Origin of the sequence: Photobacterium phosphoreum, from assembly GCF_002954725.1 — a bacterium.
GTDB classification, from domain to species: Bacteria; Pseudomonadota; Gammaproteobacteria; order Enterobacterales; family Vibrionaceae; genus Photobacterium; species Photobacterium phosphoreum.
The window spans coordinates 1,297,312-1,354,982 of sequence record NZ_MSCQ01000001.1; the positions used below are offsets into that span (position 1 = coordinate 1,297,312).

A 57,671-nucleotide genomic window follows, 5' to 3' on the forward strand; every position below is an offset into this window, starting at 1 on the left:
CTTTACCTTCATCAACGACACTGTTTTTTATCGCTCCAAGCATAGCGACAGGATCGATACCAAGCAGTTGAAAATCGCGTTGATTGTCAGTAACGATACGATGCTCAATCAATGGCGTACAGGTTTTTAACCCAGCACGACGCATTTGAATGTAAAAACCTTGAGGTACATTCATGCCAATTTGAGCATGACGAATACGGTACGGGAAGGGATTAGAAAAAAGTTGTTCACCTTTACGGTAACTTTCTTTGGCTTGTTGGTTAACACCCATTACACCTACTAATAATGCGATGCCTAATGTTAAGCCAAGCCAGACTAAAACAATTTGTAATGGATGACGGCGATAATGCCCCCAAAGCGCATTAGCTACGGGGCGTAACATGAAGCTGACCTCCCTGCAAACGAATACATCCTTGCATATGTGATGCGACCTTATCACTGTGTGTAACAACTAATAACGTACAATGCAGTTGTTTAGTTAATGAAATCAGCAACCGAATAACAGCATCAGCATTACGTTCATCTAAGCTGCCGGTGGGCTCATCTGCAAGTAACAACGTCGGTTCCATATAAATAGCACGAGCAATAGCAGCTCGTTGCTGTTGTCCTCCTGAAATTTCCTCAGGATAACGTAATAGTAATGGCATCAAATCCAGTGCGGAAATTAACTTTAGCCACAATTGATCATCATCAGGTAAGCCTTTTAACTGACGACAAAAGCGAATATTATCCGCCACGGTTAACGTCGGTAGTAAGTTATATTGTTGAAAAACAAGACCTATATTTTTACGACGATACGCTGTACGTTCACGCTCTGATATCGCATGTATGGCGGTATTCCCCAGCCATATTTCACCCGACTCAGGCTTATCAAGCCCAGCAATTAAATTTAATAACGTACTTTTCCCTGAACCACTTTCCCCCATAAGTGCTAATTGATCGCCAGGATTTAAAGATAAATCAGCGCCCTGAAGCACAGAATGAAATTCAGTGCCATCTAGATAACCTTTACAGAGTTCAGATAGTCGTAACATGCCCAATCACCAACGTTTACTTGCATTACAAATTAACTATTTTTTATATTAATATCCAACAGCTAAAATAAATAGTTATTCAATATTACCTGTTTTATTCTTCACATAACAGTTCAACCATTAACTATCGTCATTTTAAACACTTACTTTATTTAAGATATTCCTATTTAACAACAAATAGTTAACCAATAAGAACAATAAATAGCCACTACAAAACCAACTTTCCGCACCCTATTTTAATTTAATAAATATTAAACAAAATTACATATATAATTTAACTAAAAACAATCTTGCTTGTTTTAACCTTTCATCTAATTTAAACAAATTAAATAGGCATGCTTGCTCATATATTCGGCATCATAAATATATGCATGAAAACCCATAAAAAACGGGGTGATAATAATCATATTAACCTATAAAAACTATCATCTTTTACAGTTTATTATTGCTTTTAATCAATAAAAAGCCATTATCTTTAAAGGCGATATTAAAAAATTTAATAGCCGAATTTTTCGCGTATTTATATCGCAACACGGAATTCAGAGTGATTACTTAATGAGCAAAAATATTCTTGTCGTCGGCGCTTCTGGTTATATCGGCAGCCATCTCGTGCCTAATTTATTACACTTAGGCCATCACGTAAAAGCAACAGGACGAAACCTTAAATTATTAGAAAAACGTGGCTGGGGAAGTATTGATAATTTAGAGTTAGTAGAATTAGATTTAGATCTCGATCAAGATTTAACTGATCTATTTATAGATATCGACACTGTTTATTTCTTAGTTCATGGAATGAATCATGGCCATGACTTCATTGAGTTCGAACTTGATTGCGCCCGCCGCTTTAGCGATTACCTCAGCCGTAGTAATGTTGAACATGTCGTTTATCTTGGTGCTCTACAGTCACAAACAAGCCAATCAAAACATTTAACTGCTCGTAAAGAAACAGGCAATATCCTTCGTAACAGCGGTAAATGCGTTACCGAGCTACGTGCCGGTATTATTATCGGCCCTGGCTCTGCTGCATTTGAAGTGATGCAAGACTTTGTCTATCACCTACCCGTAATGTTAACCCCAAGTTGGGTCACATCCCGTAACTCACCCATTGCATTACGTAATCTACTCTACTACCTAACAGAGCTTATCGAATGTCCACCCGATCATAACCTTATTTTAGATGTCGCTGGCCAAGAACAGATGACTTATAAAGATCAAATGGTCCGATTGAGTAAAATGCACGGTAAAAATATTCGTGTGATCCCATTAAAATGGTTAAGCCCCAAAATGGCGACCTATTGGCTTCGTTTTATTACATCGGTTCCAACCAATATTGCACGCGCACTTATTGGCGGATTAAGTTGCGATCTTCCTGCTGATGGCAGTGAACTTCAACGCCGTATTCCTCAACATTTAATCAGTTATGAAGAAGCGATCCAAGAAGCATTAGCCATGAATACAGAAGTGGTTAACAGTGAGATCTGGGGATTTGACCCTGATGCCCTGTTACGCTGGCAAACAGGCTATGGCTACTACCCTAAACAAGCAGGTTATACACTGAAAACAGATGCAAGTTGTGAAGCCTTATGGCGCCAAGTACAGCTTGTAGGCGGTGAAGAAGGTTATTTTTATGCAAATAGCTTATGGCGCGTAAGAGAATGGATGGATGCCATGATTGGCGGAGATGCTCTCAAGCGTTATCGTCGTGATCCTCAACAACTACAATTAGGGGATAAAATTGATTCATGGAAAGTGATCAGCCTTGAAAAAAATCATTTCCTGTCATTACTGTTTGGTATGAAAGCACCCGGTTTAGGTCGATTAGAATTTACCATAGAAGATTGTGGTGATCATCGTACTATCGATATTCGTGCATGGTGGCACCCTAAAGGTTTCATGGGATTATTATACTGGTTTGCAATGATGCCAGCGCATTTGTTTATTTTCCGAGGGATGACGCATGCCTTGGTTAAACGCTGCAAAGCTAAAATACAACAAGGTAATATCGAAACAAAATAATACTGCTTATCTAATTATCAACCACATTACTTATCGCTATTATCAATGTGATAATTAGATAGTTATCAAAATAGAGACATAAAAAAACCGAAGGCACTGCTATTAACACATGCTTTCGGTTTTATTTTAATCGCTTATCTAGATTCGATAATTACATCGTAAAGATTAGGCTGTTTTTGCTGTTTTTGATGCACATGTCATTTTCCATGCAGCAACAGGACCACTTAACAGTGTTAATCCAATCAGCAATGAAACAGGTACTGCGGTAATAACAATAAAGGACTGCAGTGCATTCAAACCGCCATCACCTGCGAGTAATAATACTGCCGCCACGACACCCATGGTAATTGCCCAGAATAAGCGGTGCTTACTACTTGGTTCATTATCACCTGAAACTACCATCGCAATCGAGTATGCCATTGAGTCACCCGTTGTAACCACGAATGTTGTGGTTAATACTAAAAATGCAGGTAATAAAATATAACTCAGCGGTAAATTAGACAATGTCGCTAATAATACCGAAGGTAAACCACCATCATTTAGTGGGCCTGAAATAATGCCGGGATGATTAAGCTCTAATGAAATCCCTGTGCCACCTAATACTGCAAACCAAAAGTTTGTCGCAATGGGTGCGCCAACAGCAACACACAAAATCAAACTACGAATACTGCGACCTTCAGAAATACGTGCAATAAAAATAGCCATCATAGGTGCAAAACCAATAAACCATCCCCAGAAGAACCATGTCCACCACACGTTCCACTCAGGCTTAGCCGTTGTTAAACTCATTGTGCCCATATTCTGTAAATAGCTACCAAATGCAGCACCAAACTCTTTTAATAAGAACGTTGTTGGCCCTAAAATTAACATTGCCGCTAATAATACAAAAGCACCAACAACATTAAGACGTGATAACCACTGTAAGCCTTTATCCATGCCTGATGCTGCTGAGGCTGAATAAATCGCCACTACCACGGCCAAAATAATAAGCTGAGATTGGGTATTATTTTCTAAACCGGTTAATAATTCTAAACTATAACCGAGTTGTGAAGCCAAAAATCCAATCGGACCAATCGTACCCGCCGCCACAGCAATAATTGCACATGCGTCAATCACACTGCCTAACCAATGATTTTCTAAGCGATGTCCAAAAAGTGGAAATAATAAAGCGCGTGGACGTAACTTAACGCCATGTTCATGATGAGCGTACATTAAAACTATTGTTGATAACGTACCTAATACAGCCCAAGCGAGAAATCCCCAATGTAAAAAGGCTTGATCTAATGCAGGAGTTACCGCGGCAAGTGTACCGCCTTCTACACCTGGGAATGATGGTGATGGCGTCATGAAGTGATAAATAGGTTCAGCTGCTGACCAAAACACACCACCACCAGCAAGCAGCGTACACATAATCATGGCTAACCAACGAAAGGTACCAATCGTTGGTTTACTGACACTGCCCATTACTTTTTTACCTAGCGGACTGATCGCGACAATAAGTGCTAAGAAAAAATTAATAAGCATTAACCACTGCCAGCTTGAACCAAAAGTTTTTGCTGCAGAGCTAAATGTTGTTTGGATTATAGCGGTAAAAGCGGGCATATCAATTAAAGCAGAAAGAACGAATAAGGAGATAAACCCAATCGTTAGAGCTGGAACGAGTTTGTTATCTAAACCCTTCAGTCCCATGACTATATTTGGGACGGTATTATTACTAATTTCGCTTGTATTGCGTTGCATAAATGTCTCACGCTGTGTGTGAGGGAAGATACACTAGCAGCATGTTAATAATAACGCCAGTTAAATTTCTCTATATTTTTCAAGACTAAAGCAAGAAAACAAACAATTTCATTAGTTTGTAATTTAAAAACAAAAACTTATAATTCATCGTACAAATAGGCGTATCGATAAATAAAAATCATCAATACAACAAAATAATACAATCGTAACAATGTGACTTATTCAAAAAAATAGTTACTGTACAAATTATATCGACAAATTTAAAAACGAAACAAGCAAAAAAAAGCAGCCATATCAAGGCTGCTTCTTTCACTTTACAATACGAATTTTAACCAATAAGCATACTAATCAATAATTAAATCATATTGAGTGCAGTGGTTATTCACAATGTGAGTAATGGTTTGGCGAGGGATTTTTTGCCATGAATCAGAATGATCTAAAGGTTCAGAAGCAAGAATCGTTTTATGTGCTGAACACTGAATAAAGACCGGAGGTGGCTGATGATCAGAGCTATAGCGAACCACCCAAAATTGCTCACCATCAGAAATACAAAGTGACGTTTTTAATGGACCCGTTATAGATTTATCTTCCATTGCTTGCTCAATTTCATACAAAGTCTGATTAATAGCAGCAATAGGATCGACTCTTAAACCATTTTTGATCATCATTAAAAAGATCAATTCGCTATCGGTTGTTCCGACTCGCTTTAAGAATAACTCTTCAGTCAATTGACGTACCAAGCTAAATTTTACCTGATCAAAACCGCTAATTTGACCATTATGCAGAAACATCCAATTATCAAGTACAAACGGATGACAATTGACTCGTGAAACTTGTGAACCTGTCGACTGGCGAATATGTGCCATAAAACGATGTGAACTAATATGGTGCGCTAACGATCGTAAATTCTCATCACCCCATGCGGGCAAAATATCATGATAATAGCCAGGTAATGCACGATGAGAATACCAGCCTAAACCAAAACCATCACCATTCGCTCGAATGATCCGTTTTTTATTTGACTCTAGACTTTGCTGAATTAATGAATGTTCAGGTTGATAAATTAATTCATCCAAATAGATACTATCACCATGATAGGCTAACCATCGGGACATAACGTATTCCTTACTCAAAACCAAAAAATACTAACGTAGTAGGCTAACTTATCACGCACGACATCTAATCACTATGCCTATCCATTTATCATCACCTACCCATTGATATTCATCATAAATACACTTTTATTATCGATCTTTCATATATTGTTTAGGTGGTCGTCCTAATGTTTTTTTAAAAAACAAAATAAACGCACTGACCGATTCATACCCTAAATCTTCCGCGACCCGTTGAACAGATTCACCCATCGATAATTTCTGAAGTGCTACAACTATATGTAATTGCCCACGCCAACGACCAAATGTTAGGCCAATCTCTTGCTTCACCAGTCGAGCTAATGTTCGTTCACTCATGGCAAATTGTGTTGCCCACTCACCCACCGTATTTCTATCTCCCGGATTTGCCAGTAGTCGTTTTGCGATTTGGTTTAAGCGATGTTCTGCCGGAATCGGAAAATCAAAGTGCTCGGTTGACATTGATGTTAATTCATCCACTAAAACATCGACTAAACGTGCGATTGAGCCCTCTTTATCATAATCTTGATCTTCCTGTGCAAGACGAATAATTAACTCACGTAATAAAGGCGAAATAGAAAGTGTACATGCTTTGTTTGGCATACCAATAATATCTTGCTCAACAAATAGCATGCATACATCAGCATCGGGTGAAATTCGGTTACTGTGTGGCACTTGGCTTGGTATCCATACAGCACAATGCGCTGGAACCATCCAAACGGCATCATTAATATGACACTTAGCAAAACCCGTTAAAGGCATGACTAATTGACCTTTATGATGTTGGTGGAATGGCACTTCATCTTCCTTTTCAATACCAGCAATACGTAACGCTAGTACCTTCTGTGGATAGAGATCGGTATCAAATTCCATAAAACTGGTTTTAAAATTCATGCTATGTCCGTTTTTAGATATGAATTGTCAATATACCCGAATACAGAAATGGAAGTAAAGTCTATTATTACCTCAACGCTTTATAGGAGACTGATATGTCACACAATGTACGTAAGATTGCGCACCCAGCGCTGGTGATCACAGGGATCTTGCTCATTGCAAGTAACCTTCGTGCGCCAATCACAGGCCTAGGCCCTATTCTAGACTTTATTTCTCATGATCTTGGCTTATCAGCAACACAAGCCGGTATGCTGACAACATTACCTTTGCTAGCCTTTGCCATTTTCTCACCAATTTCTTCTGGCCTAGCAAGAAAGATGGGACTTGAGCCCTCACTGATGATAGCGCTGGTGCTTATTGCGGCCGGTATCGTTGTTCGTTCTTCTGGCTCAACCAGCATGCTCTTTTTAGGTACCTGCATTATTGGTGTGGGTATTGCTATCGGTAACGTATTGTTACCAAGTTTACTTAAAAGAGACTTTCCCACTCAAGTACCAACACTAACAGCTGTTTATGTACTTGTAATGGGGATAGGTTCAACCTTGAGTTCTAGTTCTGCTATTCCTTTGTTTAATTTAGCAGAAAAACTACACATCACGGCAATTCCAAACTGGGCATTCTCACTTGCTGGTGTCATTATCTTCCCTGCTCTGTCTATCTTAGTGTGGTTACCACAGTTGAGTGGTCATACTCGTCCAGCGGCAGATACTGCAGATATTGATAGCCACAGTTACTTATGGCGCTCAGCAGCAGCTTGGCAGGTAACGATTTTCCTTGGTCTTAACTCTTTTATTATGTACATCTTTATCAGTTGGTTACCTAGTATCCTAATTGATAACGGCTACACAGAAAACCAAGCAGGTTATATTCACGGTATTCTTCAACTTTCAACCGCTATCCCAGCATTAGTACTGATTCCACTAATGGCAAAAATGAAAGACAAGCGTGGTATGAGTGTAGCAATGGCAGTACTGTCATTTGTGGGTATTCTTGGACTATTATTCATGCCACAACACGCGATAGTGTGGGTTATTGCGTTTGGTTTCAGCTGTGGTGGTGGTTTTATTCTTGGGCTATCATTTGTTGGCATTCGTACTCATGATGCACACCAAGCAGCGGCACTATCTGGTATGGCACAATGCATGGGTTACTTACTTGCAGCAACAGGTCCTATCATCTTTGGTTCATTACACGAAATGACAGGTAGCTGGCATGTACCATTAATCATGACCGCAGGCGTCTGTGTTATCTGGGCATTGTTAGCATTATTTGCGGGTCGTTCACATGTCATTATTCGTACTAAAAGTGGCAAAGATATTATTATTGATGACACTGAACAGCAAACTCACTCTCATCCACATACAGATGTACATACTGAAATTCAACATCTAAAAGCAGAATTACAACGTATTACTAAAGAACGTGATCAACTGAAAAACACACTTGAAAATAAACAGTAATCTGGCATCAATAAATCGCTATCAGTATACCGCTGGTAGCGATTTTGATCACAATAAGTAGTTATGCAACATACTGTTTTAATAAAGTAATTTCAATACATCATCATCCGTCGTAATGTTTATTTTGTTTTAAATGGTTATTACGCTGATGAAACGCTTATCTCTGATCATTTCCAGCTTCGCTCTGCTTTCAGCTTCCGCTTTTGCTCAAACCATTATCCCTCAACCTCAAAATAATATGCCTGAAATTATTACAACGTGTATCGTATTCCTAATTGCAGTTGCTGCTTATTTACTAACAAAAAATAAAATCCAACAGAAAAGACCTAATCTTCCTGTTATGGTACATCATGTCGCTGACGCTATCATGGCAGCCATTATTTTCTACGTGATATTCTTGTTTATTGTTTATTGTTTATTGTTTATTGTTTATTGTTTATAAAATTCAAATGCTTATCAAAACAAAAAGGCCACTCAAAAGTGACCTTTATTTATTAATAATTCGCTTTAACCCATTTAACCCAATTGCTGTTCAATCTGATCTGCTTTACCAAATTTATCATGCGTTGCTAATTGGGCTTGATAACGTTGAATATTCGGATAATTAACAATCATGCCGTTATTCTGCAGTATTTCAGCAATAAACGACATCATGATATCAGCTCCGGTTAGTCGCTCTTCAACTAAATAGGTTTTACCTTCAAGGCACTGCTCAAAATAACCAATAACCTTTTCAGCTTCAATATCAGCATAACCTTCTAAGAAGTTAGTTTTCGCACCATCTTTAGCAACAAACATCTTTAATAATAGCGGTAAAATAGCTGAACTTTCAGCGAAATGAAGCCATTGTAAATATTCAATATAAGCAGGCGTTCCCCGCTGAGGTGCTAAATTAGGGTTATAAGTCTGAATTAAATATTCAGTAATAGCACCTGATTCAGCAATCACCGCGCCATTATCTTCAATGACTGGCGATTTTCCTAACGGGTGGATATTTTTCAATTCTGGCGGAGCCAAAAAAGTGACAGCGTCACGCAAGTAAGGTTTAACTTCATACGCTAAGTTAAGCTCTTCTAATAGCCAAATAATGCGCTTTGAACGTGATTTATTTAAGTGATGCAGTGTGATCATACTAGTAGCCGCCTTATTATTTATTGAGCTTGATTAGTTTGAATAACTAATTTGCCAAAGTTCTTACCTTCTAATAAGCCCATAAATGCTTGGGGTGCATTTTCTAAACCTTGGACTAAATCTTCGCGATAATGAATTTTACCGTCCGCTAACCACTGACTCATATCTGCTGCAAATTCATCATAGCGATCGGCATAATCATCAAAGATAATGAAACCTTGCATTTTAATACGCTTCACAAGTAACGTGCCCATTAGCATTGACAGGCGATCAGGCCCTTGCGGTAGTTCAGTGGCATTATATTGAGAAATCAAACCACATAATGGAATTCGCGCACAGGTATTTAACAGTGGCAGCACAGCATCAAACACTTTGCCGCCCACATTTTCATAGTAAACATCAATGCCTTGCTCACAAGCTTGCGCTAATTTTTCTGCAAAACCATCTGCTTTATGATCAATACAATCATCAAAACCTAGTACTTCTTTGGCATAGCGACATTTCTCTTCGCCACCAGCAACACCAACAACTCGGCAACCTTTAATTTTACCAATTTGCCCTACCATCGAACCCACAGCACCAGTTGCAGCAGCGACAACAATGGTATCACCTTGCTTAGGTTTACCAATATCAAGCAAGCCCATATAAGCAGTAAAACCAGGCATCCCCATCACACCCAAAGCATAAGATGGATGTGTTGGATGCATGCCTAATTTAATTAAACCGTCACCATTTGAAATAGAATAATCTTGCCAGCCTGAATACGATAATACCCATTCACCTTGCTGGTAATCAGCATGATTGGACTGCTCAACTTGACATACCGTACCGCCAACCATGACTTCACCTAAAGCAACAGGTTCGGCATAAGATTTAGCATCACTCATACGACCACGCATATACGGATCTAATGATAAATACACGCTGCGCAGTAAAATATCCCCTTCCGCTATCGTTGGTACTGCCGTTTGTTCTAAACGAAAATTATCAGCCGTTGGTGCACCAACAGGACGAGAGGCTAATACGATTTTACGGTTTACGTTTGTCATTGAGCTTTCCTTTTCATTTTTAATCAAATAATAGACCAGTCGTCTAGTTGCTACTTGTAAAAAATCCCGTTGCTATCATAACGGGATAATCAATCATTTATAACGTCTATAAAACTGGACGTAGCTGAGCTTTTGTTGTTACTAGCGCTTGCTGTAATACGTTTAAATCTTGGCTAATCTTATAAAACAAACTAGCACCAAGCCATAATTGATACAGCGTTTGTGCGGCTAATTGACTGTCTTTTACAGTAATTGAACCATCTTTAATGCCATCATCAATACAAAGTGCGATTAAATTTACAATGCTATAAGCACCATTTTTCAAAGCCTCTCGCATCGGTTCAGAAAGATCTGAGACTTCAGCACTGAGTTTAACCACTACACATTTATTGGCGTTGCAGGTGCCATTATCAATAATTAACCAACGTGAGAAATAATCGGTTAAACGATCAAAACCTGTTCCAGTACCTTTCACTAAAATAGCGTTAACGTGTTCTAAATACTGTTCAAAATAATGTTGAATTAACGCCTCACCAAATTGCTCTTTTGACTTAAAATAATGATAAAAAGAACCTTTTGGTACCGCTGCTGTTTTTAAAATTTCAGACAAGCCAACATTGGTGAATCCTTTGGTCACCACAAGTTGGTAACCAATATCTAAAATATGCTGACGTGTATCGTTTGTTTTTGTTTTCATATGATAACTATAAGCCCGACTAGACCAGTCGTCTAGTCTTATAACCCAATTATTTTAAATCGCATTGTTACGGCTTGTAATAAATACCTCGTTTCTATCTTATTTATAACGACGGATATTAATAGACATACAGCGCTGAACACGTATGATCGACAATATTAACAAAACACCTGTATTACACTGTCAATTGGAATATCGTTTTGATTAGAGAAAATGTCTTTACCCCTTTTGCAACTTGGAGCAAACCGTTAGTTTCTGAAGTTGCAGAAGCAGTTAACCTATTGAAAGATAATGGTTATGATGCCAAGCAACTTACATTAGCTACTGGCCTGCAAGAAAAAAACATCTGTAAGTGGAGTGCTAAATATAAAAAAGAGCCATTAGATGTTTCTTCAATCCCTTACCCTTGCTGGTGCTTTATTGCCGCGCTGATTGGCCGACCTAACATCGCAACCAATGGTAAAGTGATTGAAGTTGAAGAAATCAAACGTGTATTACGCTTATTTAAGCCTTCTGCTTTTGGTAGTCAAAATACGTTTGTATGCCCAACAAGCGATCAATTCGCTAAATTGATCGATAGTGGTTTATTTGCCGAAATGACAACTGAAAATATTGCAGCATTATTTAACTGGAAACCAGAAAACGTCAGTGAAAGCTTACGTGTAGGTAAATTACCTTACTTAAATTGGTGTCTAATCATGATGATGTTTGGCATTAACATTCAAAAAATGGCATTAAAAGATTTGGATACTGAGATTACGATTAATCAGTAACCCTCGACCTATTGCCTAAAAATAACGCCTTGTGAACGGTATTTTACCCACAAGGCGTTACTTTTTATAAAGACATATAATCGCCATATAATCACGACATAGACTATTTTTAGCGGTATAAAAGTAAGCTTCACTAATGACAATACACGTAATGACTTGATTGATCCTAATACCTGATTAAAATAGTCGATTATTATCGTCGTTTGGAATTTCATTATTCATGCCAACCTCAACTCAACATTTGGCGTTAAAACCTACTACCTTATTTACCCTCTACAGTATTATTTTCCTCGGATCTGCGGGGTTTTTTATTACTATCCCCGCGTATGTGAGTTTGTTTTTAACTGATCACTCATTGGCTATCGCGCAAAATATGCCGATTGAACAGCGTCGCACTTTGTTTGGCACCGTGATGTCTGCCGCACCTTTTATCTCAATGTTCTTCACGCCTCTTATTGCCCGCTTTGCTGATCGTTTTAGCCGCAAAACCACAATGGTATTATGCTTAATCATTGCTGCAATAGGTTTTGCAATGCCGATCTATGCCATTGTCATTGGCTCGATTGCATTATTATTTGCCGGCAATATGATCAATAGTATTGGTTCTGCCAGTCAGCCTATCGCACAAGCTATTTTAGCGGATAATAGTCGAGGCAAGACCAAAGCAACATTAATGAGCTTAGTCGCGGTAGTAATGACAGCAGCAATGTCATTTGGCCCCGCATTAGGCAGCAAACTATCAGCAACCTATGGTACTCAAGCTCCTTTTTATGCTTGTTTAGTTATTGCTGTTGTGTGTTTAATCTTATTAAATTTAGTACGTTTACCACCACAAAGGTCATTACAAAATGAGAATCCACTCTCGTTTATTGCGCCATTGAAACGTAGTCAGCAAGGTTTACTGCCCTGTTTAGCGATTGTCTTTATTTGCCAATTTAGCTGGAGCTTATACTTTCAAGATATTGCGTTTATTTTCCCACAAAAATGGAACATCAGCGTTGAAAGTAGTTTCTACCAATATTTTATGATGGCGATTGGTGTAGTGATGATCAGTTCATTATTGATCCTGCCTCGTATTATTTTAGCGCGAATTAATGTCAACGCCGCTTTACGAATAACCACACTCTTTGCTGCTATTGGAATGATTTTATTAGCGATCACGCCAACGCCAAACACTCACATTGCTGCGATGATTTTTACCGCTGTTATGGTTGCGATCTCCTTTCCTTTTTATATTACGGCATTATCAGATAGGGCCAGTGAAGCGGATCAGGGGTGGGTAATGGCGCTATCAAGTGCAATGGTAGGATTAGCATGGACATTAAGCGGTTATTTGACCAGCCTATTTGTGAACATTGATTTAATTTTACCTATCGCTATCGCCGCTTTTGGTTACTTAATTGCGATGGTTTTAGTGCCTCGAAAAACAGCGACGGTTACTGTTGTTGCTCATTAATATTTTTACAAAGGAATATGCTGATGACACCATTAGCGCGCACTCTTCATGCTCATTGTTTTCACCCTGTCATTCCACAGGCACTTCAATTTGGTACAGGATTAATCGTTGATCTTTCTCCAAGCAGTGACCTGTGGCGTAATGTGACGACCAACCATAGCTTCGCAGATGAAATAGTTCGCCAAGCTGAAGCCATTGATGCTGTAATAGTTATTGGACGTTATGCTGAACAACGTCTGATTTATCAAGACAAAGCTAACTTTAGTGACAGTAAAAGTCGTACTGTTCACATGGGAATTGATTTAGGTGTTGCTGCCCTTACACCAGTATTTGCACCACTTGATGGCACAGTACATAGTATTGCCAATCATCAAGGGGATGGTGACTATGGACCAACAATCATTCTATGCCACCAGCTTGAAGGCATCGACTTTTTCACGCTATACGGGCACTTACATCAAGCAGCACATACAACGTTAAACGTTGGCGATATGATCACTGCGGGAGAACAGTTTACGGCAGTAGGAACCACCGCAGAAAATGGTGGTTGGGCTCCTCATCTACACTTACAAATCATTGAGAATATGGGCTTAAATACTAATGATTATATTGGTGTAGTTGATCCTAATGAATTAGCTTTTTACGCTCGTAATTGCCCTAATCCTAACTTGATCATAAAACGTTCAGATCTTGATTAAAACAATTTATCCACTTGACATAAAATCGCATATCAATAACGAAATGCGATTTTAGTTTACGCCTTATTTTTTAACGCTGTCTAACCAACTGTAAACCGTTTCTAATGTTTCATACGACGGCATACGATTATTACGTGCTTGAATTTGATCAACAGTATACGTCTCACTTACTCGCCCATTCGCTAAATAATGCCGTTTTAAGCCAATGGTTACCCTTTCAGGCATATGCATTTTATAAACGAAATATTCACCTTTAATTATCCGATTGTGGTAAATAGCGACATAGTGATTTTGTTCCATACCTTCATTTTCAAGCTGCTGATAATTAAGAATAGGGACAATATTACTGTTACCCGCAAAAGGGATCTCATAAGTCTTATCGCAACTAGGATCAGGCACAAACTTTGTCGTTCGCTGCGCAATCAGCCAACGATCATGCAATTGTTTCAGTGCATCATACGAAGTCACCGCATGAATACGCCGCACTGAATCAACATCAAGCACACGATAACCTAACTGAAATACATCCGATAATATCTGGTTAATACGTAACCGTTCTCGCGGTGAGGCTGTCATTAAATAAAAGCCTAATTTAGTGCCCGTTAGCGTTGGCCACTGTAAGTATATTTGCAACGTTAACGTAGTGATCGTCTGATAATGGCGAAATAAGGTAAACATCATCGTTTCTGGATCTAATAAACGATGAATAACAATCACAACTGAGCGAGTAGAAAAATCACTTTGAATACGATCAATAAACCGTAGTGCTGACCGAGAAGATGCTAATCCTAAAGATGATAATATTGCACGTTGACCCAATTCACATAAGGTCAACACTTGTTCATGATCTAACGGATACCGTTCACATACCAAATAAAGTAAAATTGGCCGTTGTGACAATAAGTAATGGGCTTTATCACTCATCGCCGCTATTTTAAGCATATAAACGCCAAGATCAGCATAAGCGCGTGCTTTATGCACCAACTGTGCTGGAATGCTATCGATCCATGCCTTACCACCCGCTAATGACTCTATATGCTCTATATAAAACGAACAACTTCCTTCTAATAATTCACGATGGCCATCAGGATAAGCACGATACATCGCAAGACCATCACGCCAATCATAAAATTCAAGCACAAACGGGAAAAAGGTTAATGTTTCATCAAATGATAAAATCAATGGCGTTGATATATGTTCATTTTTATATTCAGTACAACAAACAGGCATAGACATCCTTATTAATCTGTTAGCCTTCGCGGGTATTATATTAATCACCCAATGACATATCATTAATAGTAATTAATAAGGTTATCATGACTTATAAATATGAAGATTCAACTTATAAACCATCAATATGAGAGCTTTACAGCTCTTTTTTATTACATAATATATTCAGCGATTTTAGTGTTTATTTATGGTTAATTTATCGCAAAAAAACAGTTAATTCTGGCTAATTTTTAATATATTCTTTTTAAGAAAAAACCTAGAATGCAAGATTTATTATTTAAGTTCAATCATAAAGTTAAGTGGTGTAAACCCTGTCTTTTGACGGAAGAAGCGAATAAATGCACTGTCATTAGCAAAATCAAGCCGAAATGAAATATCTGAAATCCGTTGTCCTTGTGCAAGTAATTCAATCGCGGCTAATAATCGCCACTGCTGACGCCAACTTTGATATGGCATTCCAGTTTCTTTCTTAAAAATACGGGTTATCGTCTTTTGGCTAGCACCAACAAGCAGACTAAGATCAGCTAAGCTAGGTGCTAAAAAATCAGGATGATTAATATCTGTTAACCATTGTTGTAATCGTAGATCATGCGGTAATGGCAAGTTCAAATGGCTATCAGTGGCAATATTAAGCTCTTCAATCAATAAGTTAACAGTATTAGCTTGCTCATTATTAGGTTTATCAAAGGGCCAATATGCCATTCTTTCAAGCAATACCGCCAATAACGGATTAATATCGATAATCTTCATTTCACGACTAAGTTGCGACTGCAATGCTTGGTCAAAATACAAAGAGCGATAATGCGTTACGTTACTCATTTGAGCATTATGCAACACACCCGCAGGGATCCATGCAGCCCTCATTGGTGGCAATACACACTTAACGCCCTCTAAGGTAATTACCATGCAACCATGATGTGAGAATAATAACTGATCTTTATTATGCCGATGTTCACCTGAATCATGCCCCCCCAGATCAATCGCAAGACCAACCACTAACCGATCATAATCATCGGCACAAAACGCCTGCCCTACTGTTATATAAGCCATGAGTATTCCCTTATCAGTTTGTCCTTAAAGTAACATATAAGGTCCTTATGTTAATATTACACCCTATATTAACACTATATAATTTTCCATATTGAAATAACAGTGAGACCAACATCATTATTCATTGTAATAAATGAACGTTTTCAGCGTTGTAAATACAAGCATGAATATAGGTGAAGCGATTATTGGCTAAATAGGATATAGAAAATGAATATAAAAAAAATATCAACACCATTAGCGATTGCGCTTTTGATGTTTCCACAACTTATAGAAACAATGTATAGCCCAGCACTAACATCCATTAAAAATCACTTTTCGGTTAGTGCTGAAAATGCAGCCCAAGGATTATCGATATTCTTTATAGCCTTTGCTTTTGGGGTCGTTTTTTGGGGAACATTATGCGATATCATTGGTCGCCGTCGTTCGACTTTAGCAGGATTAGCGATTTTTATTATTGCAGCCATTGGCACTTATTTAGCACCTAACTTTGATCTATTTTTATATGGTTTTGGTACTTGTGCTTTTGGTGCAGCTGTTGGCTCGGTATGTACTCAAACTATTTTAAGAGATAGCTTTGAAGGTATTGAATTATCACGGTTGTTTTCTATTGCGGCAACATCGGTTGGTATTAGCCCTGTTATCGGTATGATGATAGGCAGTTGGCTAACATCGCATGGTGGGTATACGTGGGTATTTGCGGCAATGATTGTGCTCATCACACTGTTATTTATCTGGTCAAGTGCTCAGTTACCAGAAACTAAGCCAGAAAATATTAAACGTGATAGTTTGCTCTCTGTAGCTAATAAAATGATCCGTGATAGCCATATTTGGTACATCACATTAATGATCGGACTGGCGAACGTGGCGTTGTTTTCATATTACAGTCTTGCTCCGTTTATGTTTGAACAACTTGGTGCCAGTGTGAAGTTTTTTGGTTATACCGGTTTTGTTTTAGCCATCGGCTCAGTATTAGGCTCGCTGATTAATATGAAGCTAATTCACTACAAGTTAAATGGTGATTTAATTGTCCTTATCGCCATGATCTTAATGGTTATCTCTGGCATCGGAGTTTACCTATTGCAGCACACTATTTGGTTCTTTATTCCAATGGCTCTCGTTTCTGTCGCTTTTGGTCTTACTTTACCGAATCTGTTTAGTACTGCTTTAACAAATTACCGTAACCATCTTGGCAGCGCTGGCGCTTTATTAGGGCTATCCTATTACCTCATTATTGGTTTCGGCTTAGATTTTGCCGCATCAATCGGTAATTTAGCAATAACACTATTAACCTGTGGTAGTTGCTGTTTAGTGTTAGTTTGCATTAAATACTTCACGACTAAATTAGCACAATCACGTAATGCAAACATAGCCACTGACTAAGCATACTATTTTCGTTATAAAAAATGCCGCATGAGCCATTAACTCATGCGGCATTTATACATATTACGGATAACAATTAATTAGCGACGGTCGGTAGCTCTGGTAAGTGTCCACCAGCATTATGGGGATAAATAACATACTCACCATGAAACTTCACTTTCGATTTATAATCAGTAATTTTATAAAGCAAGAGCCCATGTTGATAAGCAATATCAATAAATTTTTGCACATTACCACGCACATATAATGATAACGGTTTTACTAACCCACCATCTTCATTCATTGATTCTGCGTACTGGGCAGAACAAACCACTAACGATGCTTTACCATCAGTATGGTGACTTACTTTACGACTGACTTCGTATTCACTGGTCACTAACCAATCTTGCTGTTCTAACGCAGTGTAAAATGTTGCTATAACAGCAGGTGTAATCACAGTTGATTGCCCTTGCTCATCAGTCACTTTCGCGTAGGTTTCAGCTAGGCGCTCAAAATGCAGTTTTAGCTGTGCATTTTTACCCATAGTGCGTGATTGTTGCTGCCATTCTTGCAACGTTTTTACCACACAACGATCAAAACTATGTTGTTTAAGTACTTTTGTTACCCAAGCACTTAAAAAGATACTTTCACTGACAGGGTTTTTTTGTGCTTTACCTATTGCTTGCGCTTCTTGTAAAGCCGTTAACCCACTACTAACAACATTATAAATTTCATTAAAAAAAATGGTCATGATTTATTTCAAACAATCCAAAAATATCAAACTACGACACAACATCTAAGCTGTGCGTGCAAGGAACCAATAAAAGCCAGCCGATAATATAGCACATGACGCCATCGTCAATGCCATAGGCCATGCATTACCATCTGGCATTAATGCAACAAGACCACCGACAATCGAACCGATACCAAAACGGAATGTTCCACCTAAAGAAGACGCTGTACCCGCCATCTGAGGATAACTCGATAATAAACACGCCATGGTATTACTACCGATAGTGGAAAGTGTACCAATAAATAACGCCACGGGAATAACAACGCCCCATAGCCCTAAATCTAACCATTGTCCAATAAGTAACAGTACCCCTGCCACTAATTGGATTATCAAACCAAAACGTAGCATCCAGTGCGTACCTTTTCGCTTCACAAAACGACCATTGATACTGGTAAATAGAATCATGCAGAGAATGTTCAAACAAAAGTAGTAACCGAAATTCTCGACACTGATACCATAAATATCAATGTAGACGAATGACCCCGCCGTTAAGAACGTAAACATACCAGCAAAAGAAAAACCACTGCAACACACTAAGCCAAAGGCAACCGGATTTGACAATAGTCGTTTATAATTTTTAATAATTGACGATAAATGAAAAGGAATTTGTTTCTCTTTGGGAAGGGTTTCTTTAATTTTAAATAAAATCGAGATTAAAACCACCACAGCAAAAATAGCTAATGCCCAAAATACTGCACGCCAACCAAACCAAACAGAAAGATGCCCACCTAATACAGGTGCAATTAACGGTGCGATAGTCATCACTAAAGTAACAAATGACATTGTCCGTGAAAATTCTTCACGTTCAAACATATCACGTACCAATGCGCCAATAATAACCGCTGCCGCTGCACCAGCAAAACCCTGTGCAACACGAATAATGGTTAACTCGTTGATATTGGTACTCAACGCACCTAAAATCGTTAACACCAAGAAACTCACGGTACCCGCTATCAACATCGGACGGCGACCATAGCTATCTGCTAGCGGCCCATGAATTAACTGACCAAAAGCAAAACCTGCCGTATAAGCAGTTAATGTTACTTGAACAGCACTTGGAGACACTAAAAAATCTTTGGCAATATCGGGCATTGCGGGTAGATACATGTCAATTGCAAAAGGGGTTAAAGCGGCAATTGCACCAAGAATGAGAATGAGCTGTAAACTCAATTTAGGTGAGGCTGGTTGAGTCATAAATATTCTTTTAATAAAAATAACAACGATAGGCAGAATATAATTGCTATTAAAGAGACAATAGACCCATTGTACGCTAAAAAAACGAGAATCATTCTTTCCTAATAGGAAATAAAAGGTTTCTAACTTATTTTAAAATAATAGACTAATAATCGTTTAATATTTTACGTATAAAAAAAGCATAAATAACAATATTTATGCTTTTTTGGGATTAATAACAACCAGTAACGTTATTTAGCTAAAAATGATGCAATCTCTTCAGCCGTTAATGGACGGTATTGACCGGGTTCAAGATCTTCATCTAATTCAAGCGTACCAACACGCTCACGATGCAAACCAACAACACGGTTACCCACGGCAGCAAACATACGCTTAACTTGATGATACTTACCTTCAGTGATGGTTAAAACACCTTCACGTTCGCCAACAATCTCTAACTTTGCAGGACGAGTAAGCCCTTCTTCACCGTTTAATTGCACACCTGCTTCAAATTGTGCAATATTCTCAGCAACAATAGGATCAGCTGTTTCTACAAAATACACTTTCTCACACACATGGCGTGGTGAAGTAATACGGTGTGACCATTGGCCATCATCAGTTAATAACGTTAAGCCTGTAGTATCACTGTCTAAACGCCCTGCTACGTGCATTTTCTCAGGGCTAACCTCATCAAACAACACAAAAACAGTGGGATTGAAATCATCAACATGTGAACACACAAAACCTTGTGGTTTATTCAACATGAAGTAACGAGGCCCTTGTAGACGAAGTGGACGACCGTTAAATTCTACATTGTTATCGTCACCGACAGAGAAAGAAGCACTACGGACAATTTCGCCGTCAACTTCAATCATTTTATCACGAAGAAGTTTACCGGCTTCTCTACGGGTGATACCTAAAGTGGTACCTAAGAATTTATCAAGCCTCATTGAGTGGCTCCGCTACTTACAAAAGATTCGGTATTATAAGAAGCAAATCACAGATATGCATTAAAAACTTCATTTTCATGCCATTCATACTGTGAGTACATGGCTATTACGACTAACTAACAAATAAAAATCGTTAAAGTTGACGTTATTCCATCAAAAATATGAACATTTCTATGACTCTATTGTCATATATCTGCTAGATTACAAATTAAAAAAACATTAACTCTATGCAAATACAACAATTTTACAACACGTTGTAACCAATAAAGCCTTCAAAGATAGGGTTTAACTTAGGGACTCAGTATGAATATTTCTCTCAGCACACCAACACTTTCTTCGCTAGATAAATTTCTTCAATTAATAGATGAATTATTTGATTATGAAGCTTTGCCTCAAAAAGCAGAACAGACCACACTTGCAGTTAAACAATTGTTAAGTAATCCAAAATTAGGACAGGCATGGTTTATTGAGGTTGAACAGCATGGTGTTAAGCATATCGCTGGACACATTATCGTCAGTTACAGTTTTAGCCTAGAACACGGTGGTAAAATTGGTTTAATTGATCAATTCTATTTAAAATCAGATTGGCGACAACATGGCATTGGCACTGAATTACTCCCCCAACTTGAGGCATTAGTAAGCCAAGATGGTGTTAAAGCATTATCGCTTGAAGTGAATATTGGTAATGCTGGAGCACGTAATTTCTATGAAAAGCATGGTTTTAGCCCGCGCCGTCAGTTTTGCATGATGACTAAGAATCTAACGGAATCCCACATACCCGCTACTGTCGCTTCATAGATAAAATCGAGTAATAACAATAAATCTGCATTTAAGCCTTGTTTTGACAAGGCTTTTTTCGTTATAACTAGAGAGTACCCTGAATACAGGCCGTGAACACACAGGGTCTTGCCTGTCGGTTCATATAAAGGAAGATGTAAATGCTAATAAGTATAATTACCTTTGTGGTACTGGTTGCATTGTTATATATGGCAATGCGTAACAGCCTCATTGGTAAAAAGAATCAAGTTGCGAATGCTGAAGCAAGTATCGATGTCATGCTAAAAAAACGGTTTGATTTATTACCTAATTTAATTGAAACCACTAAATCTTATATGAAGCATGAACATTCTGTACTAACTGAGCTCACGGCATTACGAGCACAATCACACTCTCTCGATACTGTAGATAAGCCACAACAAGATAAACAATTATCAGCCGCAGTGTCTCATTTTAGGGTCGCCGTAGAAGCTTATCCTGAACTCAAAGCTAACGAAAATACCACACTGTTAATACGCTCAATTAATGAAACAGAAGAACAGCTATCAGCCTCTCGACGCAGTTTTAATGCAGCAGTAACACGTTATAACAACGCTATTGAAATGTTTCCATCAAGCCTTATTGCTCACCAAATGATGTTAACCACTTTACCTTTATTTGAAATTGCTAACACCGAACGCATCAATATCGATGCTGCTCGTTTATTTAAGCAATAGGATACATCTATGGACAGTAAGCTGACTGTACTTTACGAAATGCACCTTAAACCTCAACTTGAAGCGCTTGATCATGATCGTAAAAAAGTCATCAAACAATACTGGCTATCATTACTGGTAGGTGTCGGGTTTGCGGTTATTATTATCCCTCTAAGTTTTATGTATGAGTTACAAGCCTTTGGTATTATCTTTGCCATTATTATTGCGATTGTCATGCATCGCTTATACAGTAAACGTTGGGATCAATATAAAAAAGATTATAAACACAAAATAGTCACCAAGCTTATTAACTCAATTGATCACAGTTTTTGTTATAAACCAACCCAATGTATCGATAAACAAGACTATAAAAATAGTGCCCTCTTTGGTCGCCACTATGATCGTTATCGTGGTGAGGATTTGATTGAAGGTCAGATAGATAAAACCCATTTACGTTTTTCTGAGCTACATACTGAATATAAAACGCAAAGCCGTGATAACAGCGGTAAAAACCAAGATCAATGGCATACTATTTTTAAAGGGCTTTTTTTCATAGCCGATGCGAATAAGCATTTTTCAGGTCAAACAACCATCATGCCGAATAATCATAGTATTTTTTCAGCGATGGGTCAGAAACTCTCCGACATATTCAGTAATAATCAACAGCAAGTGATCCTTGAGGACCCTGAGTTTTCACAGCTATTTAATGTTTATAGTAACGATCAAGTAGAAGCACGTTATCTACTTTCACCGGCAATGATACAGCGCCTAATTAATTTCAGTAATCGCTCTGAACATACCATCGCTTTCTCATTCGTTAATGATCATCTCTATATTGCTATTTCAAGCTCAAAGAATTATTTTGAACCTAAACTGTTCCAACAAGCTGATTCTTTAACCTTTATTGCCTCTATTTATTATGATCTTCAATTTGTGATTAATATCGTTGATGAGTTAGATCTCAATACTCGCATATGGACCAAGCCATAAGGCTAGTGATAAATCGCAGCCATAAAAAAACGGAAGCTCAAGAGCTCCCGTTTTATTGCATCTTATATCGTAACTAAGCGCCTAATTTGCCAAAAATGCCGCTTCCAAAAAATATGCTTTAAATTTGAAATAGACACCCCTCGCGAACTGGCCGAGTTCATAAAGTCTCCATTAGAAAGATAGATCCCTACATGACGTTCATTACGACCCGTCTTAAAGAAGACTAAATCCCCTAACTTAGCTTGATCCTTACGAATCCGTCGTCCTAACTTTACTTGCCCTAACGTTGTTCGAGGCAAGTCTCGATGAAATACTTGTCGATACATTTTCATTACAAATGCAGAGCAATCAATTCCTCGATGGCTTGACCCACCGAAGTGATAAGGCGTACCTTTCCATCCATAATATGCATGGAAAATTTTATGTCTCACCAATCGTACATGGCGTCGCTCTTGCAATTTTGTTAAGTGATGACGCTTCTTATACACATGCAGTGTATGATGTATTAAATGTCCTTGGTGCTTATCTCTGTGTGAATAATGACGATGAATACGAGAATGATGCACTATCGTATGAGCGGTCGTTTTTGTTGTCGAAGCTGCGGCATACCATGATAAAAATGCCGATAAAATAATAATAATTCTAAAAATATAAAGCATTAGTCGTAGTTTTTTAATTATAAGTAAAAATCATAGCTAAGTTACAATGTAACATTATTATTAATGAGTATATTACTCTATTTCTGCAATATATAAATTCAATAACAACACATTACTTCACACTAAATAACACAATGTTTTTTAATAGTTCACATTGTGATATTTTTTATCGTCCATAATATAAATGACACATTAATCTACTAGCCTACCCTTAATCAAACATTCCCATAAAGGATAAGGCTTAACTATAATGAATAAATCGTTTCCTATCGTTTCTCTTGTGCTTGCACTATCTAGTTTCTCAACGCTTGCCGCAGATACCCATTGTAATGTAAAGCAATACGAAATGGGGTTACGTTACCAACAACAATCAGCTGAGATTATGGCACTGCAATTACAGACCTATAAGTTTGCTCAACAACAGCTTAATGAGAACTTAACCCAAAGAGAAACAAATAGAAAAAGTGCCATTATTATAGATCTAGACGAAACAGTATTAGATAACACGCCACTATTGGTAAAAGATCTCAAGAAATGCCACGACTATACAGAATGGGATACATGGGGGGATTGGGAAAAAAATGGCGAACCCAGTTTAATTCCTGGTGCTAAAGATTTCCTTAATTTTGTCAATAACCAGCATATTACGATTTTTTATGTCTCTGATCGTAGCCAAGAAAACAAACAAGCAACTATCAACACCCTTAATCGCTTAGGCCTACCACAAGTTAACAGTGATCATGTCTTACTTGCTAACAAATCAAAACAACTGCGCCGAGAAGATATTAGCCACCAATTTCAAGTCATCATGTTATTAGGCGATAGTTTGGCTGACTTTGCTGCGGAATTTAAAACTAAAAAGCCAACGTCTGAACAACGTAAGCTTGTCGAACAACAACGACAAAAATTTGGTACTCAATGGATTATCATGCCTAATAGCAGTTATGGTTCATGGTCACACAGCCAACTAAAAAGCGAATAGCATTTAGCCTACGCAATAGTGATCCATAAAGAGCACTATTGCGTCTCAATGTTCAATCATAATTCCCCCCATAAAATTAAGCGAGTGACTTGCTAAACCACTGGTTAAATGTACACTAGTCATAGTTTATTTGTAGCAGATTTACGGTATGTATACTTTACGCCCTTACCAACAAGACAGTGTTAACGCCACTCTTCATTACTTTCGTAAGCACAACTCTCCCGCAGTCCTTGCTCTACCAACAGGCGCAGGTAAAAGCCTTGTTGTGGCTGAACTAGCCCGTATTGCTCGAGGCCGTGTTCTGGTGCTCACTCACGTAAAAGAACTCGTAGAACAAAACCATGCTAAATACGAAAGCTATGGCCTTAAAGCGGCTATTTTTTCCGCAGGTTTAGGCCGTAAAGAAACGGATCAACAAGTAGTATTTGCCTCTGTACAATCAATGGCAAATAGCCTCGATAAATTTAAAGAACAATTTTCTTTATTAGTTATCGATGAATGCCACCGTGTGCCTGATGATGAAAACAGTGCCTACCGTAAAGTCATCAAACACGTACAAACGATAAACCCCAATATCAAAGTGCTTGGACTAACCGCAACTCCTTATCGATTAGGCATGGGGTGGATTTACAAATATCACACTCGCGGTCAAGTCAAAACCGAGACCGAGCGTTTCTTTCGTGATTGTATTTTTGAATTACCGATCCGCTATTTACTTGATGAAGGCTTTTTAACTGAACCAAAAGTCATGGATATGGCAGTGTTAGGTTATGACTTTTCATCACTAACACCATCAAATACGGGTCATTATAAAGAAGCTGATCTTGATAATGTAATCGAACAATCAGGCCGTGCCACTCCGATGATCATCGAACAAGTGATCGACTATGCCAAAGATCGCCGTGGCATCATGATTTTTGCTTCAACCGTGAACCATGCACAAGAAATCATGGGCTATCTTGCTCATGAAAATGCTGCGCTTGTCATTGGCGATACGCCTCTTGATGAACGTGATCGGATCATTAATGATTTTAAAGCACAAAAAATCAAATATCTGGTTAACGTATCAGTATTAACCACGGGGTTTGATGCGCCTCATGTTGATCTGATTGCAATATTACGCCCCACAGAATCAATTAGCCTTTATCAACAAATTGTCGGGCGAGGTTTACGTTTATTTGAAGGCAAAAAAGACTGCCTTATTCTTGAATATGCGGGTAACTGTTACGACCTATACCAACCAGAAGTGGGTGATCCTAAACCCAATAGCGACAGTGAAGTAATAATGGTTCCCTGCCCTGCATGTGGTTTCAATAACAGCTTTTGGGGCAAGCTAGATCCTGCGGGTTTTTTAATTGAACATTATGGTCGCCGTTGCCAAGGTTATTTTGAAGATGATGACACAGGTGAACGTGAAGAATGTGGTTATCGTTTCCGCGCTAAATATTGCGAAGAATGCGGTGCAGATAACGACATTGCAGCCCGTCGCTGTCATCAATGTGATGCGGTAATGGTTGATCCCGATAAAAAGCTGCGTGAAGCATTAAAACTTAAAGATGCGATGATCATGAAATGCCATGATATGCGCTTAGAACCGGGTAAGAATAAATTTGGCAAGCCACAGCTTAAAGTGATTTATATTGGCGAAGAAGATAATGAAATTAACGAAGTTTGGCAGCTATCAACCAAGACCCAAAAGAGTGACTTTCTCACCAAATTTATTAATCCGCACTTAGTCGATAGGCACCGTCCTTTTACCGATACCGCCCCGACAAAAGTGGCGAATAACGAACATCGGTTAAGACCACCAGAGATCGTCATTGCCCGTAAAAATGGCCGCTTCTGGGCGATACGCGATAAGTTGTTTGATTTGGATCAGTATCAGAAAGGCTAAAGCAATAGCGGCTTGCTGTACAGGAACAATCATTTGGGACAGCCATATATTTTTATTAAATAGAATAGAGTCAAAAAAAACCGACATGTTATTAGCATGTCGGTTTTTCTCGTTTCATCTTATTGTTTGTAATCGTTCTAGTGAATGCTACCAATACGGTTAAAACGAACCCCATTAGGTAACCAATGCGGCCACATTGAATCTGCATTATGATTAAAGGTAAAACTGATCCAAATAAAGGTCGCTTTACCAACTAAGTTCTGCTCTGGCATAAAGCCCCAGTAACGGCTGTCTAAACTGTTATCTCGGTTATCACCCATCGCAAAGTAATGACCTTTTGGTACAACCCACTCGCCCATTGGTGAACCAGGCTGTTGGTAATAACGATAAATTTGTTCTGGTAATGCAGGATCACGCAAAATGTGGTGATTAACTTTACCTAGTTGCTCTTTATATTCGTTTAACTGTGTGCCTAGCTCAGTAAAGTTAGTTAAGCCAACATATTGTTTTGGTACTTCTTGCGCGACAGGACATACTTTCTGACCATTACAAGCCGGTTTAATATAAAGGGTTTTGTTTTGGTAAATAATGGTGTCACCTGGTAAACCAACTACACGTTTGATTAAATCGATCTTCGGGTTTGATGGATCAATAAATACTGTGATGTCACCACGTTGTGGCTTACCCGTTGGAATTAATGTTTTGTGGAAAATAGGATCGCGTAGTCCGTAAGCAAACTTCTCTACACCAATAAAATCACCAGGTAACAAAGTTGGCTGCATTGAACCACTTGGAATTTGAAAAGGTTCGATAATAAATGACCGAATAATCAAAATAGCAAACAACACAGGAAACAATGAGCGAGCTTGAGCAACCCAACCAGATGTACTCTCCTTTGTCAGCCCTTCTCGTTTAGGTTGCCATATGAACTTATCTAACGCGAAAACAATACCTGTTATTAAGGTCGCGGTAGTAAGAATAAGTGAGAACAATTCTGCTGCGTTGAATATTGAAAGCATGTTCAATCCCGAAAACTGTGTAAATAGAATAATCTATGAATAATAATACGCCTTATTAAACATGATTAATGTACTAAATAAAACGGCTAGATTCCGTAAACTATGATCTCACTTTGTTAACAATTTGGACAGCCTAATAATTTTAATAATTTGGACAGCCAAATCTTTTGATTCTTAACTAGAGTCCCCAAAAACAAACCATTCCACCAGCAACAAACTCTTTTGCTATAAAATTTACAGCTGATTATTTAAATCCTTCGTTAAATCTGCTCTATTTCCATATCTCAGGATCCACAACACCTACAATCCTGACGGTTATTGCAGTATTTTTATCTGATTATAAGAAGCGTATTTAATTAGGATGTAACTGGTGACTCGCAGATTTCCCTTTGCACCAATGCCCACCTGCATGTTGTTTGAAAGCACACATTCGGGACCATTTACCGCTTACATTGGCGTAATGTTCCATAAATTGTTCACTATGTTCAAGCCAAGCGTCAGGAGTTATTCCCAATTGTTGCAAAATTTTAGGCTGATTGGATGCAATAAACCCTTTTTTATCATTACGAATACAGCGACCTGTCCAGTCAATCAGTTCAAGGTAATCGGCAAAAGCAAAGTTTATCCCTGCGGTTTTAGCTTGATGTTCTGCGCCAACAAAGGGTAATAATTGGAAATGACTTTTGTTTGATGAGGATGGTTTAAAGGGAGTTTTCGTTTGATTATATTCACGAATACGCTGCTGAATTGAGGTAAAATCTGATTGATCTAGTGATGGTGTAACTCCCGCCCTGATCGGATTTAAATCAACGTACATCATGCATGATAATAACGCTTGTTCATCCAGCAAAGCTTGAGATTTAAACCGCCCTTCCCAAAAAGCCCCTTTACATTGGTCTTCTTTATTGGCTTTTCGTGCTATTTCTTCATTGAGACAACGCATAAACCAGCTAATACTGCCTAATCGTTGCTGCCATTCAGCCACTAAATTTGATAATGCTTGTTGTTTATCTGCGTCTATTTGCCCCTCTTTTAAAAAATCGACCGCGATAGGATGACCATTAAATAACTGTAGCCAGCGTGATATCACCGCTTCAGGGGTTAGCTTCTTTTGCTGCTCAGTATCTATTTTAAGCACCAAATGATAATGGTTACTCATCACAGCATAAGCACAAACATCAATACAAAACACAGCTGCTAATTGTTTGATTTTATTTACTATCCAACCACGACGGTGTTGATAGTTTTTACCGTTATACGGGTCGTCCCCACACAAATAGGCCCGACGTACACAGCGATTAATTACATGATAAAAAGGGGTTATTTGAGGCTCTATCAATTTTCGTCTTGAGATTGTCATTTACTTTACCATAAGCAACTTGAAGCTTAAGTGTAGTAGCTCATGGTTGATGTGCAAGGATATGGCTGTCCTTTGTTTTTTAGCAAAGAACTCAAGATCAGTACAAAGATAAGTGAAATTCTAAACATATAAACCTCTAGCATTAATCTGAATAATTACAGTGTAGACGCTTATGTTTATGTTTTATGTCTGTTTGGAATTCATCAATGGTAATGAATAAGCCTTCTGAATTAATCAGAATAAAAAATAAAACGTAAACTTCAACTGATATAAAACATTTCATAAAACAGCCCAATTAATTGAAATATAAGCTCTAATTAACAATTATCATTGAAACGTCATAGTTAAAGTTTTAGGTTATGACAAAGCCTTTATTTTCAACATTCCCCTGATGCGTATGCATTTCAATAACGCTCAATTCTCTGAGCCACATCATCGGTCGTAAAAAGGTTAAACCATCAACTAGGCCAAGATCATGAATACAGACACTACCTCAAATAATGCTCCTTTTGGTGCTTTACTCGGCTATGCCCCTGGTGGCATCGCTATCTACTCTTCAGATTACAGCACTATTGATGAGGATAAATATGCCGATGCCTGTGCGATGCGCAGTTATGTTCATGGTGAATATATGGGCTATAAATGGCAGTGTGTTGAGTTTGCACGTCGTTTTTTATATATCAACTATGGGCTGGTATTTACCGATGTTGGAATGGCATATGAAATTTTCTCGTTACGTTTTTTACGCCAAGTAGTTAACGATAAAATTTTACCTCTCTATGCCTTTGAAAATGGTTCACGCCAAAAACCTATTGTCGGATCATTATTAATTTGGCAAAAAGGTGGTGAATTCCAAGACACCGGCCACGTTGCCATTATTACGCATATTGAAAATGATAAAGTAATGATTGCCGAACAAAATGTTACTTTTGCTCCACTACCATTAGGTCAGCAATGGACACGAGAGCTAACATTACATGTTGAAGATGGCTATTACACCATTGAAGATACGTTTGATGATTCTGAGATTCTAGGTTGGATGGCTTATAATGCCGATACAACGTATAGCCTACCGCAACCCTCTCCCTCACCTGAATTACTAAACATTCAATGCGCCCAACGTTTAAATAGTGGTCAATTTGAAACTAGCTGGTTAGATAGCACCGATCAACTTGAGCAAACTTATTTACAAACTAATGCGAATAAACTGCTGAATGATGATATTTATCGTTATTTTACTATTTCAGAAAGTGCTGAGCATGAACTCGCTAAAGCCACCAATGAATTGCACTTAATGTACTTACATGCCACTGATAAAGTACTCCAAGATGATAATTTATTAGCGCTGTTTGATATTCCTAAAATTCTTTGGCCTCGCCTACGTCTATCATGGCAAAAACACCGTCACAGTATGTTAACGGGTCGTCTTGATTTCTGTATGAGTGACAAGGGATTAAAAGTTTACGAATATAATGCAGACTCCGCATCTTGCCATACCGAAGCATGTTTAATCATTCAAAAATGGGCTGAACAAGGTGGCGATATTGCTGAAAATAGCCCAGCAGAAGACTTACTCAATGAACTGGCTAGTGTATGGAAATATAGCCAAGAATATTCATTTGTTCACATTATGCAAGATGATGATGCAGAAGAAGACTATCATGCGCTATTCATGCAAAAAGTACTGTCTTTAGCGGGGATTGAAAGCAAAATCCTTAAAGGTTTAGACTGCATTCACTGGAACCCTGCGGGTCAATTAATTGATGATAATGAACGTCTAATTGAATGCGTGTGGAAAACATGGGCATGGGAAACCGCAATAGACCAAGTGCGTGAAGTCAGTTGTACTGAATATGCGGCAGTGCCTATTCATACTGGTTATCCTGATACCAAAGTACGCTTGGTTGATGTGTTATTACGCCCTGAAATCAAAGTGTTTGAGCCGCTATGGACAGTGATCCCAAGCAATAAAGCAATATTACCCGTACTGTGGTCTTTGTTCCCTAATCATCATTATTTATTGGATACCGATTTTACCGTCACCGATGAATTAAAACGTACTGGCTATGCGATCAAACCTATTGCTGGTCGATGTGGCAGTAATATTGATCTCGTTAGCCACAATGAATCAGTATTAGATAAAACTGATGGTAAATTTAACGATCAGAAAAATATTTATCAGCAATTATGGTGCTTACCTAACGTTGCTAATAAATATATTCAGGTTTGTACGTTTACTGTTGATGGTAATTACGGTGGTGTTTGTCTGCGTTCTGATGACTCACTGGTGATTAAAAAAGACAGTGATATAGAACCATTGATTGTACTGGAAGATAATGCGTTTCTAAAAAATCTATAGTGCTTTTATAACCACATTTGTATAACTACACTTAGATATACCCACAATTAAAAAAGCCGTGTTAATGATCTTTATCATAAAAGATCATGACACGGCTTTGTTTTAACTACGTTTTGCTATATTAATTTATTAAAAATCGTAGTTAACGTTAATACCAAAATTACGTCCAGGTTGACTACGACGATCAATACCATCCGTCGTTTTGTTCACACCTGCCATATCTTGATACTGCCAATACTCTTTATCTAACGCATTAAAGAGTCCGGCACGTACTGTCATGTCTTTTACTGGATGGTAATAAGTGGTCAAATCAACAGTGGTATACCCTGCTACATTAAGGTTACCTTTATCTTGCCAATTATCTTTCGCTGCCACCATCTTGACATCTAATGCCGTACCCCATACTTCATTCGGTGCATCATAACCAACACCAACTACAGATGTTAATGGTGCAATCGTATCCAGTGTTTTACCTGTTTGTTTATCTTCACCATCTAAGTATGCAACCGACACTTTTGCATAAGTCCCTAATGGCGTATTAATGACTTCATCTAACCAAATATTAGCGGATAACTCAGCACCATAGATACGGGCTTTTTCAATATTTTCATTCGTTGTAATATCAAGGTTATTCGCATTCGTTGTGACTTTCTGAATAAAATTAGAATAATCATTATAGAACACAGAAGCCGTTACATTACCAACATGATTTTCCGCACGTAAACCTAACTCATAAGAATTACTTTCCTCAGGTTTAAGATTTGGATTTGATTTAATAATATAACCATGAGGGATATTACTTTTATCGTAATACATTTCATGCAATGTTGGCGCTCTAAATCCCTGACTGTATTGACCATAGGTACTGAAATTATCTGTCCAATGATATACCGCACCTAAACGTGCAGTGAAGGCATCACTCTTATGATCTTTTAAACCGGAAGCTGCATCAGGTTTAGCTTCAAACTCATCATAACGTGCACCAGCAGTAACGACTGCTTTATCATTCAACAAGAAAACTTGGTCTTGAATAAACACACCGCGCTTTTCAGATTTTGCTGTTGGTACTTCCGTTGGACCCGGCTTTGATGTGCCTTTATTCAAATTATAATCGACATAATTTAAATCAAACTTATCATTAACTACCGTCGCACCATAAGTCAGTTGATGACGTGATTGCGCAAACTCAATCGCTTTAGCGAACTGAATATCAAATTGAGTACTGGTATCGTTACCTTCGCGATAACGGTTACGATCACCAAACATATCAGTATGATCATAGTTATCATGCTGACTACGTTGTTGCTGCCAATTCACTTGCCATTTCAATGAATCAAACACCACATTCTCAGCTAACCACTCATGCTCAAAGCCAAATCGTTTTCGACTACTCGTATCATCACCGCGAGTTTTGGTATAAGTAAAACCAGGCATCACGCTATAACCATCACGAGATAAAATATCGCCGTTAGCATTCCGAGTATAATACTCACCAGTAAATCCAATACGGTTAGCATTATTAATCTGATAGAAGGCTTTTGCTAACACGTTATGCGATTCCATATTCAATGGATCAGCCGATTTACGTGTTACCCCCTTACTATTATCATGCGTATCGTAAGCGTTAGTTTCATGGCCATTACGGTAGGTATAAATGATCATCGTTTCGAGATCACCAATACGTTTTGCAGCTTCAACACCAAGTTTGTATTGATCATCAGCACTCGCATAACCACTTTTTAAACCTACGTGTGATGATTCGCCTTTTAATAAATCTTCTGGATTCTTGGTCTGCATTATCACAGTACCACCCAAAGCATCGCTACCATAAAGTGTTGATGTCGGTCCTTTATTAACTTCAATGGCTTTTAACGTATCAATTTCATAATTATTACTATTTTTACGCATCGCATCAGCACCTGGATTATAAGATGCGGGCTGCTCAACACCATCAACCAACACTTTAACTCGACTGCCTTTCATGCCGCGAATAGTGATATCTTCCATACCAAATCGACCCTGACCATTAACCGAGACCCCTGGTACATATTTCAGCGCTTGCTTTACATCTGTTGCTAAATTTTTATTCATTTGTTCAGATGTCACTTTAGCGACTGAAGCCGGTATGTTTTTTATCGACTCCTCTGTTCGAGTTCCTGAAACAACAATTTCATCAAATTGAGAAACGCTATCTTGCGCAAAAAGTGATGGTGAAGAAAATGCCATAACGAGTGAGCTGGCGATAAGTGTCAGTTGCTTATTCATAATTCCCTGCTTTAACAAAAATCCAACAATACGGTTCGATGACGATTATACATATAGAAATGATAATTACTATCATTATCATTCGTGTTGATTGATTTTTATCAGGCTCTCATTTTTATAAAGTAAGACGCTGTTTAGACAACTAAAAAACATCTTATACGCTGCTATATTAAGCAATAATTCCCTGCACCAATAAAAAAAAACACATTACGTTTAATGTGCTTGCATGTGGTTGTTTTGATTGTTAGTATGCGCGCTCGTTTTACGACGCTAAGTAAGGTCGCATTACTTAGTGAATTAATTAAATCAAAGAGTATTGATTATGAAATTTAATGCAATTGTACGTACAGACCTTGGTAAAGGTGCGAGCCGCCGCCTACGTCTTACTGAGCACTTCCCAGCAATCGTTTACGGTGGCGAAGCTGCACCAGTAGCTATCACTCTTAAGCACAGTGATATCATCAACCAAATGGATAAGCCTGAGTTCTACGAAGGTTTTGTTCTTGTAATCGATGGCCAGGAAGTTAAGGTTAAGCCTCAAGACATCCAACGTCACGTGTACAAGCCAAAGGTTGAGCACATGGACTTTAAACGCATCTAATTGCGTGTTCATAAAACTCTTCAAAAAAGCACTCTTCGGAGTGCTTTTTTATGTCTCTGATTTATTAACATCATCAAATAGAAATTGCTGCTGTGGTGACAAAGCTACACTCTCTTGTTCCTTATTCTGCCGTTGACGACGCATGATCCGTAAATAACGCTGCCGACATAATTTTATTATTTTTATTTTTTGATCTGCTGTCATTTGTTGCCAATAAAACCGCTCATCTCGATTTCGATAACATCCCTTGCAATAACCTCGATTATTTACCTGACAACAGCCAACACAAGGGCTTGGCACATCGAAAAAATCAAGTTGCTCCATATTGCCCTACTCTTTAGCTAGCCTATTTGCCTTTATTCAGCATAAACCATTCCAACTTAACTGTATTTAAATTGTACAAATTAGCCCTAATTGTTACATCAATAAAACAAATGTACCTATTACAAATCTGATTTGTTATTTTACTGTATTGATTTTTAGCCACTAGTTCTGCTAAGGTTATTAGCATTGTCACGGTAGATAACGATTTATTGATTAAATATATTAATTGTCCATAAACATAATTAATACATTCACTGGAGGGAACCATGGATTTTTTTGTACCATTGGCTAAAGATGTTGATCAAGCACAATCTGTTTATTCATCAATTGCAGAGCATGTTTCAGCGCCAACACCAACAAATGACAAACGTATTCAAAAGTTAGTTTGGATCCATGAAGGTATTGACTGCATAGGGGAAGTCGGGAAATTACCCCCTGAAATTTTTCGAGCTGACGATGAAATTTTAGCTATTTTTGAGTGTGATAATGTCTATAAAATTTGTACTCAAAATCGCGGTGTCATTAATTTTGATCCTATTTTAGCAAGCACTGATACCGTAAAACACATCACTTACTTTGACTAATATCTTTATATCTTTATATCTTTATATCTTTATATCTTTAGTTAAAAATAGAAGCGCGCTCAATATGAGCGCGTTTTCATTATAATATTAAAATAAACCTAACTGTGATGCCGTTATATTATCAAATGATTTCCCAATAAAAACCAAAATACCATCAGCCACTGGTTTTAATTGCTTTTCTAAGTAATGATTATAATCAATAGCGCTTTGACGATATTCCACAGGTTCAGCACCTGATGTGGTAAATATATATTCTATCGCCCCCTTTTGTTGATATTGTAATGGGCGACCCAACTTAGCATTCATTTCATCAGCCAATCGGGCTGCTCGTACTTGAGGTGGAATGTTTTTCTGATACTCATCTAAATTACGCCGTAAACGCTTACGGTAAATTAATTGTTCATCAAACTCCCCTGCCAAAGTACGGTTAGTATAATCGCGGACGTAATCATCAACGGCTTGATCATGAAATACCATCGAATATAATGTTTGCTGAAAATTCTGAGCTAATGGTGTCCAGTCTGTACGCACTGTTTCTAAACCTTTAAATACCATTTGTTCCGTATCGCCACGCCAAACTAATCCCGCATACCGTTTTTTACTGCCTGTTTCTTGTCCGCGAATAGTTGGCATTAAAAATTTGTGATAATGGATTTCGTATTCAATTTCAAGTGCTGACACTAAGCCATATTGCTGCTGTAAATGTTGCGTCCACCATTGATTGATATGTTCAACCAATATATTGCCAATGGCATTTGCATCTTGTTGCGAATGCGCTTTTTTGAGTGATACAAAAGTCGAATCAGTATCACCATAGATCACCTCATAGCCTTTTTCTTCAATCAACTCACGGGTTAACTTCATAATTTCATGGCCACGCATGGTAATCGATGACGCTAAACGATGATCAAAAAAACGACAACCTGATGAACCTAAAACACCATAGAACGAATTCATGATAATCTTAATCGCTTGTGAAAAGGCTTTATCACCATCACGTTTCGCACGATCACGCGCAGCCCATAACGATTCAATCATTTCAGGTAAGAAGTGGCGTGTTCGATGGAACTGACCACCACGAAAGCCAGCAATAGCTTGATGTTCAGCTTTACCCTCTTCTAATAATAAGCCTTCCACTAACCCCATCGGATCGATTCTAAATGAGCGAATAATTGAGGGATACAGCGATTTAAAATCCAACACCAATACGGAATCATATAGCCCAGGCTTAGAGTCCATAACATAACCGCCAGGACTGGCTATCCAATTTTCGCTTTCAAGATTAGGCGCAATATACCCTGCTCGGTGTAATTGTGGCATGTAAAGATTGGTAAATGCCGCTACCGAACCGCCAATACGATCAAGTTCAACCCCCGTAAGACGGCTACGTTCTATAGCAAATTCTAATAAATGGGTCTGTTTAAAGATTCGCGTTACTAACTTGCAATCCTGAAGGTTATATTTAGCCAATGAGCGCTTATCGTGCTTAAACATGTGGTTAATTTCAGCCATACGATCATGCACATTATGAATCGCTTTACCTTCACCTAATAGCTCTTGAGCCACGGCTTCTAATGACCATGAGCGAAAATTATAAGTGGCCGTTTTTAGCGTATCAATACCGTCCATCACCACGCGACCAGGAATACTGATAAAACCTTGATTGGCATTTTGGGTAGAACGTCGATAATGCGGTGTTTGTTTACCACGACCGATACGAAGATTAATTTTATTCCATTCAGCACGATGCAACAGTAACCGAAAATCAAAATCAATCACGTTCCAGCCAATAATGATGTCGGGATCATATTGAATAAACCATGATTCTAAGGCGAGTAATAACGCTTTTTCATCCGTGACCCATTCAATATGTAGTTCATCACTCGCTTGATAATCAGCAGGCTGTTCTCCCACCATAATAACGCGGCTGTCCATCTGGCTGTGAAAGCCAATTGAATATAAAACCCCTTTTTCTGAACACTCAATATCTAACGAGACTAAGGTTAAATCGGGAATATAATCAGCAGCTTTAGCTTTTGCAAAGAGTACATCACGGTACCCATTACGCGGTTTTATATCCCCTGTAAACGCTAACCCACCACGAATAAAACGTTCCATCAAAAAACGGTCGGCAAGTCGCACATCGGCTTCAAAAGGCTTAATATCCTCAACCTGTAAACATTTACTGATGGTGAGATTGTCACGAATAGTGCTGCTATAGCACCCAACAACATTCTGATGCTGAAATGTTTTCAGCGTCAATGGTTTCCATTGCACCGCAATATTCGCAGCCCGAATAATTTCCGTGGCTTGCTGTTGCTGGCTAGCACAGATAAAGAGCACAGGGTTATCGCCAACAATCGATAATCGACAAGGACCCGTGGCAGTTTTTACCCACAGAACAATTTCCGTTTGTCCTTTAATATCTCGACTTTGACGAGTTAATACAAACCCTGTTGAATTTGACTGCAAAGAAACCTCAATCTGATCTTGATACGATAATAACGGTATTAACCAATTTTTCGTTCAATGTGATTAAACTCATTAACAATCCAACCACCAAATTGCGACACCATAAACAAGGACGCTTTCTTGGGGACTTGTGGACCATTAATTAATAAAAATAGTCGTTCAATATCAATGGCTTTATCTGGATAGAATGCAAGAAAAAAATCTGCGCACTGTTGATCAGTATATGCCCAATCATCACTACGATATGCCACTAACATAAAACAACTTCTGAGCATTTTCTTACCGGCTCGACGGCAATAATCTTGATATTCAATAGCACTTTTTGTGCGTTTAATTTGTTGCTGCGTACACACTAAAAAAGCAGCAATATCATCATTGAAGACTTTCGCTATTTCCCAGCACGGCTCAAAATAACCAAATTGCTCACCTAGGTTAGTGCCGTATAAACATACACTGCAATGTTTTAGCCAAAAACCCCACTTAAAGATAGCGGTAATGGAAAGTACGTCATCAAGCAATAACCATGTAATATCAACATTTGAAATCACTGAATAATGATGCTTTAAATCCTGACACACAATGGTAATACGATGCTGTTCTTCAACCGTTAATGGTACTGTTATCACCACTGTAAGGTTCAGATCTGAAATACCATTCGTTGCCTGCCGATAGGCAATACTGCCATTAAGATAAATACTGTGTAACGCCATCACTTGGGATTGTAAATCCGTAACAGCCGCCATAAGCAATGGCATGAAATCTAATTGGAAAACAGTTTGATTATCCAAACAAGGTAAAAACTTAGCCACAAAACATACTCATTACATCAACCAACACATATTAATGACACTTTATTATCAATCATGACCATTAACTTACTGAATAAATACCACTATTCCCCAAACTATATCGACTCAAGCGTAACTATCGTCATCAAAGTTAACGATTATCGCTAGATATCGCATATTTTGAGGGTTTCGGTATAATAACACTACTAAACACAGATAGAGATCAATCAGTATCATGGAAACAGAAAACCTTATTTCATACGATGATGTTATTGACGTTGCATACGATATTTTTCTAGAGATGGCTGCTGATAACTTAGAGCCTGCTGACGTATTGCTTTTTACCCTGCAATTTGACGATCGTGGCGCAGCTGAAGTTGTTGAAACCCGTGATGATTGGGAAGAACATCTTGCTTGTGCGATTGATAAAGATCTTTACGCGGAAGTATGTGTTGGTCTTGTAAATGAAGAAAATGACGAACTTGATGATATTTTCGCTCGTTTACTGATCAGCCGTGATCCTGAGAACAAAGGCTGTCATATCTTATGGAAGCGTGATTAAGTTCCTACGTTACTCCATATAAAAAGGCGCGGAATACACTTTCAACTAGCAATTAACTAGTAAGAAAGTTGTATCCCGCGCCTTTTATTTGTCTAACCGTTACTGCTAGCTAATCAATTTGATTACAACCAAATGTTATTAACGAGCAAGAATCGTCGTATCTTGTTTACTGTAACGGATCCACCACAAGCTCATTACCACGATAATTGCCATTACTGTCATAACAGCACCTAAGCTAAATTGGCTTTGTGCGCTCATAAATGATGCTGCTAATGTTGCAGCTCCTGCACCAACATTTTGCAAACCACCCAGTACTGCGCCTGCTGTTCCCGCATGATTAGGAAAAGGTTGTACCGCAGCCGTTGTTGCAACTGGGCATAACATACCTGTACCAATGAAATACAAAAACGCACCACCAATTAAACTTTTAATGGTTACTAAGCCAGCAAAACCAGGAATGATGATTGTCACAGCACCCAACACAAGTGCAATCATGCCAATAATCAATACGCGATCAATACCTACACGACGTACTAAGCGTCCTGATAACCATGCGCCACCTAAATAACCCGGTAATGGTAAAATAAACAACCAACTTACCGTAATCGGATCTAATTTAAGTACGCTGCCTAAAAGTACCCCTGCTGATGCTTCAAATACGGCAATACCAGCAAACGTTGCAATAAGACAAATAACATAGCCTTGAAAACGACGATTACTTAATACATAACGGTAACTCACAAACACACGCTCAGCATGACGCTTTTCTGGTGGTAATGTTTCGCTAAAATACTTCATCATTGCAATAGTGACAACAGCACCAAACACTAATAGGAATCCATAAACTGACTCCCAACCTAAATGTTTAGAAAGGTATCCACCTAAAACAGGGGCAATTAGTGGAGATAAAATAACCCCCATACTAATTAAACTATTAGCTTGGTGTAAATCATCACCATCATAGCTATCACGCGGTACAGTACGGCACATTGCGCCACTACAACCCGTACCACAGCCTTGAATAAACGTAGCAACCAAAAACCAATGGAAATTCGATGACAGCAATGTGCCAACAGTACCAATAAGAAAGATTACCATGCCCGAAATAATAACCGGACGACGTCCAATTCGATCAGATAATGGACCATAAATAAACTGTGATAACCCATAAGGAATAAGGTATACAGCCATTACTGCTTGTAAATATGCGGATTTAACAGAGAAAAATGTCGCCATGTCAGGAATTGCTGGCACATACATTGTTTGTGTCATCTGCCCTACAGCAACCAAAATAATGAGTAATAATAATAACTTACTCATGTTACTAGCCGAAGATTGCTTAATCACAACCATCACCCTCAAAAAAGATTAATATTGTAAGTTAATTATTAATAATCAACATATTAAATAATAAGAAAAATATAGAATGAAAGAATCTCTGCTATCAAAGACGAAGTGTGTTCGTTTAAATAGTATCTATGCCTGTAAAATCAGCGCAAATAGTAATCTTCTGCTCAATAACTAACAAGTGAATCTTGTTGATAACGCACGATAGTTTATTATGGGGTACATTAGAAAAACTAATCCATAGTAAATATTGGTCTTTAATGGCAATTTTTAGTTAAAAAAGCCTCATAATACTTTCAATAACAGAGAAAATATCATGAGGCTATTTTATTTTATAAATGTTAGTCAAATTTTAAACGATGCTTACCGTGTGAAGCTTTCACTTTTAAATAATTTTCATTGCCATCTTTGACGTGTGCTTTTGTACCAACCACTTCAACGATGTTGATACCATGTTCTTCTAAGTCACAAATCTTTTTCGGATTGTTAGTCACTAAGCGTACTTCATTAATGCCTAACGCTCTCAACATTTGAGCTGCTTCAGAAAATTCACGTAAGTCATCACCAAAGCCAAGATGATTATTAGCCTCATAGGTATTCATACCTTGGCTCTGTAATTCATAAGCATCGATTTTATTATATAAACCAATGCCACGTCCTTCTTGACGTAAATAAAGAATAATACCGCCGACTTTACCCATTTTTTCGATGGTTTCATCAAGTTGCTCACCGCAGTCGCAACGTGAAGAATGAAACACATCGCCCGTTAAACACTCGGAATGCATACGGACCAAAGGTGCTAAGGTTTTATCTGCACCGTCAAAAATAATAGCAACGTGCTCTTTGCCTGACTCTAATCCATTGAATGAAAGCAATTCAGCGGGAATGTTGCTGTTAAGACCTACTTTAAAAGGCACTCTTGCCCTAACATTTACCATATTCTTCCTAAGCGTTTCTTCATGTCCCTGCCGTAGAGGGGCATTTGATTATGACTAAATAATACCGATATTAGGGTACTAACAACAACTATATCAAAAATCAATCAAGATCATTAATCATCATCTTTTTTGAATGCATTACATTACCACTTAGTGCTACAAATATAAATGTTATATTATAACATTACGTAACGATAAGCAGTCTTATTGATTATAAGTGATAAAATAAATACACCTTCATTTAATCACAGTACTATTTTACGTTAAGTCACCGCTTAAAGTGAATCCGCTAACACAATCAGTTGTTCTAGAATATGCTCACCATCGACACGTAAGCCATTGTGTTCATATTGATTAGTTTGCCATGATTTAGCATTGCCTAACAATGCCAACGTTTCACAGCTATAACGATATTCGACATACATATCCTCAACATACACCGCCGCTGCAACAGGAACGGTATTATTGGCTAATTGCTGCGCACAATATAATAGCGGCCAATCTTTTTTATGAGCCAATAAATGTGCCGCTTCACGTAATGGTTGCAGGCATGTCATTTGATCAAACATCCACGGGTAAACCATTTCACCGGTAAAAAGCAAATCACTGCCTGTTTGATATTGGTACTGTGGGTATTGATGACGTACCCGTTCAGCCGCCCACTCAGAAGCTTGCTGTTGACAATAAATAGCTTCATGCAAAATGGCATAAATAGGATTGGTCTGATAACTCTGCTGATTTAGCATAGCATTAAGAAATGTATAACTAAGTTGCTGTTGTCCTTCGACCGTCACAAATGCATCTTCTAACGCATAATACATCGCTAAATCACCGCCCTCACCACCTAATGTAATGCCCCACGTCTGAAATTGTTCAACGGTGAATAATTGTCCATTAGGTAAATAAACCGCGTTATTTAACAAATGATCAGCAATGGCATTACATTGTTGTTGCGCTCCAGCAAAACGCTTAAAGAAAGCCTTATTTTTATCAGCAACTCTTTTATACGTTGCTTGATACACCTCATCAGCCGTTGCCGTGATTGATGGAATACCACCCGTCATGAAAACACGAGACAAACTTTGAGGATAAAAAGACAAGTAATGTAATGCGCAGAAACCACCAAAACTTTGTCCGAGTAACGCCCATTGATCAATACCTAAATGTTGACGCAATTGCTCAGCATCGCGAACAATATTATCAGCTCGAAAATGGGTTAAGTACTCTGCCTGAAGTTGGGGAGATTTAGCGGCTAATGTTTGAGAAGAAATAGCACTACTTGCACCAGTGCCACGTTGGTCAAGTAATAACACCCGATAATATTTTAATGCTGTTTTTAACCAGCCACTATTTGTTTCTGGTCGTGGTGCAGCAAAACCTGGCCCACCTTGTAAATAGACTAACCACGGTAAGTTTTTATCAATGTTTGATTTATGTACAACTTCTCGAGCATAAATCATTAATGAACCGTCGTTTATTTGTTCATAATTAACCGGAACGTTAATCTTTATATTCCTAAAACAAAGTTCATCACTATAAATAAAGTCTTGCAATGGTATTCTCCGACGGCATAATAAAAACAATTATCATTTAATATTGATTAAATAATAATACATTCAAACTAAATATCCTTATATATATTTTATGAATATTTCCCATTAAAAATAAAGTATTTATTATCAACAAGATAAAGCCTCCGCTTAAAATTCAAAATACGCAAACATTAATAAGAATAATTATCAGTTAATGATTTCATATTTGAAATCTTTTTTCCAATATTTAATTATCCGTAGATAAAAAAAAAGGCGTATATTTATGCCATTAACAAAATAGATAATAAAATCAGTTTTGTTGCTATAAATAGTTGCTATAAATAATTGCTTTTATAATAAGCCTTATAGCGGGAGATGATGTTCCTCCTTTAACCGCCTTATTGAATTTCTTTAAGGATAATGACGTCTGACAACATTCGGCTTTTAATAGTTGAGGTCCGTGTTATTTTCTGTTGAATATCTAACGATAGATGTTCATTTTCAAACACGTCGCGTTGTTAACGTATAGCGTCCTCTTCTTATTATCTGCACGATAACGAATTATCAATTCTACACTGCTAGCAGCAATACGCTAATACATACATTTTGTATTACCTTATTGCCTATACTGCGGTGTCTATGAGGCAGAGCAATGCAATACTCAAGTGAAGTTCAAAACATGTGTCCTATCTCTCGTGGTCCACAACACGAGTCAGCGCCAATTCCAGTAGAAGGTCGCTGGGTTAGCCCTAAAGATGTTATTGCTATTTCTGGTGTAAGCCACGGTGTTGGTGCTTGTGCTCCTCAACAAGGCGCAGCAAAACTAACACTTAACGTTAAAAACGGTATCATCGAAGAAGCACTGATCGAGACTATCGGTTGTTCTGGTATGACTCACTCTGCAGCAATGGCTTCAGAAATCATTACTGGTAAGACAATCCTTGAAGCACTAAACACTGACCTTGTGTGTGATGCTATCAACGTTGCAATGCGTGAAATCTTCCTTCAGTACGTTTACGGCCGTACTCAAACTGCATTCTCTTTAGACGGCTTACCAATCGGTGCTGGTCTTGAAGATCTAGGTAAAGGTTTACGTAGCCAAGTAGGTACACACTACGGTACACGTGAAAAAGGCCCTCGTTACATGGAGATGGCTGAAGGTTACGTAACTAAAATTGCACTAGATGACAACGAAGAAATCATTGGCTACCGTTTTGTAAACGTAGGCAAGATGATGGAATCTATCGGTAAAGGCGTTCCTGCTGCTGAAGCTATGGAACAAGCTACGGGTCAATACGGTCGCTTTGATGAAGCAGCTCGTACTATCGATCCTCGTCACGAGTAATCATAGACCTATATCACACAAGTAAATGACGCGTTTATTTTTAACTTTTTAAAGAGTTATAGCGTCACTGAAATTGTTTTTACCGAATTAGAGGAAACTCCATCATGGCTGCATTATTTGAAAGTTTTGATCGTCGTATTGCAAAAATCACTCCAGTACTAGAGCAGTACGGTTTCGCTTCATTAGAAGAAGCACGTGATTTCTGTAACGAAAATGGTGTTGATGCATACAACATCGTTAAAGAAACACAACCTATCGCGTTTGAAAACGCATCTTGGGCTTACGTTTTAGGTACAGCTATTGCACTTAAAGAAGGCGCAAAAACAGCTGCTGACGCTGCAGAATACCTAGGTCAAGGCCTACAAGCTTTCTGTATTCCTGGTTCTGTTGCTGACCAACGTGAAGTAGGTCTTGGTCACGGTCGTCTAGGCGCTCGTCTACTAAACAACGATACCCAATGTTTCGCATTCCTTGCTGGTCACGAATCATTTGCAGCGGCTGAAGGCGCAATCAAAATTGCCCTAAACGCTAACAAAGTACGTACTAACCCACTACGCGTTATTCTTAACGGTCTTGGTAAAGATGCTGCATACCTAATCGCTCGTATCAACGGCTTTAACTACGTTGAAACTAAATACGATTACATTACTGGTGAACTAAACGTTGTTTCTGAGCGTCGTTTCTCTAAAACACAACGTGGTGACATTAACTGTTACGGTTCTGATGATGTACGTGAAGGTGTTGCAATTATGCACCGCGAAAACGTTGATATCTCAATCACTGGTAACTCAACTAACCCAACACGTTTCCAACACCCTGTTGCTGGTACGTACAAGAAAGAACGTCTAGAAGCAGGCAAAGCATTCTTCTCAGTAGCATCAGGTGGCGGTACTGGTCGTACTCTTCACCCTGATAACGTTGCTGCAGGTCCAGCTTCTTACGGTCTTACTGATACTATGGGTCGTATGCACTCTGATGCTCAGTTTGCAGGTTCTTCATCTGTACCCGCTCACGTTGAAATGATGGGCTTAATCGGTATGGGTAATAACCCAATGGTTGGCGCAACTGTTGCTGTTGCCGTTGCTATTGAGCAAGCTCAAAAAGCATAAGCTATAGTTAAACAAGATTTTATCTTCAAATAACGAAAAAGGCGCGAGATTAGACACTCGCGCCTTTATTTGTTTGTCATAATTGTTATTTCTGCAAAATACTCTAAAATCCTCACTCATCGTAAGTTCTTGATCATGCTTATCCCTATAAAACATTCCGTCTTCGGGGTATAATCAACAAAGAATCGAGTTAATCTTATATATGTTACACAGCACCATGCTGTTACAGATAAAGTAAAGGAAATATCATGATCCAAGTTGTAGGTCACAAAAACCCAGATAGTGACAGCATTTGTTCTGCACTAGTTTGTACAGCATTCCTTAAGGCTCGTGGTCTTGAAGCGACAGCAATTCGTCAAGGCGAAATGAACCGCGAAACACTACATATCCTTGAATTAGCTGGTGTTACAGCTCCAGAGCTACGTACAAGCGTTGCTGGCGAGAAAGTATGGTTAGTTGACTATTCAGATCTTGCTCAAGCTCCTGATGATTTAGCTGAAGCTGAAGTTGTAGGTATTGTTGACCACCACCGTCTAGGTGATGTAATGACAATTAACCCAATGGAAGCTTGGATCTGGCCTGTAGGTTGTACTTGTACAGTGCTATTCAACTTATTTAAGATCGAAGGTCACACAATTACGCGTGAACTAGCGGTTCTTATGATGTCAGCTATCCTATCTGATACTGTAGGCTTTGCCTCTCCAACGTGTACTCAAAAAGATAAAGATGCAGTACATGAGCTTGCTCAAATTGCTGACGTACAAGATCTAGAAACATTCATCAAAGCACTATTAATTGCTAAGACTGATATCAAAGGTCTAACAGCAGCACAACTTGTTGAAAAAGACCTTAAAGGTTACCCTTTCAATAACCGTGACGTTGTTGTTGGTCAAATCGAACTTGCGACTCTTGAGCAAGTTGATAGCATGATTGAAGAGCTTCAAGCTGATCTTCAACGTCGTTGTGACGAAGATGGCCTAGGTATGGCTGCACTGATGCTAACAGATATTACTACTAGCACAACGCGCCTACTTTACACTGGTGATTGGAACCACATCTTAGATGAGCATGCAAAAGACGGTATGCTGATGATGGAAAATACCCTAAGCCGTAAAAAGCAAGGCTGGCCTTGGCTACAAACCGTACTTGCAAAATAATCACACTGATTATTGATTATAAAGGTCCTTTTCAGGGCCTTTTTTTTGGTCACTAAAAACATCAATCTCAGCCGAAATAGCGCGAACTCCGTCTAATCAGCAAAAAGTAACGCATTATCCTGCCCATTTTAGAGTAAATACTTTAATTATTTACTCAATATAACCTCTCTATAAAACGTCAATATGAACAAAGTATAAGCAAACAAACCATTTTATTGTGATATTTATCCACATTTGCTTATTATTCTCTTGAGGTATAACTATACTTCCCTCTCTTTAAAATCCCGCCTTCATTGAAGGGTGAAACAGCAAGAAGCTACTAGAAATTATAGAGAGACAGTATAATGTCCATTAATAAAAATAATATCGCCTTAATCATCACAGCAATACTTTCAAGCCAAGCTCATGCTTCTGGCTATCAAGTATCAGAACACTCAGCAGCAGGTCTCGGTCGAGCTTATGCTGGTGATGCCGCTGTTGCTGATACTGCTGCTGTATTAGCGCGTAACCCTGCCGCAATGACACGCTTTAAACATGCAGAAATCTCTGGCGTAGCGAGTATTATTAATCCATCAATTAATATTAATGATCATACACATGGTGAAACCGCAAAAGATATTTCACCAGTAAGCTTTGTACCAGCGTCTTACTACATTCAGCCTATTAATGATAAAACCGCAATTGGTTTAGCGATTTTTAGTAATTATGGTGTGACAACCGATTACCCTAAAGCAATGCAAGCAGGTAGCTTAGCCGGTAAAACATCATTAGAAACAGTTAACTTCAATCCTAATATTGCTTATCGTCTATCGCCACAATTAAGTATTGGTGCTGGTGTTAGCCTTGTTTATGGCACCGCCGAATTTAACCGTCGTTTAGGCTCTTTATCTTATGCCGCGCCAAGCAATAACCTTATTAATATGGAAGGCAGCGACTGGAGTTGGGGCTGGAATATTGGTGCGTTATATGAATTAGATAATAACAATCGTTTTGGATTAAGTTACCGCTCACAAGTAGATCTCAATTTTCACGGCCATTTTACTGACTACTTGGGTCAAGCAACCTCAAAAGCAAACCAAACTGTTGCAGCAAGCCTTGCACTTCCTCTTCCAGCGATTGCTGAATTTTCAGGTTTCCACCAGCTAAACCCACAATGGGCTATTAGCTATAGCGTTCAATGGACGCAATACAACAAATTTAAAGAAATTAGAGCAGTAAGTTCTCAGTGTGCAACCGGCACATGTTTCGTTAAAAAAGAAAATTTCAAAGATACTTACCGTTGGGCTGTAGGTACAACTTATACGCTAAACCCAACATGGACACTGCGCTATGGTTTTGCCATTGATCAAAATGCAGGACAAGCGACATTAAGTATTCCAGATACCGATCGTTATTGGTATTCAGCGGGTGCGACTTACCATTACAGCCCTGCCCTGTCTGTCGATCTTGGTGTGTCTTATATCCACAGTAAAAAAGCTGATTTTGTAGAGCAAACACCAACCGGTGAAAATGACAGTTTTACTTCATCAGGTAAAGCTTACCTTGCTGCTGCTCAAATTAACTACCGCTTTTAATGCGATATAAACTATCAAATCATTAGGAATCACAATGAAAATACGTTCTATCGCATTATTAATTACATCTGCGCTAAGTTTAGTGGCATGTAAAGGTAACGGTACCTTAGAAAATCAATCACCGATTGATCCAAATATTGCAGCAAGCTTGAATGCTGAAACAAAAGTTGATTTTGATCTACTAGCCAAAGATAAAAAGCTAATATTACCAACATATTTAGCAATGGATGTTCAAGATGGCACATTAGCAACTGAGGCAATGGCTAAAGATAAAACTAATACTTCAGATCCATTAGTTGCTATGGGGCAAACTGATGGTTGGAGCACAACCCAGCCGATTACCATTAATTTCACAGGTAAAACGCTTGATCCTACAACGGCAGCCAATAGCTTCTATTTAATTAAATCAGGTGATCCAACTAACCCTGACGATACAACAAAGCCAACTCTATTATCTCAGGAAAATGGAGATTTTACTCTTCAAGTCTCTGGTCACAGTTTAATTGTGATCCTGCTTAAACCATTAGATCCTGCTAGTAACTACATGTACGCCGTTACTGATGATTTAAAAGATATTAATGGTCAGCCTGTAGGTATGAGTAACTCGTATGCATTGTTAAAGTCAGATAATCTGCCACCAGCACCTGCATTGTTACCTGCACAAAAGATCACTCACGCCACTGAAGAAGCCTTCCACGGTATTGTGCAAAAACGCGATATTATCTTCTCATCATGGTTTACGACACTTTCTTCTGGTGATGTGTTGTTTGCGGCTAAAATGGTGACGTTACAAACAATCTCAAACCAAATTGCAACTCATGAACCCGTTATTACTGGCGACGATAATGCGACCAAAGATAATTTATATAAATTAACATTACCAACCATAACGGATAATGTTCAAGGATCTGAAACACCAGCAGGCAATAAAATTTACTCTGGGTACATCTATTTACCTTATTATTTATCAACAGATCCTAAAAATTACCTTACTACACCGTGGCACAGTGATATGCCAAGTTTAGCGAAGATAAAATATGTATTAACCAATGGTAGTGATGCCGATAAGCAAGCTATTACCAACAAACTTTATCAATGGGGGATCACAACAGATGATCTTGCCAAGGTTGCAACCGATAAAACAATACAGATAAAAGTATTAACCGCACTTAAAGGTAAAACATTAACACTTGCTAACGGTAAACCGCTTGATCCTCAACGTTTAATTACCCGTTATAGTCCTGTACCAAAAATGCAGTCTATTGCGAAAGTTCAATACAATTTAATCATGCCTAACTTAGACGAGAAGAATCCAGATAAGTGTAAACAATCAGGCTATAGCGTAACTATATTCCAGCATGGTGTTACATCAAATAAAGAACAGTTTGTTTATTCTCGACCAAGCCTACCCGATAAAATAATCGATGATCAATGTCGTGCTATTTTTGCGATTGATTTACCGTTACACGGAGATCGTGGTATTGGCGGTAAAAATGCATCGGTTGATCCAAAAATGTTTTTAAATTTTATTGATCTTACCGTAGCTCGCGATAACTTACGTCAAAGTGTTATTGATGTCGTTAATCTACGCGCAGTGATTGGTAAAATATTTACTGACCAAAATAAAGATGAATTGGGTGATCAACTCCGTTATTTAACATTAAATAACGGCGTCAGTTTTGCGGGTCACTCATTAGGTGCAATTACAGGAGTGGATGTTGCCAACATCGCCAATGAAAGCACCCAAAATACAGTGGCTGATCAGAATTATTTCAATATCAATACCGTTGCGCTAGCAAACCCAGGGGCTGAGATTCCTTACCTATTATTAAATTCACCAAGTTTTGGTGACTTAATTAAAGGTGGAATCGTCGAAGGTATTAATCCCGAGTTTGCAAAATCATGTGGGACTAAAAACGTTGCTTTATGCTATCAAGCATTAGTCTCTCAACTAACCGCAGCAAACGATGCCGGTAATTCATTAGCTAAAATTACCTTAAATACAATGAATGACAGTTTTAATAAATTTGCCTATGCTGCCCAAACGGTGATGGATCCTGTTGACCCGATTAACCTTGCGCGCAATATTCCTAAAAATGTTGCTGTTTTAATGCAAGAAATGCAAGGTGATATGGTGATACCAAATAGCTCACAACCAAGCCCTTATATTTACTCACCATTTACTGGCACAACACCACTGATTGCACCACTTTCGCTTTCAACACAATTAGAGGCTAATCAAAGCGTGATTAACAATGATATTATCAAGCACGCATTGAGATTTAAAGGGGGCTATCATACCTCAATTCTGTCACCAAAAAATCCACTTACAGGCTTAATAACACCTGAAAGCACTGATGTAACTAATGCGATGCAAACAGCATTAGCTTCATTTATTAAAAGTGATGGTAAGCAAGTGATGATCAGTGATCAACATGTGATGAGTCAATTTACACACTAACTAAAAAAAAACCGAGCACAGAATATCTCTTTCTAATTGAAATGGTATAAGGTATGTGCTCGGTTGTTATTTTTAAATATTCCGCGATAGCTTACTTATCTCGCAAATGCTGCATCAAACTGGTCTTTTGATTCAATAACTGTGAAAAAGACGTCACAAACTGCTCACCAATTTGTTTCCCTTGTTGGTAATCAAGCTCTAAATCTTCATAACTACTTAATAAAGCACTGCTGTTTAATGTCTTCTCTGGCGCAATTTGAATAACCTGTAACCCTTGAGGCGGATTCACTAAAAAATTATTCACATCCTGATAAGTACGATGATAACGCGCCAACATTTCTAATATTTCAGAGTTTGTTCCCTGGCCTGTTAACTGCAATAAACGCTCAATATTCATCTGAGAAAACCAACTTTTACGTGTTAATACCTTATTCTTAATCGCGGTATTATCTTCATTACTGTCTTCATCTTCCCAATAATGTTGTCGCCACTGTTCAAATCGCTGACTCAACTCTTGATGAATAGTTTTAATTTTATCAACCGACTCATTCAGGCTTAATTTATCAATATAATAAGGTAATTGGGTTTCAACATTTTCTCGCCAATCATCGAAAATACCCCGTTCATGATTATCACTACTGCCTTTATCGCTATTCTCTAATGGCTCAGTACGAATCACGACCACTAAATCAGCACCACGCCGCCATGCTTCTTTTACAGGAATAGCCGCGCTCACTCCGCCATCAACCCATTGAAGATCATTCATATTAACCGGTTGATTATAAAGCAACGGAATAGCACAACTTGCCAATAGTACCTCGCGCCAATCTTGTTGGTACATTGGGAGATAATAATCTTGCAGAGTATCTTTACGGGTCGCACACGCGAGTGCAGTACGATGAAGAAGTGTTTTATGTGCTGTTACAACATCTAGCGGATATAAACCCGATGGTGATACTTGCTGTAATGCCCAATCTAAATTCATTGGCTGTTGCTTACTAAGGTATTTATAAAGATTAAAAAATTGGTCATTCATCGATACATCACGAATAAAATGGTAACCAAACCGAGGCTGACGACTAATAAAAGAAGATAAGTTAAGCGCACCAGCAGAAGTGCCAATATACAGCTCGAATGGGTCAAACTGATGATCAAGAAAGCTATCAAGTACACCAGCAGAAAAAATACCGCGCTGACCACCACCTTGAACAATGAGTGCGATTTTTTTACTGGGTGCCGCGTGTATCACCGAAGAAAAGTCAGCAATGGATTTATGGTTAAAATCACGCAAACTAAATGGAAGATAATTCATTTCTTCTCCCTGTAAAATATACCAATAGGCATATATAAATATATCTAAGAGAGTCGAATATACAATTTGTACATACCAATAGGAAATACTGTCAGAAAAATATCATGATAATTATCTAACATGACTGACTTTAGACGCTATGCATGTAAAGCAATAAGCCCATAACTTGCTAATGTGAAAAGTGTTACCGTTACTGTTACCAATGCTACTTTTAATTCAATATTCATAATAAGACCACCCTCAACGCGTAACATAACATTAACTTAAGTGTATGGTCAGATTGTTAAGAAAATCAATATCCATTACAATAATTACATCAATAGCTACACTATTAGCAGCGTCATTAAGTAATTAAAGATCATCAATAAAGTGATCTGTTACTTATACAATATGACTAATTTATTTTATAGGAAAAATAATGAAACCATTGCTCACTGTAGGCTTAATTGCTACCACAATGATATCCACTACAACAATAGCAAAACCCGTTGATTGGACTCCAGGCGTTGGCGGTGATATTTCTTTAATGGTTGGTTATAATAAATCCGACTCACAGTTTAATAGCGACAATCACACCACACCAAACTTAAACAGCAACGGTGATATACAAGACAAAATGTTCGTCGCACCGATAGGTAATATTAGTTATACCTTTAATAGTGGTGATAAACAGCTGTATTTTGGTACTAGCCGTTCTGATATTGCACTTGGGCGCTTTCATATAGAAGCTGGATACCGACAAAAGTTTGCCGATACTTCAACGTTGACACTCAGTTATATTCCCGGTCTTTTAAGCCAAAAAACATGGCAAGACCCTTACCTTCAAAATGTAGAGCGCAGTAAAACAAATTCTAATATTAATGCGTTCAGCGTTAAACTGGATAATATCCGTGGTTCACGTTTTTCTGGTCAAATTGCTTATGGTAAATTCAGCATTGATCATGAACGTAGTGGCAACGATCCTTTACTGGCACTCACTGCAGATGAGCGTGCCTCTCTTAATCGTAATGCTAACGTCCTTTATACCGAGGGTACATATGTACAACCTTTTAGTCGTCGTTTAATGCTTCGTACCGCGGTTAATTTTACTAATATTGATGCTAATGGTAATGCCATGAGTAATAATATTTACGGTGCTGCCGCAACTATTATTCAATTATTGCCACAATCGAGCCTCGCATTTACGTTAAGTTATAAAAAAGCCTTGTTTGACTCAACCCACCCTGTCTTTAATAAAAAACAGCAGGATAATAAATTCGGGGCTTTCTTAGCCTATGAATATCGCCAACCGTTTAATTGGAAAAACTGGGGCTTAGTTTCACTGATTGGCTATAGCTCAACTCAATCCAATATAAACTTTTATGACAGCAATGATGTTTTAGTCAGTGCGGGCTTAAACTATAAATTTTAATAACAGAGCAATAAGTCGCGATTTGATTAAGCGATAATAAACAAATTACGGGCGTTTAGGGTGGTTATATTTTAACCACCCCGAAATAATTCGAGACATCCGCCAGAATATCGATTAGATTGACTACACTTTGCCAAAGTTATGGAAACGTTAAATAAATTATGGCGACTAATAATCGTACTGCCGATGCATCTTTAGAATCCTTGCACCGCATTTTCACTGTACCCGAAGCACCGGATTCAACCTTAGGCTTAATCGAAAAAGAGCTTTCAGAAAACCTTAATGAATTTCTGCGAACCCATATAGCAGCAACCGAAAAGCCATTAGCTGAAATTGAAAAAGATTTCTCCAATGCGGCTATTCCTGAAGTCCCTTCTTTTGTTTCTGAGCACACTCAATTCTTGTTAAATAAACTGGTTGCTCAATCAGTTCATACTGCTGCACCAACGTTTATTGGTCATATGACCTCTGCCCTGCCTTATTTCATGATGCCTTTATCCAAGATCATGATTGCGTTAAACCAAAATTTGGTAAAGATAGAGACCTCAAAAGCATTTACGCCACTTGAGCGTCAAGTATTAGGCATGCTGCATAAGTTAATCTTTAATCAAAATGAAAGTTTCTACCAACAATGGATGCACAGTGCGGACCATTCTTTAGGGGCTTTTTGTTCGGGTGGCACTATCGCTAACATCACTGCGCTATGGGTTGCTCGTAATGCAGCCTTGCAGCCTGATGGTGAATTTACTGGCGTAGGTCAGCAAGGTTTACTCCGTGCAATGAGACATTATGGTTATGATGATCTTGCGATTTTAGTCTCGGAGCGTGGTCACTATTCTCTCAAAAAAGCGGCTGATGTTTTAGGTATCGGTCGAGATAGTCTTATTGCGATTAAGACAGATGATAACAATCGTATTGATCTTGATGAATTACAAACCACACTTGCTAGTTTAAAACACAAGAATATAAAACCCTTCGCCATTATTGGTATCGCAGGCACAACAGAAACAGGTAATATCGACCCCCTTGATCAGCTTGCAGATATTGCAGCCGAGCACCAATGCCACTTCCATGTTGATGCGGCTTGGGGCGGCGCAACGTTAATGTCGAATAAATACCGTCATTTATTGAAAGGTATTGAACGCGCAGATTCAATTACCATTGATGCCCATAAACAGCTCTATATTCCTATGGGTGCTGGCATGGTGATATTTAAAAACCCAGAGTTAATGACAGCAATTGAGCATCATGCTGAATATATTCTTCGTAAAGGCTCTAAAGATTTAGGTAGCCATACGCTTGAAGGTTCGCGCAGTGGAATGGCAATGTTGCTCTATGCCAGCATGAATATTATTAGCCGCCCTGGCTATGAACTTCTGATTAATAATAGTATTGAAAAAGCGCATTACTTCGCAAACTGCATTGAACAACACCCTGAGTTTGAATTAGTTACTCACCCTGAATTATGTCTTCTGACTTACCGTTATGTTCCCGCAAAGACACAACAAGCATTACAGCTAGCAACACCAGAACAGCGTGATCAACTGTTAGAGCTGTTAAACGATCTCACCCAGTTCATTCAAAAACGTCAGCGAGAATCTGGAAAATCGTTTGTATCACGCACTCGTATTACACCGGAGAAGTGGCAACGTAAAGCAACGACGGTATTTCGTGTCGTGCTCGCAAACCCACTAACAACCACTGAAATATTAGAAAATGTACTCATTGAGCAACAGCAACTTGCACAAAAAAGTACAATTAGTCTGCCTGAAATCATTAAATTAACTGAACAAATAATAGAAAAAAGAACGAAAAACGATAGATAAAGACGTTATATCTATACGTTATTTCCAAGATATTTACGTGACATCGCATTTTTTGCCATTATTTAACATTTAATTGTACGGTAAACGGTATTCAATATATGACTATTTTATGAATAACTCGCGACTTAACTATGAACAGCGGATGATTATAGTATGAATAGCATCATAAAATAGCGCCGTTTACCCTTCTTAATATTCACTTAATCACACACCCCAAATGGCAATTTTAGTGAAAATACAATTATCAAGAGATTATCGTACAAAATTCATGTTCATAAGATTTCATTATTCCACTGCATTGTTGCTAATTAACGATCGCTAAGTTAATGATTGAGCTGTGATTAGTTTTATAAATGTTACAAAAAAGACTTGGTATTAATATTGATTCTCAATACGATGTTTTGTTCCTTTTTGACCCAAAAAAATATTCTCACAAATCATGATCTAAATCAAAAACAAGGCCAAATGGCACCCAAAAAAAATGCCCTGTTCTATTAAAACAAGGCATTTTTATGTCAATTTGTGTCATAGCTATTTCATAGAAACAATACTTTACCAGTCAAATTAAGACTAATATTAGTCGCCAGCAAACATGTACCCTTCACCATGAACGGTAACAAAAATCTGTGGATTCTTAGGATCAAGTTCCATTTTAGAGCGCATTCTACGAATCAAAACATCAATCGTGCGGTCGTTTGGTGCTTCTACACGATGGCTTAACATGTTCAAAATACGTTCACGGCTTAACACTACATTTGGGTGCGATGAGAACGCAACTAATAGCTCATATTCAGCCTTAGTTAGCTTCACTGGAAGACCATTATGTGTCAGTGCGCGTTTGTTAATATCAAACTGCCATTCACCAAAGCGAATGATGTTATCTTCCTGCATTTCAACCATAGTTTCATCGCGCGCTTTTTCTACTAACGTCATGCGCCATAACAAGTTTTTCACTCGAACCAAGAGTTCACGCAGTTCAAAAGGTTTAGTTACATAGTCGTCTGCGCCCATCTCTAAACCGACGATGCGATCGATGCTATCAGTACGTCCAGTCACCAAAATAATGCCTACTTCAGAACGGCTTCTAAGCTCGCGAGTTAGCATTAAACCATCTTCACCTGGCAGGTTAATATCGAGCATTACAAGGTCAATTTTTTCCGTTGCCATTATCTCGCGCATCTGTGCGCCACTGTCTGCTTGGCTTACCTTGTATCCTTCATTCTCAAAATACCCAACCAATTTTGTGCGGGTAACAATTTCATCTTCTACAACAAGTACGTGATGGCTCATGTCGTTCTCTTTTTAGTTTTTGGCTTTCTTGCTGAACGGTAGCACAAACCAAGACCATTCACAATTTGTCATAACTATGCCTTTACTATTCATCCGTAGCGTTAACCTTATTCATATCGTAACAATAAGATTACCCCATAAAATTTTAACCGTCACCGTAGTCTACGGTGGGCATTATTTTCAAATGGAATCTTTCAAGATGAAGAAAATTTGGCAGATGTTGACGAAACCAAGCAGCAAGTACTCAATTCTTGCTCTGGTGCTTGTTGGTATTGGTATCGCCGTGAGTGGCATCTTTGCTGTACACAAAGGTTTTGAACACGCATCAACCAATGAATTTTGTGTTGGTTGTCATACCATGCAACAGAACTATGAAGAATATACCCAATCGGTACACTTCAAAAATGCTTCTGGTGTTCGTGCTGATTGTGTTGACTGTCACCAACCGAAAGATTTAGTGGGCATGATAGAAACAAAGTTAATGGCATCAAAAGATGTGTATAACCAGTTTATTACTAAAAAAATCGACACCCCTGAAAAATTTGAAGAGCATCGTTTAGAATTGGCTCAGATGGTTTGGAAACGCATGGAAAAACAAAACTCAAGCACATGTAAGAGTTGCCATAACTATTCAGCGATGGACCATGCTAAGCAATCACCTGAAGCTGCTGCTGCAATGACAGACGCTGCTGCGAAAGACATGAACTGTATTGAGTGTCACAAAGGTATTGCACACGAACTACCAAACATGGCTGGCGGTTTCCAAAAAGACTTCCAAGGTCTACAAGCTGAAGCAACCACTCAAGGTGCAACTGCTGAGAAACTTTACTCATTAGGTGAGAAAGACATCTTTGCAACTGATGATCCAAAAGGTAAATCAGAAGGTAAATTATTACCCGCTTCTGAAGTAACCGTACTTGAACGCAAAGGCGACATGCTAAAAGTTGAAGTTAACGGCTGGCTAGAAAAAGCAGGTAAAGGTCGCGTAATGACTGAGTACATGGGTAAGCGTGTCTTCAAGGCAACTATCCGTGGTGAAGTTAAAGCGAACGAGAAAATCATTAAAGAAGAAACTGATCCTGCAACTAACATTGTGTGGCAGAACATCAGTGTTCAAGGTTGGATTACTAAATCAGACATGATTGACAGTATTAAACCAATCTGGAACTACGCAGAAGATATGTACGCGTCTACATGTAACGCTTGTCACGCGGCGCCAGATCCTGGCCATTTTACTGCAAATGGCTGGATCGCAAGTCTGAAAGCCATGAGCTCTTACTACCGTCTGACCAAGACTGAAGAACGTACACTACTTAAATATCTTCAGAACCATGGCAGCGATACAGGTGGTGCTGGCGCGCATTAATCCAGCGCTCCAATAAACGATTAAATGATAGGCGGGTGA

General features: G+C 38.4%; 49 protein-coding genes and 1 riboswitch (1 of these 50 running past the window's edge). Of the genes, 24 read left to right on the forward strand and 25 right to left on the reverse strand.

The annotated features are described in order from the left end of the window. Together BTO21_RS05760 and BTO21_RS05765 are read right to left on the reverse strand one after the other, a co-directional pair. On the reverse strand, window positions 1–382 hold the 5' end (the start) of the coding sequence (locus tag BTO21_RS05760) for an ABC transporter permease (RefSeq protein ID WP_045029169.1). 2,078 nt of this gene lie to the left of the window's left edge; 382 of the gene's 2,460 nt are visible here — the first part of the coding sequence; it begins with the start codon at window positions 380–382; its stop codon lies beyond the left edge, outside the window. Beyond that, a complete protein-coding gene (locus BTO21_RS05765; RefSeq protein WP_045029168.1) occupies window positions 363–1,034 on the reverse strand; it encodes an ABC transporter ATP-binding protein in 672 nt (223 codons plus the stop codon). The genes BTO21_RS05760 and BTO21_RS05765 overlap by 20 nt, the downstream gene beginning before the upstream one ends. Window positions 1,035–1,589: 555 nt before the next feature. On the opposite strand from BTO21_RS05765, the gene BTO21_RS05770 reads away from it, so the two are divergent. Continuing rightward, the gene (locus BTO21_RS05770; RefSeq protein WP_105026724.1) at window positions 1,590–3,050 is read left to right on the forward strand and encodes a DUF2867 domain-containing protein; all 1,461 of its coding nucleotides are present in this window, start codon (window positions 1,590–1,592) and stop codon (window positions 3,048–3,050) included. A gap of 165 nt (window positions 3,051–3,215) precedes the next feature. Here the strand turns inward: BTO21_RS05770 and BTO21_RS05775 are convergent, their stop codons facing one another. The 3 genes from BTO21_RS05775 to BTO21_RS05785 form a co-directional block, all read right to left on the reverse strand. Then, window positions 3,216–4,739 carry a BCCT family transporter gene (locus BTO21_RS05775; protein WP_045029211.1) on the reverse strand — a complete coding sequence of 508 codons (1,524 nt, stop codon included), beginning with the start codon at window positions 4,737–4,739 and terminating at the stop codon, window positions 3,216–3,218. Between the two features lie 395 nt (window positions 4,740–5,134). After that, window positions 5,135–5,905 carry a class II glutamine amidotransferase gene (locus BTO21_RS05780; protein WP_065193767.1) on the reverse strand — a complete coding sequence of 257 codons (771 nt, stop codon included), beginning with the start codon at window positions 5,903–5,905 and terminating at the stop codon, window positions 5,135–5,137. Window positions 5,906–6,034: 129 nt separating this feature from the next. Continuing rightward, complete coding sequence (locus tag BTO21_RS05785) at window positions 6,035–6,814, reverse strand: AraC family transcriptional regulator (protein ID WP_045029166.1); 780 nt, start codon at window positions 6,812–6,814, stop codon at window positions 6,035–6,037. A gap of 95 nt (window positions 6,815–6,909) precedes the next feature. Between BTO21_RS05785 and BTO21_RS05790 the strand changes: the two genes are divergently transcribed. Continuing rightward, on the forward strand, window positions 6,910–8,274 hold the full coding sequence (locus BTO21_RS05790; RefSeq protein WP_045029165.1) for a CynX/NimT family MFS transporter: 1,365 nt from the start codon (window positions 6,910–6,912) through the stop codon (window positions 8,272–8,274). Window positions 8,275–8,422: 148 nt separating this feature from the next. Further along, window positions 8,423–8,716: a hypothetical protein gene (locus BTO21_RS05795; protein WP_045029164.1), complete on the forward strand. Its 294-nt coding sequence runs from the start codon at window positions 8,423–8,425 to the stop codon at window positions 8,714–8,716. A 74-nt stretch (window positions 8,717–8,790) separates the two neighbouring features. On the opposite strand, the gene BTO21_RS05800 is transcribed toward BTO21_RS05795, so the two are convergent. From BTO21_RS05800 to BTO21_RS05810, 3 genes are all read right to left on the reverse strand, one after another. Then, a complete protein-coding gene (locus tag BTO21_RS05800; protein WP_045029163.1) occupies window positions 8,791–9,405 on the reverse strand; it encodes a glutathione S-transferase family protein in 615 nt (204 codons plus the stop codon). Between the two features lie 20 nt (window positions 9,406–9,425). Further along, window positions 9,426–10,454: an NADP-dependent oxidoreductase gene (locus tag BTO21_RS05805; RefSeq protein WP_045029162.1), complete on the reverse strand. Its 1,029-nt coding sequence runs from the start codon at window positions 10,452–10,454 to the stop codon at window positions 9,426–9,428. Between the two features lie 106 nt (window positions 10,455–10,560). After that, window positions 10,561–11,151: a TetR/AcrR family transcriptional regulator gene (locus BTO21_RS05810; protein WP_045029161.1), complete on the reverse strand. Its 591-nt coding sequence runs from the start codon at window positions 11,149–11,151 to the stop codon at window positions 10,561–10,563. 200 nt (window positions 11,152–11,351) lie between these two features. On the opposite strand from BTO21_RS05810, the gene BTO21_RS05815 reads away from it, so the two are divergent. The 3 genes from BTO21_RS05815 to BTO21_RS05825 all read left to right on the forward strand — a co-directional run bounded on the left by BTO21_RS05815 (window position 11,352) and on the right by BTO21_RS05825 (window position 14,078). Next, window positions 11,352–11,924 carry a hypothetical protein gene (locus BTO21_RS05815; RefSeq protein WP_045029160.1) on the forward strand — a complete coding sequence of 191 codons (573 nt, stop codon included), beginning with the start codon at window positions 11,352–11,354 and terminating at the stop codon, window positions 11,922–11,924. Between the two features lie 220 nt (window positions 11,925–12,144). Beyond that, the gene (locus BTO21_RS05820) at window positions 12,145–13,380 is read left to right on the forward strand and encodes an MFS transporter (protein ID WP_045029159.1); all 1,236 of its coding nucleotides are present in this window, start codon (window positions 12,145–12,147) and stop codon (window positions 13,378–13,380) included. A gap of 23 nt (window positions 13,381–13,403) precedes the next feature. Further along, on the forward strand, window positions 13,404–14,078 hold the full coding sequence (locus tag BTO21_RS05825; RefSeq protein WP_239997995.1) for a peptidoglycan DD-metalloendopeptidase family protein: 675 nt from the start codon (window positions 13,404–13,406) through the stop codon (window positions 14,076–14,078). A 63-nt stretch (window positions 14,079–14,141) separates the two neighbouring features. On the opposite strand, the gene BTO21_RS05830 is transcribed toward BTO21_RS05825, so the two are convergent. Further along, window positions 14,142–15,308 carry a PcfJ domain-containing protein gene (locus BTO21_RS05830; RefSeq protein WP_045029157.1) on the reverse strand — a complete coding sequence of 389 codons (1,167 nt, stop codon included), beginning with the start codon at window positions 15,306–15,308 and terminating at the stop codon, window positions 14,142–14,144. Window positions 15,309–15,581: 273 nt separating this feature from the next. Beyond that, complete coding sequence (locus BTO21_RS05835) at window positions 15,582–16,358, reverse strand: AraC family transcriptional regulator (protein ID WP_045029156.1); 777 nt, start codon at window positions 16,356–16,358, stop codon at window positions 15,582–15,584. 207 nt (window positions 16,359–16,565) lie between these two features. On the opposite strand from BTO21_RS05835, the gene BTO21_RS05840 reads away from it, so the two are divergent. Continuing rightward, window positions 16,566–17,738: a multidrug effflux MFS transporter gene (locus BTO21_RS05840; protein WP_045029155.1), complete on the forward strand. Its 1,173-nt coding sequence runs from the start codon at window positions 16,566–16,568 to the stop codon at window positions 17,736–17,738. 76 nt (window positions 17,739–17,814) lie between these two features. Here BTO21_RS05840 and BTO21_RS05845 read toward each other — a convergent pair whose 3' ends face one another. From BTO21_RS05845 to rsuA, 3 genes are all read right to left on the reverse strand, one after another. After that, window positions 17,815–18,468, reverse strand: coding sequence for a DUF2913 family protein (locus tag BTO21_RS05845; protein ID WP_045029154.1), 654 nt, complete (start codon window positions 18,466–18,468; stop codon window positions 17,815–17,817). Between the two features lie 45 nt (window positions 18,469–18,513). After that, entirely contained in the window at window positions 18,514–19,704 is a 1,191-nt protein-coding gene (locus BTO21_RS05850) for a Bcr/CflA family multidrug efflux MFS transporter (RefSeq protein ID WP_045029153.1), read from the reverse strand. Window positions 19,705–19,934: 230 nt separating this feature from the next. Then, complete coding sequence (rsuA, locus tag BTO21_RS05855) at window positions 19,935–20,633, reverse strand: 16S rRNA pseudouridine(516) synthase RsuA (protein ID WP_045029152.1); 699 nt, start codon at window positions 20,631–20,633, stop codon at window positions 19,935–19,937. 303 nt (window positions 20,634–20,936) lie between these two features. Here rsuA and BTO21_RS05860 point away from each other — a divergent pair, with 303 nt between their 5' ends. From BTO21_RS05860 to BTO21_RS05870, 3 genes are all read left to right on the forward strand, one after another. After that, window positions 20,937–21,431 carry a GNAT family N-acetyltransferase gene (locus BTO21_RS05860; RefSeq protein ID WP_045029151.1) on the forward strand — a complete coding sequence of 165 codons (495 nt, stop codon included), beginning with the start codon at window positions 20,937–20,939 and terminating at the stop codon, window positions 21,429–21,431. A 140-nt stretch (window positions 21,432–21,571) separates the two neighbouring features. After that, window positions 21,572–22,126 carry a LemA family protein gene (locus BTO21_RS05865; protein ID WP_045029150.1) on the forward strand — a complete coding sequence of 185 codons (555 nt, stop codon included), beginning with the start codon at window positions 21,572–21,574 and terminating at the stop codon, window positions 22,124–22,126. 9 nt (window positions 22,127–22,135) lie between these two features. Beyond that, a complete protein-coding gene (locus tag BTO21_RS05870; protein ID WP_045029148.1) occupies window positions 22,136–23,095 on the forward strand; it encodes a DUF3137 domain-containing protein in 960 nt (319 codons plus the stop codon). A gap of 62 nt (window positions 23,096–23,157) precedes the next feature. Here the strand turns inward: BTO21_RS05870 and BTO21_RS20330 are convergent, their stop codons facing one another. Beyond that, the gene (locus BTO21_RS20330; RefSeq protein WP_082954286.1) at window positions 23,158–23,754 is read right to left on the reverse strand and encodes an NlpC/P60 family protein; all 597 of its coding nucleotides are present in this window, start codon (window positions 23,752–23,754) and stop codon (window positions 23,158–23,160) included. 250 nt (window positions 23,755–24,004) lie between these two features. On the opposite strand from BTO21_RS20330, the gene BTO21_RS05880 reads away from it, so the two are divergent. Continuing rightward, window positions 24,005–24,736: a 5'-nucleotidase, lipoprotein e(P4) family gene (locus BTO21_RS05880; protein ID WP_045029145.1), complete on the forward strand. Its 732-nt coding sequence runs from the start codon at window positions 24,005–24,007 to the stop codon at window positions 24,734–24,736. A gap of 148 nt (window positions 24,737–24,884) precedes the next feature. Further along, window positions 24,885–26,630: a DNA repair helicase RadD gene (gene radD / locus BTO21_RS05885; protein WP_045029143.1), complete on the forward strand. Its 1,746-nt coding sequence runs from the start codon at window positions 24,885–24,887 to the stop codon at window positions 26,628–26,630. A gap of 137 nt (window positions 26,631–26,767) precedes the next feature. Here radD and lepB read toward each other — a convergent pair whose 3' ends face one another. Together lepB and BTO21_RS05895 are read right to left on the reverse strand one after the other, a co-directional pair. Continuing rightward, window positions 26,768–27,649 carry a signal peptidase I gene (lepB, locus tag BTO21_RS05890; protein WP_045029141.1) on the reverse strand — a complete coding sequence of 294 codons (882 nt, stop codon included), beginning with the start codon at window positions 27,647–27,649 and terminating at the stop codon, window positions 26,768–26,770. A gap of 352 nt (window positions 27,650–28,001) precedes the next feature. Then, entirely contained in the window at window positions 28,002–29,009 is a 1,008-nt protein-coding gene (locus tag BTO21_RS05895) for a transposase (RefSeq protein ID WP_105026725.1), read from the reverse strand. 475 nt (window positions 29,010–29,484) lie between these two features. On the opposite strand from BTO21_RS05895, the gene gss reads away from it, so the two are divergent. Then, window positions 29,485–31,368, forward strand: coding sequence for a bifunctional glutathionylspermidine amidase/synthase (gene gss, locus BTO21_RS05900; protein ID WP_105026726.1), 1,884 nt, complete (start codon window positions 29,485–29,487; stop codon window positions 31,366–31,368). Between the two features lie 129 nt (window positions 31,369–31,497). Here gss and BTO21_RS05905 read toward each other — a convergent pair whose 3' ends face one another. Next, complete coding sequence (locus BTO21_RS05905) at window positions 31,498–33,633, reverse strand: TonB-dependent hemoglobin/transferrin/lactoferrin family receptor (RefSeq protein WP_045031566.1); 2,136 nt, start codon at window positions 33,631–33,633, stop codon at window positions 31,498–31,500. 322 nt (window positions 33,634–33,955) lie between these two features. Between BTO21_RS05905 and rplY the strand changes: the two genes are divergently transcribed. Then, the gene (gene rplY / locus BTO21_RS05910) at window positions 33,956–34,234 is read left to right on the forward strand and encodes a 50S ribosomal protein L25 (RefSeq protein WP_036794333.1); all 279 of its coding nucleotides are present in this window, start codon (window positions 33,956–33,958) and stop codon (window positions 34,232–34,234) included. 48 nt (window positions 34,235–34,282) lie between these two features. Here the strand turns inward: rplY and BTO21_RS05915 are convergent, their stop codons facing one another. After that, window positions 34,283–34,558: a DUF1289 domain-containing protein gene (locus tag BTO21_RS05915; protein ID WP_045031564.1), complete on the reverse strand. Its 276-nt coding sequence runs from the start codon at window positions 34,556–34,558 to the stop codon at window positions 34,283–34,285. A 266-nt stretch (window positions 34,559–34,824) separates the two neighbouring features. Between BTO21_RS05915 and BTO21_RS05925 the strand changes: the two genes are divergently transcribed. Beyond that, window positions 34,825–35,142: a hypothetical protein gene (locus tag BTO21_RS05925; RefSeq protein WP_045031560.1), complete on the forward strand. Its 318-nt coding sequence runs from the start codon at window positions 34,825–34,827 to the stop codon at window positions 35,140–35,142. An 87-nt stretch (window positions 35,143–35,229) separates the two neighbouring features. Here BTO21_RS05925 and BTO21_RS05930 read toward each other — a convergent pair whose 3' ends face one another. Together BTO21_RS05930 and BTO21_RS05935 are read right to left on the reverse strand one after the other, a co-directional pair. After that, window positions 35,230–37,614 carry a DNA polymerase II gene (locus BTO21_RS05930; protein ID WP_105026727.1) on the reverse strand — a complete coding sequence of 795 codons (2,385 nt, stop codon included), beginning with the start codon at window positions 37,612–37,614 and terminating at the stop codon, window positions 35,230–35,232. 38 nt (window positions 37,615–37,652) lie between these two features. Then, on the reverse strand, window positions 37,653–38,423 hold the full coding sequence (locus BTO21_RS05935) for a nucleotidyltransferase domain-containing protein (RefSeq protein ID WP_239997994.1): 771 nt from the start codon (window positions 38,421–38,423) through the stop codon (window positions 37,653–37,655). Window positions 38,424–38,637: 214 nt separating this feature from the next. Here BTO21_RS05935 and BTO21_RS05940 point away from each other — a divergent pair, with 214 nt between their 5' ends. Continuing rightward, window positions 38,638–38,964, forward strand: coding sequence for an HI1450 family dsDNA-mimic protein (locus tag BTO21_RS05940; protein ID WP_045031558.1), 327 nt, complete (start codon window positions 38,638–38,640; stop codon window positions 38,962–38,964). 138 nt (window positions 38,965–39,102) lie between these two features. Here the strand turns inward: BTO21_RS05940 and emrD are convergent, their stop codons facing one another. The 3 genes from emrD to BTO21_RS05955 form a co-directional block, all read right to left on the reverse strand. After that, window positions 39,103–40,284, reverse strand: coding sequence for a multidrug efflux MFS transporter EmrD (gene emrD / locus BTO21_RS05945; protein ID WP_201798341.1), 1,182 nt, complete (start codon window positions 40,282–40,284; stop codon window positions 39,103–39,105). Window positions 40,285–40,652: 368 nt separating this feature from the next. Further along, window positions 40,653–41,249: a GTP cyclohydrolase II gene (locus BTO21_RS05950; protein ID WP_045031553.1), complete on the reverse strand. Its 597-nt coding sequence runs from the start codon at window positions 41,247–41,249 to the stop codon at window positions 40,653–40,655. A 275-nt stretch (window positions 41,250–41,524) separates the two neighbouring features. Then, the gene (locus BTO21_RS05955) at window positions 41,525–42,802 is read right to left on the reverse strand and encodes an alpha/beta fold hydrolase (RefSeq protein ID WP_045031552.1); all 1,278 of its coding nucleotides are present in this window, start codon (window positions 42,800–42,802) and stop codon (window positions 41,525–41,527) included. Between the two features lie 341 nt (window positions 42,803–43,143). Further along, window positions 43,144–43,218: riboswitch (Fluoride riboswitch) on the forward strand. 215 nt (window positions 43,219–43,433) lie between these two features. Here BTO21_RS05955 and BTO21_RS05960 point away from each other — a divergent pair. From BTO21_RS05960 to BTO21_RS05980, 5 genes are all read left to right on the forward strand, one after another. Then, window positions 43,434–44,126 (forward strand): iron-sulfur cluster assembly scaffold protein, encoded by a 693-nt coding sequence (locus tag BTO21_RS05960; RefSeq protein WP_036794324.1) that lies wholly within the window; start codon window positions 43,434–43,436, stop codon window positions 44,124–44,126. Between the two features lie 104 nt (window positions 44,127–44,230). Beyond that, a complete protein-coding gene (locus tag BTO21_RS05965) occupies window positions 44,231–45,235 on the forward strand; it encodes a GGGtGRT protein (RefSeq protein ID WP_045031550.1) in 1,005 nt (334 codons plus the stop codon). 248 nt (window positions 45,236–45,483) lie between these two features. After that, window positions 45,484–46,392 (forward strand): manganese-dependent inorganic pyrophosphatase, encoded by a 909-nt coding sequence (locus tag BTO21_RS05970; protein WP_045031548.1) that lies wholly within the window; start codon window positions 45,484–45,486, stop codon window positions 46,390–46,392. Between the two features lie 344 nt (window positions 46,393–46,736). After that, window positions 46,737–47,966 carry an outer membrane protein transport protein gene (locus BTO21_RS05975; RefSeq protein ID WP_045031546.1) on the forward strand — a complete coding sequence of 410 codons (1,230 nt, stop codon included), beginning with the start codon at window positions 46,737–46,739 and terminating at the stop codon, window positions 47,964–47,966. Between the two features lie 34 nt (window positions 47,967–48,000). Next, a complete protein-coding gene (locus tag BTO21_RS05980; protein ID WP_045031544.1) occupies window positions 48,001–50,427 on the forward strand; it encodes a VolA/Pla-1 family phospholipase in 2,427 nt (808 codons plus the stop codon). A gap of 91 nt (window positions 50,428–50,518) precedes the next feature. Here the strand turns inward: BTO21_RS05980 and BTO21_RS05985 are convergent, their stop codons facing one another. Next, entirely contained in the window at window positions 50,519–51,739 is a 1,221-nt protein-coding gene (locus BTO21_RS05985; RefSeq protein ID WP_045031542.1) for a patatin-like phospholipase family protein, read from the reverse strand. 418 nt (window positions 51,740–52,157) lie between these two features. Here BTO21_RS05985 and BTO21_RS05990 point away from each other — a divergent pair, with 418 nt between their 5' ends. Next, the gene (locus BTO21_RS05990; RefSeq protein ID WP_045031540.1) at window positions 52,158–53,150 is read left to right on the forward strand and encodes a DUF2860 domain-containing protein; all 993 of its coding nucleotides are present in this window, start codon (window positions 52,158–52,160) and stop codon (window positions 53,148–53,150) included. Between the two features lie 161 nt (window positions 53,151–53,311). Beyond that, window positions 53,312–54,976, forward strand: coding sequence for a pyridoxal-dependent aspartate 1-decarboxylase PanP (gene panP / locus BTO21_RS05995; protein WP_045031539.1), 1,665 nt, complete (start codon window positions 53,312–53,314; stop codon window positions 54,974–54,976). Between the two features lie 576 nt (window positions 54,977–55,552). Here the strand turns inward: panP and torR are convergent. Further along, window positions 55,553–56,266, reverse strand: a complete 714-nt coding sequence (torR, locus tag BTO21_RS06000) for a two-component system response regulator TorR (protein WP_045031537.1) — start codon at window positions 56,264–56,266, stop codon at window positions 55,553–55,555. A 199-nt stretch (window positions 56,267–56,465) separates the two neighbouring features. On the opposite strand from torR, the gene torC reads away from it, so the two are divergent. Further along, window positions 56,466–57,632, forward strand: coding sequence for a pentaheme c-type cytochrome TorC (gene torC, locus BTO21_RS06005; protein ID WP_045031535.1), 1,167 nt, complete (start codon window positions 56,466–56,468; stop codon window positions 57,630–57,632). Window positions 57,633–57,671: the final 39 nt, after the last annotated feature.

Coding starts and splice junctions, on each gene's coding strand:
- BTO21_RS05765 (WP_045029168.1), bottom strand. CDS start 1,034: ATGTTACGACTATCTGAACTCTGTAAAGGTTATCTAGATGGCACTGAA.
- BTO21_RS05770 (WP_105026724.1), top strand. CDS start 1,590: ATGAGCAAAAATATTCTTGTCGTCGGCGCTTCTGGTTATATCGGCAGC.
- BTO21_RS05775 (WP_045029211.1), bottom strand. CDS start 4,739: ATGGGACTGAAGGGTTTAGATAACAAACTCGTTCCAGCTCTAACGATT.
- BTO21_RS05780 (WP_065193767.1), bottom strand. CDS start 5,905: ATGTCCCGATGGTTAGCCTATCATGGTGATAGTATCTATTTGGATGAA.
- BTO21_RS05785 (WP_045029166.1), bottom strand. CDS start 6,814: ATGAATTTTAAAACCAGTTTTATGGAATTTGATACCGATCTCTATCCA.
- BTO21_RS05790 (WP_045029165.1), top strand. CDS start 6,910: ATGTCACACAATGTACGTAAGATTGCGCACCCAGCGCTGGTGATCACA.
- BTO21_RS05795 (WP_045029164.1), top strand. CDS start 8,423: ATGAAACGCTTATCTCTGATCATTTCCAGCTTCGCTCTGCTTTCAGCT.
- BTO21_RS05800 (WP_045029163.1), bottom strand. CDS start 9,405: ATGATCACACTGCATCACTTAAATAAATCACGTTCAAAGCGCATTATT.
- BTO21_RS05805 (WP_045029162.1), bottom strand. CDS start 10,454: ATGACAAACGTAAACCGTAAAATCGTATTAGCCTCTCGTCCTGTTGGT.
- BTO21_RS05810 (WP_045029161.1), bottom strand. CDS start 11,151: ATGAAAACAAAAACAAACGATACACGTCAGCATATTTTAGATATTGGT.
- BTO21_RS05820 (WP_045029159.1), top strand. CDS start 12,145: ATGCCAACCTCAACTCAACATTTGGCGTTAAAACCTACTACCTTATTT.
- BTO21_RS05825 (WP_239997995.1), top strand. CDS start 13,404: ATGACACCATTAGCGCGCACTCTTCATGCTCATTGTTTTCACCCTGTC.
- BTO21_RS05830 (WP_045029157.1), bottom strand. CDS start 15,308: ATGCCTGTTTGTTGTACTGAATATAAAAATGAACATATATCAACGCCA.
- BTO21_RS05835 (WP_045029156.1), bottom strand. CDS start 16,358: ATGGCTTATATAACAGTAGGGCAGGCGTTTTGTGCCGATGATTATGAT.
- BTO21_RS05840 (WP_045029155.1), top strand. CDS start 16,566: ATGAATATAAAAAAAATATCAACACCATTAGCGATTGCGCTTTTGATG.
- BTO21_RS05845 (WP_045029154.1), bottom strand. CDS start 18,468: ATGACCATTTTTTTTAATGAAATTTATAATGTTGTTAGTAGTGGGTTA.
- BTO21_RS05850 (WP_045029153.1), bottom strand. CDS start 19,704: ATGACTCAACCAGCCTCACCTAAATTGAGTTTACAGCTCATTCTCATT.
- rsuA (WP_045029152.1), bottom strand. CDS start 20,633: ATGAGGCTTGATAAATTCTTAGGTACCACTTTAGGTATCACCCGTAGA.
- BTO21_RS05860 (WP_045029151.1), top strand. CDS start 20,937: ATGAATATTTCTCTCAGCACACCAACACTTTCTTCGCTAGATAAATTT.
- BTO21_RS05865 (WP_045029150.1), top strand. CDS start 21,572: ATGCTAATAAGTATAATTACCTTTGTGGTACTGGTTGCATTGTTATAT.
- BTO21_RS05870 (WP_045029148.1), top strand. CDS start 22,136: ATGGACAGTAAGCTGACTGTACTTTACGAAATGCACCTTAAACCTCAA.
- BTO21_RS20330 (WP_082954286.1), bottom strand. CDS start 23,754: ATGCTTTATATTTTTAGAATTATTATTATTTTATCGGCATTTTTATCA.
- BTO21_RS05880 (WP_045029145.1), top strand. CDS start 24,005: ATGAATAAATCGTTTCCTATCGTTTCTCTTGTGCTTGCACTATCTAGT.
- radD (WP_045029143.1), top strand. CDS start 24,885: ATGTATACTTTACGCCCTTACCAACAAGACAGTGTTAACGCCACTCTT.
- lepB (WP_045029141.1), bottom strand. CDS start 27,649: ATGCTTTCAATATTCAACGCAGCAGAATTGTTCTCACTTATTCTTACT.
- BTO21_RS05895 (WP_105026725.1), bottom strand. CDS start 29,009: ATGACAATCTCAAGACGAAAATTGATAGAGCCTCAAATAACCCCTTTT.
- gss (WP_105026726.1), top strand. CDS start 29,485: ATGAATACAGACACTACCTCAAATAATGCTCCTTTTGGTGCTTTACTC.
- BTO21_RS05905 (WP_045031566.1), bottom strand. CDS start 33,633: ATGAATAAGCAACTGACACTTATCGCCAGCTCACTCGTTATGGCATTT.
- rplY (WP_036794333.1), top strand. CDS start 33,956: ATGAAATTTAATGCAATTGTACGTACAGACCTTGGTAAAGGTGCGAGC.
- BTO21_RS05915 (WP_045031564.1), bottom strand. CDS start 34,558: ATGGAGCAACTTGATTTTTTCGATGTGCCAAGCCCTTGTGTTGGCTGT.
- BTO21_RS05925 (WP_045031560.1), top strand. CDS start 34,825: ATGGATTTTTTTGTACCATTGGCTAAAGATGTTGATCAAGCACAATCT.
- BTO21_RS05940 (WP_045031558.1), top strand. CDS start 38,638: ATGGAAACAGAAAACCTTATTTCATACGATGATGTTATTGACGTTGCA.
- emrD (WP_201798341.1), bottom strand. CDS start 40,284: ATGAGTAAGTTATTATTATTACTCATTATTTTGGTTGCTGTAGGGCAG.
- BTO21_RS05950 (WP_045031553.1), bottom strand. CDS start 41,249: ATGGTAAATGTTAGGGCAAGAGTGCCTTTTAAAGTAGGTCTTAACAGC.
- BTO21_RS05960 (WP_036794324.1), top strand. CDS start 43,434: ATGCAATACTCAAGTGAAGTTCAAAACATGTGTCCTATCTCTCGTGGT.
- BTO21_RS05965 (WP_045031550.1), top strand. CDS start 44,231: ATGGCTGCATTATTTGAAAGTTTTGATCGTCGTATTGCAAAAATCACT.
- BTO21_RS05970 (WP_045031548.1), top strand. CDS start 45,484: ATGATCCAAGTTGTAGGTCACAAAAACCCAGATAGTGACAGCATTTGT.
- BTO21_RS05975 (WP_045031546.1), top strand. CDS start 46,737: ATGTCCATTAATAAAAATAATATCGCCTTAATCATCACAGCAATACTT.
- BTO21_RS05980 (WP_045031544.1), top strand. CDS start 48,001: ATGAAAATACGTTCTATCGCATTATTAATTACATCTGCGCTAAGTTTA.
- BTO21_RS05985 (WP_045031542.1), bottom strand. CDS start 51,739: ATGAATTATCTTCCATTTAGTTTGCGTGATTTTAACCATAAATCCATT.
- BTO21_RS05990 (WP_045031540.1), top strand. CDS start 52,158: ATGAAACCATTGCTCACTGTAGGCTTAATTGCTACCACAATGATATCC.
- panP (WP_045031539.1), top strand. CDS start 53,312: ATGGCGACTAATAATCGTACTGCCGATGCATCTTTAGAATCCTTGCAC.
- torR (WP_045031537.1), bottom strand. CDS start 56,266: ATGAGCCATCACGTACTTGTTGTAGAAGATGAAATTGTTACCCGCACA.
- torC (WP_045031535.1), top strand. CDS start 56,466: ATGAAGAAAATTTGGCAGATGTTGACGAAACCAAGCAGCAAGTACTCA.